Source organism: Bradyrhizobium sp. UNPF46 (assembly GCF_006658625.1).
Taxonomy (GTDB): Bacteria; Pseudomonadota; Alphaproteobacteria; order Rhizobiales; family Xanthobacteraceae; genus Bradyrhizobium; species Bradyrhizobium nitroreducens.
The window spans coordinates 1-51,874 of the sequence record NZ_LFJB01000082.1 but is presented as its reverse complement, the minus strand read 5'-3'; the positions used below and the strand labels follow the sequence as shown (position 1 = coordinate 51,874).

Below are 51,874 nucleotides of genomic sequence, written 5' to 3'. Positions count from 1 at the left end.
ATCAGAACCGAAGCTCTAGATTCTTGTTTTGACGCGTTTTCTTCACGCGAACCGGTGTCCACTTCGCTCGAAAACGCTCTAGCGGCGCAGGCTGGCCCAGACGCCGCCCAGGATCAGCAGACCGCCGAAAAGATGGATCAGCTTCGGCGGCTCACCGAGGATCGCGAAAGACAATAGCGCGCTCGCAATCGGCCCGAGATAGAGCACGAGCGAGGTCCGCACCGAGCCGAACCTGCCGCCGAGCCAGGCAAAGCCGGCATAGGCGAGCAGGCCGGGAACGATGCCGGCAAAGACATAGGCCGACAGCGCCTTGGTGCTGAAGACCTGGGCCGGCATCGCCCACATCTCCATGGCCGCTGGTGGCAGCGAGAACAGCGCGCCGGCACCCGAGAACAGGCTGATGCGCGCGAGCAGCGACGCCTTGGGCGCGGCGCGCGATTGCAGCAGCGTATAGCCGGACCAGCCGAGCATCGCGATCACGACGAGGCCGTCGCCCGCCACGGTCTGAAGCTCGATCAGCGTCTGCGGATGGCCGCCGGAGATGATGAGCAGCGCACCTCCGAGCGCGAGCGCCGTGCCGAGCCATTGCTGCGGGCCGACATGCTCGATGCCGCGCAGGGCCGAGATCAGCAGCACGGTGATCGGCGACAGCGCCATGATCAGCGCGATGTGGATCGCCGTCGTCGATACGCCGGCGGCATAGACCGGCCCGCCGCACAGGAACATGCCCATGAAGCCGGCGGCGAGGATCGGCCAGACGTTTCGGCCGAGCGGCACGCGGCCATCGCGGATCTCCCTCAGCGCGATCGGCGCGAGCCCGATTGCGACGATGCTCCAACGGAAAAAGGCGAGCGCGAAGGGAGGGACGGAGCCGGCAAGTCCGCGCGCCAGAACCTGGTTGGAGGCTTGCGCAGTCGCGACCAGGATGAAGCCGATCAGCGCGATCGCGCCGAGCCAGGCGTCCGTGGACGGAGATGCACCGGCAACCGTGCGATGACCGCCGTCAGGGGTTTCCTTGCCCGTTTCCTTGCCCGTTTCCTTGCCCGTTTCCTCGCCCATGGATCAATCGGATATCCGATGTCGGCCGCGGTGAGAACCCCGACGACGGCTCACCGAGGTGCATATGCGGCACGCGCGCCATTCCGGGAGGCGCGGAGACGCTCGCGAGCAACACCGGCACGATGGGCGTGCGGGTGAGCGAGACCGAGAACACCGCCAGCAGCGCGCAGAGCATGCAGAGCCTCATCCGCACCGTCCTGCGATCGGTGATCGGCAGGAACAGGAAAAACAACATCGCCAGGATCAGCAGCGCGTCGATCAGAAACATGGGGCTCTCCTTCAAGACTGGAGAGAGCATGACGAACAGCGCCCGGGCGGTATGTGGACGGCGTCACAGTGCCGGAGCCGGCCGTCCGCGCGCCTCTTGGGGCCGAATTGAGCGCCATCGGGGAACCCTGATCGCGAAGATGGCATCGCGGCCGGTTGTATTTGCGAGCCCGGAGTCTTATCCCTACGCGCCATGGACACCCAGATCATCACCGCCGCAAAGCCCTTGATGGCCCAGGCCCGCCCGCGCAAGCCGGCGCCGTTCCTCCCGATGAGCCGCGCCGAGATGGACGCGCTCGGCTGGGACGCCTGCGACATCGTGCTGGTGACCGGGGATGCCTATGTCGACCATCCGAGCTTCGGCATGGCGATCATCGGCCGGCTGCTGGAGGCGCAGGGCTTTCGGGTCGGCATCATCTCCCAGCCCGACTGGCATTCGGCCAAGCCGTTCAAGGCGCTCGGCAAGCCGAAGGTGTTCTTCGGCGTCACCGGCGGCAACATGGATTCCATGGTGAACCGCTACACTGCGGACCGGCGCATCCGCAGCGACGACGCCTATACGGCGGGTGGCGAAGGCGGCAAGCGGCCGGACCGCTGCACCGTCGTCTATGCGCAGCGCTGCCGCGAGGCGTTCAAGGACGTGCCGATCGTGCTCGGCGGCATCGAGGCCTCGCTGCGCCGGATCGCGCATTACGACTACTGGTCGGACAAGGTGCGCCGCTCGGTGCTGGCCGACGCCAAGGCCGACCTCTTGCTCTACGGCAATGCCGAGCGCGCCGTGGTCGAGGTGGCACAGCGCCTCGCCGCGGGCGAAGCGCCGCGCGCGCTCGACGACATCCGCGGCGTCGCGCTGTTCCGCCGCGTGCCTGAAGACTATTCCGAGCTGCACGCCGACGATCTCGATTCCGCCGACGAGGGCGCGACGCGCCAGAAGGGCTTAACCGTGATCCGCTTGCCCGCGCTGGAGCAGGTCGAGCAGGACAAGGAAGCCTATGCCCGCGCCTCACGCGTGCTGCATCGGGAGAGCAATCCCGGCAACGCGCGGCCGCTGGTGCAGCGTCACGGCGATCGCGACCTCTGGCTCAACCCGCCGCCGATCCCGCTGACCTCCGAGGAGATGGACGCGGTCTACGACCTGCCTTACGCGCGCGCGCCGCATCCGTCCTACGGCGAGGCGAAGATCCCGGCGTGGGACATGATCAAGTTCTCGGTGACGATCATGCGCGGCTGCTTCGGCGGCTGCACCTTCTGCTCGATCACCGAGCACGAAGGCCGCATCATCCAGAACCGCTCCGAGGGTTCTATTCTCCGCGAGATCGAGAAGATCCGCGACAAGACGCCGGGCTTCACCGGTGTGATCTCCGATATCGGCGGCCCCACCGCCAACATGTACCGGATGGCGTGCAAGGACCCGAAGGTCGAGGCCGCGTGCCGGCGGCCGTCCTGCGTCTTCCCCGAGATCTGCCCGAACCTCAACACCTCGCATGACGATCTCATTCGCCTCTATCGCAAGGTGCGCGAGACCAAGGGCATCAAGAAGGTGATGGTCGCCTCCGGCGTGCGCTACGACCTCGCGGTCGAGAGCCCGGAATACATCAAGGAGCTCGTCACCCATCACGTCGGCGGCTACCTGAAGATCGCCCCTGAGCATACCGAGCGCGGCCCGCTCGACAAGATGATGAAGCCGGGCATCGGCGCCTACAACAAGTTCAAGCGCATGTTCGACGAAGCGGCCGAACGCGCCGGCAAGAAGTATTACCTGATCCCCTATTTCATCGCGGCGCATCCGGGCACGACCGACGAGGACATGATGAACCTCGCACTGTGGCTGAAGAAGAACCGCTATCGCGCCGACCAGGTGCAGACCTTCCTGCCCTCGCCGATGGCAACGGCGACCGCGATGTACCACACCGGCGTCAATCCCTTGCGCGGCGTGCGCCACGGCGGCAGCGACAAGGTCGAGGCGATCAAGGGCCTGCGCCAGCGCCGCCTGCACAAGGCGTTTTTGCGTTATCACGACCCCGACAACTGGCCGGTGCTGCGCGAGGCCTTGATCGAGATGGGCCGCCGCGACCTGATCGGCTCGCAGCCGCACCAGCTCGTCCCTGCGCACCAGCCGCCCGGCACCGGCAAGGCCGCGGGCACGCGGCGCGCGGTGCGGCCTGGCGGCAAGACGCAGAAGTTCACGACCAAGGGCCTGCGGGTGATGAAGTAGCGGGCGCGGCGAGCCGGTTCAGCCTCGCACGTGGCCCGCCAAACAAAAATGTCGAAAACAACCCCATGCACAGTAGACGGGGTTAGCGAAGTCAATGACTTAAGGCGCGTGCGGAACGGATGATCTAGCGGGTGAGGACGCGTTGCTCCGTCGGGCAAAACACGCGCATGATGGCATCGTCGATCGGTGCGGCCCGCTCGAGCCCCGAGCCGTGTTCCGACTTCCCTGAGCTCCCCACCGCGGGCGGAGCGGATTGCTTCGCTCTTTCGAGCTGCTCCAGCTGCAACCACGCAAGCTGGACTGTCGCGCCGGAAGAATTGCGTCGTGCCGCGCGTCCTCAACCTTCCTTGCTGTGGCGCGCCGTCTCTCCGGCCGCGTAGCCGAGCACGACGGCAAGGGTCACGGGCCACGCCGCGCCCATGATGAGGGTCGAGCCGAAGTGACGCTCGCCGGGATTCTGGTAGCCATCTTGGGCACCAAGAACGAACACCGCGATCAGACAACTCAGGACGTATCGCTTTATCCAAGACATCTGGAAGAGCCTTCTTTTGCAAGGCATAGGTCGCGCCTGCAGTCCGCTCGGTTCAGCGTCGCAAAGTACTATTGACCTCGACGCAATCATGTAACATATAAAGTTACATGAAGCGAGACAGCCGATTATCCGGCGTGCTGCATGTGCTGCTGCACATGGCGCAGCAGCCCGGGCCGTTCACATCCGAGACTCTGGCGAAAGCCATGGACACCAACCCCGTGGTGATCCGGCGCATCATGGCCGGCCTGCGGGAGCTTGGTTACGTCCACTCCGAGAAGGGGCATGGCGGCGGCTGGACGCTTGCCTGCGATCTTTCGAAGGTGACGCTGCGCGACATCTACGCCGCCCTCGGCAGTCCCTCGCTGCTGGCAATGGGCAACCGGACCGAGGCGCCGGGCTGTCTCGTCGAGCAGGCCGTCAATGCCGCGCTCGGTCAGGCCTTTGGCGATGCCGAGGCATTGCTGCTGGCGCGCCTCGGCGAGGTGACACTGGCGATGCTGAGCGAGGATCTGCGCAAGCGGATCGGGTCGCGAAAAATTCACGACATCAGCGCGCATCGCGCGTGAACGGCTCCATTCACGGGGACACCCTCATGACCGACATTCAAGCCGCATTCTCTGATCCGCAATTCGTGGCGCGATACACCGAAGGGCCACGGCGCTTCGTGCCGGGCTATGACGCCATGCAATCCATGGCGGCGATTCTGCTGGCCGAAAGCGTGCCCGGCGATGGGCAGGTGCTCGTCCTCGGCGCCGGCGGCGGCCTGGAGCTCAAGGCCTTTGCACAGGCGCATCCCGGTTGGCGCTTCGACGGCGTCGATCCCTCAGCGGCGATGCTGGCGCTGGCCGGGCAGACTCTGGGAGAGCTCGCACCACGTGCACGCCTTCATCAAGGCTATGTCGATGATGCCCCGCAGGGGCCGTTCGACGGCGCCACCTGCCTCCTGACGCTCCATTTCGTCGATGTCGCCGAGCGGCGCCGGATCGCCTCGGAGGTCCGCCGCCGGCTCAAACCGCGCGCACCGTTCGTGATCGCGCATCTGAGCGCACCCGATGGAGAGAAGGAACGTCCGCTGTGGCTGGCGCGGTACTCCGCGTTCCTGGCCGCCTCCGGCGTCGAGCCGGATCAGGCCGCGGCCGCGCGGGATGCGGTCAGCAACCATCTGCAGATCCTGGCGCCAGCGCAGGACGAGGTGATCCTGCGCGAGGCCGGCTTCTCCGACCCGACGCTGTTCTACACCGGCTTCGCCTTCCGCGGCTGGGTGGCTTACGCGTGAGGCAGCACGGGCTCGTCGGCATGCACGGCATCGAGCAATGCCCGATAAACCCGGTGCATCAGACGATGCTGCACCTTCTGACCGAGGAGAGCTGAAGACGCGCGGCCGGCCGTTGACCGACAACGGAGAAGTTTCTTTTGGCTCTCGCGGAACCATCGTTCCGCCAGTCCATTGGCTCCCCGACACAAACCTCTTTTGGGAGTTAATTCATGAGAATTCTCACAGTTTTGGCAGCTGCGGCCGGTACGCTTTTCGTGACTGCTGCTTCGGCAGCCCCGCTTTCCCTGAACGCGCCGTCCGCACCGGAGAGCAGCGTTCAGAACGTTCGCATGGTCTGCAACGAAGACGGACGTTGCTGGCGCGAGCGTAGCGAACGACGCGTCATCATCCGCGAAGGACGCGATGCCTACGGATATGCACCGCGCGAGCGCTACATCGAGCGGCGCGGCTATGAGGAACGTGGTGGCGTCGGCTTCCGCGCTCCCGGCGTGAGCGTCGGAATCGGCACCTACTGAGCAGCGAAGCGAGCGAATTGAAGAGGCCGCGGTGCAAACCGCGGCCTTTTTTGTCGGACTCTTTTTATCGGACTCTCGGGCGATCGGCGGGTGAAGAGATCCCGCTCACGCCGCTGCGGCGATCGAGCCAAGCGGCACCTCCAGTGCGTAAACGAATCCGCCCCGTTCATATGCGAGGCTCACCTGTCCGGTCAGTTGCTGACCGAGAGACCCCATCATCCGGGTGCCGTAACTCCGGCGTGTCGGCGGTTCGACCGGGGGACCGCCCCTTTCGGTCCAGACAAGGCGAAGCCTCTGCTTCAACTCGTCGATCGCCCACGAAATCTCGACGCGGCCCTTCGGGACGGAGAGCGCGCCGAATTTGGTGGTGTTGGTGCACAATTCGTTGAAAGTCATCGCAAGCGCGATGACGGCGACGGAGGTAATCCGGATATCCGGTCCATTGAAGTGGAAGCGCCGGTCTCCCGGGCTGTCGTAGGGCTCCGTCGCACTGCTCAGCGTGTGGGTCAGGCTGGCATCTGCCCAGCTCACCTGCATCAGCAGATCATGGGCTCGCCCCAATGCGAGCAGCCTGCCCTCCATTGCCTTCTGTCCGTGCTCGATACTTGGTGCTCCGCGGAAGCTCTGGGATGCGATCGCACTCACCATGGCAAGCGTATTCTTGACGCGATGATGCAGCTCTCCGAGAATGAGCTTCTGCAATTTTTCGGCGGCACTGCGCTGCTCGTCATCGATACCGGCCTGAACGATCAGGGCGCGCGCGTCTATCTCGGCCTGTTCGAGCAGCAAGCGAAGGGTGTCGTTTTCGGCGGACAAGGAAGCCTCCTGCTCCGACTGGGAGCTGGAGGCAGCCGTCGGCGCGGCGCCAAACGGGCCACCTGACGTCCAGTCGCCTGCCGTCGGAATGATCCGCAAAGCACCTGCGCCCACCATGGTCTTCAGCTCGGTGATCATTTGCTCGACGCCGAGCGGCTTACCGAAAAATCTACTGTTCTCCGGCCGTTCCGCCTCGGACGGCTTCACCTGGCCGGACACCAGGATAATCTTGATCGAGGGCCATCGCTCGTGCACCGCATGGGCAAGCTTGAGTCCATCGATACTGCCGGGCATCTGAATGTCGGTCAGCAGCAGCGAGATGTCCGATCGGGATTCCAGAACGGAGATGGCCTCGTCTGCATTGATCGCCTCGATGGGACAGAACCCGGCATCCTCGACGATGTCGACCGCACGCATCCGCAGGATCATTTCGTCCTCCACGACAAGGACGTTCGGCACCTGAATTGGATCTGTCGACATGGGATCTCACTCTTTCTCGGCGGGCCGAGGGAGTCTCGGCACCCGCGAATGCTCGTAAGCCGATTGCACTTGACCGACGTCCCCAGCCATTGCTGCGCTTCTCGAGAGGAGAAGGCCAGCCAATTCGTCGCGTGTGGGCTGTCCCGCCTGAGCGCGACGGCCTGATCCCGACCGACCGGCTTGGAGAGGAGAAGCCTGGGGGTAGGTTGGCCGATCTCTCGGGCGAGCGGATTGAACGAGGACCGAACTAACGCCGGGCAGTCACGAGGCGAGCTACCTGGATCTCCGTTCCGGCGCCGGCTTGTCGGAGGCAGGACGTGGTAAAGGCTGGCCAGACCTGTGCCGAGCAATCTGGGAGAGCGGCTCGGATTTCGAGCCGGTCACCTTTGGCCAGCGCCACGAGCTCATCCGCTTGCACGTTTGGAGCAAAAGCCGGCAAAGCGACCACCGCCGCACCGAGGATCATGAATATCGCGAGGGATGAGAAGGATCTTACCATTTGGTCAGCTGACTGTTTCGTCGTCGATCCCGCCGCGTTCGAGGATCCGGCAAGACAACAACCATAACGAGATGTTGTTCCAACATTTCAACTTGGCTCTTTGGTTTGGGTCGCTTCGAGCGTCTGGCGCGCCTCGGGCGATCGGAAGCCGCCGGCAAAGTTGCCTTATTGGTGCGGAGAATTGTCAGTGGCGCTAGTTTGGGTCAGAGGCGCGTTATGCTGAGAATGGCGTTGTTGGGCCTCCTCATCCTGTTGAGTGTGGGAGTGCTGTCGGCCATGGAGCTGAACACGCCGGCGCGTCGCGCCGTCGCAATCGCGCCGCCGCTTGCCGACCAAAGCGCAGACGTTTCTGTTCCACATGACGCCTTGGCGAAAGCCGATAGCCTCGAAATCGCCGCTGTGGGCGTCGCGATGCCGACGCAGCCGGCTTCGGTCGAAAGCCCAGCTGCTCCGCAAGACGTCCGTGTCGTTTCGCCCGCGCCGGCGCCGGTCGTGCGTCAGCGAAGCAAGGCCAAGCCGATTGCGATCGCCAAACCTCACGAACCGAAGCCAAAGGCACTCGTCGTCAAGCGAACCGCCAATGTTCCGCGCGCAAAGGCCGCCAGCGAGACCGAGTCCTGCCGGCTCAAGGCGTTCGGCGGGCTGCTCAAGGCATGGAATCTGAACGGCTGTGAGATCTGAAGGCGCCGCGAACGCCTCACCGATCCACCGGCGCCCCCGCTCCGCGATGATACCGGCTGGAAAAGAACACCAGCGGCGTGGTGTCGCGATGGTCGCAGCCTGAGACTTCGGCGATGATCAGCGTGTGGTCGCTGACATCGACATGGCGTGTGACCTCGCAGACGAACCAGGCGATGCACTCCTGAAGGCGCGGCAGGCCGTCGACGATGTCGTAGTCCGGCGTCGCACCGCTGTTTGGCTGGCTCGCAAAATGCCGTGACAGGTCCCGCCCGTGCTCCGGCAGGACGTTGACGCAGTAACGTCCGGTCGCCGCGATCGCGCGGTGCATGCGCCCGGGCATCACCGCGACCAGCACGGTCGGCGGTGACAGGCTGACGGTGACGAAGCTGTTCGCGGTCATGCCGCAGACCCGGCCGTGCTCGTCCAGCGCGGTCAGCACCGCGACGCCGGTCGCAAAGCGCGAGGCGGCTTCGCGGAACGATGCCGGGTTGGCGCGCGGCATCTCACTCTCGGCGCGCATCGATCCTCACGCAATTGCCCTGACCGGCTCTGCCGGCACCGACATGCGTTCGATCCAGGCCTGGATGCGCTGCGGCGTCGAGATGCGATCCCATTGGCGATCAGGGTAATTGAAGTTCTCGGTGAACTCGTTCGCCAGCGCCTGGTTCTGGCTCATCGCGCCAATCAGCATGCCCAGCGCTTCGCTCGGCGGCTGCAGCATGACATTGGTCCAGCGCGAAGCCGCCAGCACGCGATCCTGCCGCTTCAGGTCGATCTTTTCGCACAGGCGCGCGTCGAGCGCGTCGGCGTTGACGATCTCCTCGCCGAGCACGAAGGCCGCATAGGAGGCGACATTGGCGCCCTGCCCCATCATGGGATCGACGATGGCATGGACGTCGCCGAGCGCGATGGCGCATTTGCCGTCGTCGAACGCGACCACCGTGTTGCGCACGGTCGGGACCACGCCACCTTGCAGCAGGTCCTGCGGCTGCGCGAGGTCGAAGCGCGCGGTGTCGATGCGGTCGTAGGTGGTCGGGTGATGCTTCTCCAGCTTGCCCAAGAGCACCTTGAGGAAATGCTTGGGATTGTCGTCGTAGCTGAGCGTCGCCAGCTCCTCCATGTCGCCGCCGGGAACGTTCTCCATCAGCAGCGCATTGGCGATGCCGCCGAAGGTGATGGTCGGGATCACGATCATCTCGCCATGGCCCGGCGATACCGACAACGTGACGTTCATGGGATCGGGCTGCCGCACGCCAGTGTAGAGCCCGACGCAGAGCCGCCGTTGCGGCTGCTGATAGGGCGTGTGCTCGGGACGGTAGGTGAAGAGCTGACCCAGCGGCCCCTTGCCCGTCGAGACCACCAGCAGGTCGAACCGCGCGACCAGCGGACGGATGTCGCGCTCCTCGATGCGGCGATACTCGATCCTGCCGCCGCGGCTGGTGAAGTCCTGCATCAAGGCCGGCAGATAGATCCGGTAGTCGACGGCGCGGCTCGGCTTCGAGAAGTCGCCGCGAAAGCTCAGCGGCTGCGGAAAATTGAAGACATGGTCGTGGTAGTAATAATGGTCCTTCGGGTCGGTCCAGTGGTTGACGCCGAGATAGTCTTCGCGCGCGATCGTTACATGGTGATGCGCGACGGTGTTGAGCAGCCGGATGTTGCGATAGTCTTCGCCCGGACGGTCGGTGATGACAGTGGCGTCCACGCCATGCTTCTGCAGGTAAAGCGCGAGATGCAGCCCGGCGATTCCGGCGCCGACGATTCCGACGTTGCGTGCCACGTGGTCTCCTCCCTGTTTCCTTGCCCTGTGACGGCTTGTTTCGAGGAAGCCTAGCGGCCCGCTCCGTTGCGCACTACGGAATAAATGGGATATAATCTATTCCGATCAGGAATGAATCATGGATCGGATCGATTGCCTGCGCGCGTTCGTTCGCACCCTCGAAGGCGGCAGCTTCTCAGCGGCGGCCAAGGAGCTCGGCATCGGCCAGCCCGCGATCAGCAAGCGCATCGCGATGCTCGAGAGCGAGTTCGGCACCCAGCTGTTCTCGCGCACCACGCGCACGCTGAAGCCGACCGCGGAAGCGCATCGCATCTACGATCTCGCGCGGCAGATCCTCGACAGCTTCGACATGGCGCGATCGAGCGTCGAGCAGGCCGCGCCCCGTCCGAGCGGTACGCTCCGGATCGGCGTGCCGTCGTCGTTCGGGCGGCGCTACATGATGCCCGTGATCGCCGACTATGTGCGGCACCATCCGGAAGTGCGGGTCGACATCCGCTTCAGCGAGCGCTTCGTCAATCTGGTGGAAGAAGGCATCGAGCTGGCGCTGCGGATCGGTCACCTGGAAGCGAGCACGCTGGTCGCCCGCCGGCTCGGCACCGTGCAGCGCTATCTGGTGGCGACGCCGACTTATCTGCACGGCCGCCCGCTGCCGCGCACGCCGGACGATCTCGGCGCGCACCAGTGCATCGTCTATTCCAGGATGTCGCCGGCGCAGCAATGGGCCTTCGAGTCCGAGCATGGCCGTCACGTCGCGTCGATCAACGGACCCATCCACGTGGACGATGCCGACGCGATGCAGGAGGCCACGATGCATCATCTCGGTATCGCCATCCTGCCGGAATGGAACGCCGCGGACGGCCTTCGCAGCGGCGAGCTCGAGCATGTGCTGCCGGATTACAGCATCGCCGCATTGCCGCTGCATGCGGTCTATCCGGAGACGCAATGGATGTCGCTGCGTGCGCGCAGCTTCCTGGATCTGCTGGTCGCACGTGCCGATCGGTTTTCTCCGGCCTCCCTGCATGGCTCGCCCCCGGGCTCAGGCGGTTGACGCCGCTTCCGCCATCACTAAATGACGCCCATGAAAAAGATCGGATTTCTGTCCTTCGGACACTGGACGCCCTCGCCGCAATCGCAGACCCGCTCGGCTTCGGACACGCTGCTGCAATCGATCGATCTGGCGGTCGCTGCGGAGGAGCTTGGCGCGGACGGCGCCTATTTCCGCGTGCACCATTTCGCGCGGCAGCTGGCCTCGCCGTTTCCGCTGCTCGCCGCCGTCGGTGCCAGGACCAAGACAATCGAGATCGGCACGGCCGTGATCGACATGCGCTACGAGAACCCGCTCTACATGGTGGAGGACGCAGGATCCGCCGACCTCATCGCCGGCGGCCGGCTGCAGCTCGGCATCAGCCGCGGCTCGCCCGAGCAGGTGATCGACGGTTGGCGCTACTTCGGTTATCAGCCGGCCGAGGGCGCGAGCGATGCCGACATGGGCCGGCGCCACGCCGAGGTCTTCCTCGACCTGCTCCGCGGCGAAGGCTTTGCCGAGCCCAATCCGCGGCCGATGTTTCCGAACCCGCCGGGGCTGCTCCGCATCGAGCCGCATTCGCAGGGCCTGCGCGAGCGGATCTGGTGGGGCGCCGGCTCCAACGCCACCGCGGTGTGGGCCGCAAAGCTCGGCATGAACCTGCAGAGCTCGACGTTGAAGAACGACGAGACCGGCGAGGCCTTTCACGTGCAGCAGGCCGCGCAGATCCGCACCTATCGCGCGGCGTGGAAGGAAGCCGGTCACGCCCGCGAGCCCCGCGTGTCGGTCAGCCGCAGCATCTTCGCGTTGATGGACGATCGCGACCGCGCCTATTTCGGCGGCGAACGCGGTGGCTCGGACCAGATCGGCTTCATCGATCCGCAGACCCGGGCCATCTTCGGCCGCTCCTATGCGGCCGAACCCGACGTGCTGATCGAGCAGCTCAAGCAGGACGAGGCGATCGCCGAAGCGGATACGCTGCTGTTGACCATTCCGAACCAGCTCGGCGTCGACTACTGCGTGCATGCGATCGAGGCGATCCTGACGCATGTCGCGCCTGCGCTGGGATGGCGGTGAGGCATCCGTTCAACCCTGGACGGATGAACGCCGCGGCAGGGCATCCTTAGACCATGGCCGCGACTTTCGGAAAGATTCGCCCGAGCGTATCCATGTCGACGCCGTCCGCGCCGCGCCACCAGATGACCGGGTAGGCCCAATCGTTGGCGCGATCAGGAGGCCGGTCACGAAGCTCCTCTGCTGTAAACGCCTGCAGGAAGCCGTTGCGGCCTGCCGGTTTGAGAACGCCGCAATAGCCGAGAATCTGGATGAGGGTGCGCCGCTCCGCGCTATTCGATTTGACCGCCTTGCCGATGCGCGCGTCCAGCTCGCCCGGCCTTGCTTCGGGAGCGAGGCTGGAGGCAATGTCGATGATCCGGGCGAGGATCGAATGGTCCGCCTGCGTCGGTGCGATGGGAGCGGTCTTCTCGAACTGCGCCAGGTCGAACCAGCAATAGAGCGGATCGACGTGGCGAACGCCACCCCATTTCCATCTCTCGAAGCTCAGAATGTTGAGGTCCTCGTGCTCGGGGCTGGAGTCGCCGTAGCGTCCGCAGATCCGACAATGCAGCCGACCGCTGGGCACTCGACGAGCGGTCTGTTCGCGAAGTCCATGAAGAGGAAACTGGACGGCACAGGAGAAGCTGCCCAGCGCCGAGCGCAACTCGAGCCGGCGGGTGCTGAGGCTGGCCAGGAAAGCGTCCGCGACCTGCTCCAGATTGATGCGGGCACGAACGGAGACGAGCCGCGTGACGATGTCGTCGTGCGTCACTGCAACGGAATCGAACATGTAGCCGGCTTGACGGGCATATTCGAAATCCGCCCGATCAACCGGCCCGTCCCGCTTCCAGCCCCTTGGCGACCAATAGGCATCGAGAAGGATCTGAAGGGCCTTCTTGTCGTGAGGCACGAGCCGTCTCCTACACATGCCGTCGCGGCCCAGGCGCAAGTCGGCGGCCGTTGAATAGACTGGTCTTGTAACCCAACAACAGCGCCGGTCCGAACAGAATTGGCGCGCGATCCCTGACGGTCGCGCGACCGGGTCGATGTCATGCTATCCTCGCCTTCCTGACGGCAAGCTTGCCGTCATTTGCAGGGCCGCGCGATGAATCAGCATCTGTCCCTCGTCGGTCTGGTGGTCGCGGACTATGATGACGCGATCGCCTTCTTCACGCGCGCTCTGGATTTCGAGCTTTGCGAGGACACGCCGCTCGATGGCGGCAAGCGCTGGGTGGTGGTGCGGCCGCGGGGCCATCCGGGCTCCGGCCTGCTGCTGGCACGGGCGGACGGTCCGGCGCAGACGACGCGCATCGGCGACCAGACCGGCGGGCGCGTCTTCCTGTTTCTGGAGACGGATGATTTCGATCGCGATCATGCGCGCATGGTCGCCGCCGGCGTGCGTTTCGTCGAAGCGCCACGGCATGAGGCCTATGGCGTCGTGGCGGTTTTCGAAGATCTCTATGGCAACCGCTGGGACCTGATCCAGTCCGTCAAGCGCAGTTGACGCCGGACACCACCACTCCTGCTTCGCGCAGCTTCACCCCGTCTTCGTCCCCGTGATCACCGCCAGCGCCTCGACGAGGCGGTCGAGATCGGCCTCGTCGGTAAAGAGCGCGGGCGTCACGCGGATGCATTGGCCCCTGGCGACGCCGGCCCGGCGCACCGTCATGACCTTGTGGCTGTCGCGGAGCTTCACCACGATGGCCTCGTTGTCGGCCTTGCTCGTCTTGCCGGCGAGGCGGAAGGACGTGATCGCACCGTATGAGCCGGCTTCATCCGGCGTCAGGATTTCGATGTCCTTGAATCCGCGGGCGCGGCTCACCCAATAGTCGCGCAAATGGCGCAGCCGGGCCTGCTTGGCCGCGGCGCCGATCTGCTGATGCAGCGCCACCGCCGTCGGCACCGTCAGCACGGTGGCGAAATTGACCGTGCCGGTATGAACCCGCGAGCGGATATCGGCCTCCGCGAAATCCTCGTCGCCCATGTCGCGATCGATGGCGGCGAGGCGGTCCTTCCTGATGTAGAGGAAACCCACGCCGAGCGGCGCGCCGATCCATTTGTGCAGATTGAAGCCGACGAAATCGGCCTCGAGCTCACCCACCTTGAAGTCGATCTGCCCCCAGGAATGCGCAGCGTCGACGATGGTGTCGATGCCCCTGGCCTTCGCCATGCGGGCGATCTCGGCGACCGGCATGACGAAGCCGGTGCGGTGGCTGACATGGGTCAGGAGCAGAAGCCGCGTCTTCGGGTTGGCCTCGATGGCGCGGGCATAGGCGTCGAGCACGGCCTGGCGCGTGGCGGGCTCCGGCACGTCGAACTTGACCACGTCGACGCCGCGGCGCGCCTTCAGTGCGTTCATCGCGTACTGCATCGAATCATAGTCGAGGTCGGCATAGAGCACGGCATCGCCGGGCTTCAGCCTGTTGTAGCCGCCGATGAGGAGCTGCAGCGCCTCGGTCGCGCCGCGGGTGAGCGCGATCTCCTCGGGCAGCGCGCCGACCGCCTCCGCCACCCTGGCGCGCACCGCCTCGAAATCCGCGCCCGCGCGCTGACGCGCGTAATAGGTGTTCTGATAGTTGATCATGTCGGACTGACGGATGAACTCGCGCCGCACGGGCTCGGCCATGATGCCCCAATAGCCGTTCTCGAGATTGACGACATCCGGCGTCACGGCATAGAGCCGCTTGACGTCCGCCCAATAGGCCTTGTCGGTCGCAATGGCGGCGGCCGCTCCGGTCGGCGGCGCCGGAAGACCCTCGGCCGCCATCGCCGGCGCCGCCAGCGGCGCCATAGCTGCGGCCGCGAGGCCCTTCAGGATCCAGCGGCGGTCGGACGAAATCGTCTCAGTCGGATGCATATCAGTCTCCACGATGCGCGGAGAAAGGAGCAGCGATTAATAGAGCGGGAATGACGGAGCGGTGACAATTCGATGATGGCGGGCCCGCGCGGCATGAAGTAGTTCACGGCTTCGTCGGCCGTCCGAACTCCGGCGGCTAGCGGCGGGCGCCGGGCTACGCGGCTGGCTGGTAGTGCGTGAGGGACTCGAACGCCGTCTCCTCGCTCGCGACGGCCTGCATGCGAACGTGGCTGCCGATGACGAGCCCGGTGAGCGAGAGCATCAGTCCCAGCGCGAGCGGCGCGAACAAAGCCTCTTCCTGAAACAGCCCGTTGAGCAGCACGACCATGACGCCGAAACCGGCGAGCCCCTGCGTCAGATAGCCCGACGAGGCGTAGAGGCGCCAGGCCTTGAGCGCCATCGCGAAATAGAAGGCCAGCAGCACGAAGGCGCCGACGCCCATCTGGTACAGGAGAACGCCGATCGCGCTCTCGGCCGCGCCATCGATCGTGCCGGCCGCCTGCGCGGCGTTCCAGTCGATCGAAAAATAGCTCTCCGACAGATTGCCTCCGATGCCGAGGCCCCGGCCGAAAGGTCTCTGCACGAATCCGTCCAGACCGCCCATCAGACCGATGACGTGATAGTCGCCGATCTGCAGTCCGAGGCGGATCGCCAGAACCGCGAAGGCGGCCATGCCGAGGAAGCCGAGCAGCAGCGTCACCACGGCACCGAGCAGACGGGTCGCGATCCAGGCCGCGGCCACGAAGATCACCACGATGAGCGCGCCCTTCACGCTGCAGAACACCAGGAGCGGCAGCGCCGCGAGCGCCAGCAGCGGCCGCCCCACCGAGAACAGGAACAGCGCGAGAAAGCCGATCCCGTAAGCGAAGCTGATCGGGTGCATGTTCGGACCGTTGATGCGCAGCATCTTCGACAGCCCGAACCCTTCGAGCAAGGGCGTGTTCAGGAAGTCGAAGCTGAAGCGGTCCTTGAGGTCGACGGGCACGTTGCCGGTCTGGCGCATCTGGGCTTCCCAGACGCCCGAATGGGTCGCCTTGAGCTCGTCGAAACCCCAGAACGTGTAGCTGTTGGTGATGGCGAGCCAGAGATCGCGGAAGACGAGCTCGACATAGCCGCAACAGAGCAGGATGACCGCGAGCGTCACCAGGAACGGCGTGATGCGCACCTCATAGGTCGCGGCGGTCAGAAGCGACAGCTGGAACAGGAACAGCGGCAGCACGATATTGCGCAGATAGACCGCCGCCGGCTGTCCGTCCTGGATGAAACCGATCGCGAAATACAGCGACACCACGGCGAGGGTGACGATACCCCAGCGCATGATCCGGTTCACCTCGGTCGACTGACGCCTTTGGCCCAGCACGTAGAGGCCGAACGTCGCCAGCCACATCACGGAGCAGACCAGGAAATTGTAGCCCTTGATGAAGTCGAGATCGGACGGCAGCGGCACCAGCGGCGACAGGATCGAGACGAACAGATTCTGGAAGAACAGGACGAAGATCGCGATGGCGGGCGCGTAGGTCGGGACCGCCAGGACAATGGCGATGCCGACCAGAACCTCGACGACGATGGCCAGAGCCGGATTCGCCAGATGCAGGACCGGCGCAAAGGCGATCGTCGCGACTGCGATGCAGAACGTCGCAGCCAGCTCGCGCCAGGCCGGCGGCGATGTCGTGGCCTGCCCGCTGTGAACCTGCAGTAAGTCCCCGGCGCTCATCGATCGTCCTTTGGCATCGCGCGGCGATCACGATAGCGGGGCGATGGGTAAGGAGTCGTTAACGATAGCGGGCGCGCCGGGCGGTCAGCGCCGGCTGGGACGGGTGGTGTCACCGAGCAGCGCCCGCATCACGTCGGGATCGGCCCTGCCGGTGCTGCGGTCGACAAGGCCAAAACCCTGCGCCAGCTCCCAATGCGTCCAGCCCCAGCAATGCTCCCTGGCATAAGCGGTGACTTCGGCCAGCCAGCGCAACCGGCTTTGTCTGGGCGCGCCGGCCTTCAGCACGCCGAACTCGTTGACGATGACCGGCCGCTCGAACTGCTGCTGCCATGCGAGCGCGGGCGCAAGCCAGCGATCGGCCCCCGGCTTGTCCCTGGCGGCGGCGATTGCGACGTCGAGCATGCCGAGCGCCTTGGTCGCGCCCCTCGCCTGCAGATCCCTGCGGATTGCCTGAACCCTGGGATCGCCGGCATCGATCGGATAAGGCAGATCGATGATGTCGTGCAGCGGATCCTGCGCATCCCAATGGGCCTGATGGGTGAACGCCATGGGATCGTAGAAGTGGATGGCATAGACGACATCAGGATCCGCCAGCGGACGGAACCGCGGCAACGAGTCCGCGCGCTGCCAATTGACCGGACCGACGATGAGCGTGGTCGTGGGAAGCAGTTTGCGGACGAAGGCGGCGAGCGTCTCGACTTCGCTTTGCCATCTGTCGGCGTCGATGTCGGGCTCGTTGAGCAGCTCGGCGAAGACGCGATCCGGCGAATAGGGTCGAATCACCCCTGCAAGACCGCTCCAGGCCTGCTGCATCTCACGCAGCGCCGCGTCCGGGTCCTCCTTGTGCAGGCGGTTGAAGCGATCGCCGGGATGAAGATCGACCGACGTGGCATAGCCGAGCGCGGTGAGCTGCTTCAGCGCCTTGTCGAGCACGCCCAGCGTCTCGTCGCGCTCGGCCTTCGCGGCGAATCGGGGCATCACGCGCTCTGCCGGCACCGGCAGCCGGACATGGCTCATTCCCGCCTTGCGCAATTGCTGCAGCAATTCGCGGCTCGGCACCTCGCCGTTGATCCAGCCGTCGGCATTGAAGCCGCGCGACAATGCGGCGAGCCTCGCCGGCGCGACCGTCTGCGGCAGGGGCACGCAAGCCTCGGCATGGACCGGCGGACCGAACGAGATCGACAGCAGCATCGCCGCAGCCAGCAGACCACGGCGCGACGCTGCCATCGTCAAACCGCAAGGCCCAATGCGCCACCGTCGGGGAGCGGCGCCTGCGAGCCCGCAGGCGCATGATTGACCACGAGTCCCGTCGGCACGGTCTCGTAGCGCGACAGCGCGGCGGTGACCCGGCGCATCGCTGCCGATCCGAGCTCGCCGGCACGCGCCACCAGCACGATCAGATCCGCATGAGCCGCCAGCGCGATGGCGTCGGGCTGAAGTGCGAGATTGCCGGCATGGACGATGATCAGATCGAACTCCGAACGAATATCGTCCTCAGCTCTCGCATCGGCCTTGCGGCCGGCGCTCAAGAGCTCGTCGATCGACTGAAGTCCGGCTGTGGTCGAACCGTCATTCCATTCGGTCACCGGAGGCTGGTGACCTGCGAATTCCGCCTGCAGGCGGATCAACACGCTCATCATGCCGCGCTTCACGGCGGCACGATTCAGCGAGCGCGCGACGGTGTTGCCGCCGGCGCTCTTGCCGACCGACAACACCAGCGCAACCTTGCAGCCGCGCACCGGCACGCGATCGATCCGCTCGAGCAGCGGCCGCAGATAGACACCGAGATCGAGCTCGGCCGAAGCGGCAATCGGCCTTTGCCAGACGGTGGTTGGGCCGGTCCCGGACAACAGATCGGGAATGCGGGCCCAGACGGGAAGCCGCGGCATCGCGTCCGGCCGGCCGGCGGCAGCGGCCGGTTGCGTTGGCGGCGGGGCTTGCGACTGAACTTGAGACTGGATCTGCCGAGTTTGCGTGTCCGCCATTGCTGCATGCACGGAGGCCTCGGCAGGCGCAGGCTGGGCTGACATGCTCGTCATCACCGCAGTTGCGGCGATCGACGTCAGCAGCGAGCCGATCGCCAGTGCCGCCAGCAACAGCGCGAGCGGTGGACGCGTCGAGCGCACCGGCGGAATGGCCGGCGAAGCAATCTTGGTCTGGGAGCTCTGCAGCTGACGCTGCTCGTTGGTGGTCTTGAACCGCGACAGGAACTGCTCGTAGATGTTGCGGTTGGCGTCGGCGTCGCGCTGCAGCTCCTGCAGCTTCACCAGCGCCTGCCCGTCGACCAGCATCTGCGTCTCGACCGCCTTGAGCTGCTTTTCCAGCGCGTTCTGCTGCTCCAGCTGGGCTTCATATTCGGACTTGGCGGTGTCGATGTTCTTCTTCCGCTCGACCTCGATCTGGCGGTTGATGTCCGTCAGCTGGCTGTAGGAGATCGCGAGATCGGGATGGCGGTCACCAAACACCGCCTTCTTCTGCGCGATCTGGTCATTCAGGGTCGAGCGCTGCGCGCGCAGCATGCTCAACAGGTCCTGCTTCACCGGCCCCTCGACATTGGCCTTGAGATCGCGCTGCACCTGGTCGTAGCGCGCCTTGGCTTCCTCGGTGCGAAGACGTGCGGCGGAGACCTGCTGATTGAGATCGGTCACCCGCAGCTGCTGGGTGGTCGAATCCTTGCCGGCATTGAGGATCTTGTGCTCGAGCCGGAAGGCGGCAACGGCGTCTTCCGATGCGCGCAGCCGCTCGTTCAACGTCTTCAACCGGTCCTTGAGCCAGTCGGCGGCCTCGTCCGTGGCCGCGGTACGGACGCGGCCCTGGCTGGCGACGAACGCCGCGGCGATGGCGTTGGCGTAGTAGGCGGCCCGATCCGGACGGTTCGAGGTGAAGGAGATCGCAATGACGTAAGTGAGGCCGCGGCGCGTGATCTCGAGGCGGTTGCGGAATTTCTCGAGCAGACGCGTCATGTCGGTATGACCGCCCGCGATGTCGTCGTCCTCGGCGATCTTGAGCTGCTCGATCAGGGGACGGAGGAAACCGTCCGATTTGGCGATCTCGATCTGGCTCTGAAGCGCCGCGGCGTCCTGGCCGATGCCCGGCAAGACGTCCTGCTCCGTGGTGACACGCAGCTCGCGTGGATCGAGCACGACCAGCGCCGTCGCGGCATAGCGGACCGGCAGAACCATCAGAGCGACGATGCCGAGGGCAAACAGCGCCAAGGCCAGCGTGAGAATGCGCCGGCCGTTCTCGCGAAAAAATGCGAGCGCTCCGGCGACGGTCAGCGCTCCCTTGCTCAGCGCCGGCGCGGCGGCGTCAGGTCTCGTCCGCGCAGCCCGCGGCGCTTCCCACGAAGCCGCTGGCTCCGTCGGGGCGATGCTTCGCGGAGATGCGCTTCGACCGAACGCCATGGGGTTGGACTCGAAATCAACTGACTGCCCCGGCTCAGAGGCTTGCTACACCGTAAATATCCATGGTTAACCGGCGGTTACGGGAGGGGCGCGAAACCGGAAGGACTGTGAACAGGCCCGCTCAGGCGGAAAAGAACGGCTTGGATGGCCTGCGCGCCGGACTCGGCCTCCCGACGACCAGCGCGGCCCGGGGCGGCGCCGACCGCGCGGGCCCGGCGTCGCCGAGCAGGCAGGACCGTAAGGCTTCGATCTCCGGGCAATCGGCGGTGCCGAGCGGGGCGATCAGGAAGCCGTTTTCCAGCGGCTCGCATTTGTAGCCTGGATAGCGCTGCACCCGGTCCGTGATCACGACATCGACCTTGCCTTCGAGCAGCTCGTGCAGCCCAGCCGGCTGGCTGATGCGAATGCCGAGCTGCGGCTCGGCGCGGCGAAATTGGGCGAGGCGCGCTCGCAGCCCGTCGAGGGCAAAGCTCGCGTGCAGCCCGATATGCAGCAGGCTCGTGACGCCCTCGGGCTTGAGCTCGGCGGTGGCCTCGGCAAGGCGGCGAAACGCCTTTCGGACCTGCGCCAGATAGGTTTCGCCGGCCGAGGTCAGAACCACCTGCCGCGTGCGGCGCTCGAACAGCTGCACGCCGAGCCGCTCCTCCAGCAGGCGGACTTGCTGGCTGATCGCACCGGCCGTGACGTGCAGCTCGTGGGCGGCCTGCTTGAAGCTGAGATGACGGGCGGCGGCCTCGAAGGCGCGCAGGGCATTGAGTGGCGGCAGCAGATACGTCATGGCCGGCTCCGGGCGATGCGGGGAGAGGAGCAGGATGCATGAGTTTTGCTCGCGCGACAAAAGAGAAATCCTGCTTTGTCGCCGCTGACGGCGGGCGATACCCCAGGGTCGATCTCCAGCAGCCCGAGAAAACCAGTGCCGCCTGAAAAGCCGTCGATCGAAACTTCGTACTCCTGGATTCGCCTCGCCGTCTCCATGGCGCTCAGCACGCTCGGCTGCGTCGGCATGTGGTCGCTGGTCGTGGCGTTGCCGGCGGTGCAGGCCGATTTCAATGCGCCCCGCGCCGAGGCGGCCCTGCCCTACACGTTCGCCATCGTCGGCTTCATGATCGGCGGCATCGTCGTCGGGCGCCTCGCGGATCGCTTCGGCATCCTGCCGCCGCTGGCCGGCGGCACCATCCTGATGAGCCTCGGCTATGTCCTCACCGCCTTTGCTCCGAGCCTGTCCGTGTTCGCGATGATCTCGGGCGTCACGATCGGCCTCGGCGGCGCGGCCAGCTTCGCGCCTCTGGTGGCCGACGTGTCGCTGTGGTTCGACAGGCACCGCGGCCTTGCCATTGCGCTGGCGACGGCCGGCAGCTCGCTTGCCGGCGTGGTGTGGCCTCCGATCGTGCAGCATGCCATCGCCGCGCATGGCTGGCGGCAGACCCATATCGGCATCGGCCTGTTCTGCCTGGCGACGATGCTGCCGCTCTCGCTGGTTCTGCTGCGGCGACAAGTGGCCCACACGACCACGCGCGAAGCGGCAAGCAGCGGCGATACGATGCAGTCCATCGGACTGTCCCCCTCCGTCACGCAGGGTCTGCTGGCCGTGGCCGGCATCTGCTGCTGCGTCGCCATGGCGATGCCGCAGGTCCATCTCGTCGCCTATTGCGGCGATCTCGGCTACGGCTCCGCGCGCGGCGCCGAGATGCTGGCGGTCATGCTCGGCTTCAGTGTGGCGAGCCGGCTGATCTTCGGCTGGCTGTTGAACCGCATCGGCGGCCTGCCGACGCTGCTGCTGGGCTCGGCGATGCAGGCGACGGCGCTGGCGCTCTATCTGCCGTTCAACGGGCTGGTCTCGCTCTACGTCGTGTCCGCCATGTTCGGCCTGGCGCAGGGCGGCATCGTGCCGAGCTATGCCGTGATCATCCGCGAGCTGTTTCCGGCGCGGGAAGCCGGCTTCCGCGTCAGCCTCGCCATCTCGGTCACGCTCGCCGGCATGGCGCTGGGCGGCTGGATGGCCGGCGCGATCTACGACTGGACCGGCTCCTACGCGTCGGCGCTGGTCAATGGCATCGCCTGGAATGTCGTGAACATGGCGATCGCGGCCTGGCTGCTGCAGCGCCAGCGCCGGCATGTCGTCGGCGCCTGCGTGGCGCTCAGCTGATGTTGAGGAGGATTCGTCCCGAGGTGCCGCTGCGCATCAGGTCCAGCGCGTCGTTGACGTCGTCGAGCGCGAACTCGTGGGTCACGATCCCGCGGTAATTCACCTTGCCGGCGTCGCTCAGCCGAACCAGACGCGGGATGTCGCGCGCCGGCTGGCATTGTCCGCCTTCCGAGCCCTTCAGCACCTTCTCGAAGTGGAGCGGCAGCGTGTAGATCTCGGCCTTCTCGCGGGGCACGCCGACGAGGATGCAGCGCCCCTTCTTGGCGGTGATCTCGTAGGCGAGCTCGATCAGATTCTTGACCCCGGTGGTCTCGACCACCTTGTCGGGTCCATCCGCGCCGGTGATGGACCGGATCTCGGCGGCCACGTCCTTGACCGCTTCGGAATTGATGGCGTGAGTGGCGCCAAAGTCCTTCGCCATTGCCAGCTTGTTGTCGAGGCGGTCGATCGCGATGACCGGATAGGCGCCGACCATCGCGGCAAATTGCACGATGTTCAGCCCGACGCCGCCGACGCCGAACACGACGACGGCCTCGCCGATGGCGATCTGCGCGTCGTTGTTGACGACACCGAGCGCGGTCGTCACAGCGCAGCCGAGCAGCGGCGCGCTGGTGCGGTCGATCGAGGCCGGAACCGGCGTGACGCGATTCTCCGACACCACGGCATATTCATTGAAGGTGGTGACCCAGCCGGCATTGAGACGCTGGCCGCGCCAGGAATAGACCGGCGTGTTGGACTGGACGCCCTTGCCCGGCCGCCAATGCATGACCACGGTGTCGCCCTGCTTGCAGGAGACGACGCCGGGTCCGGTTTCGACGACCGTGGCCAGCGCTTCGTGCCCCAGGAGGTGCGGCAGGAACTTGTCGACGCCCTTGACGGCGTCGATCTCGTTGATCTGCGCGCCGCAGATGCTCGACGTGTGCACGTGCACGAGCACCTGTCCGTGCTCGAGCCTATCCGGCAAATCGAACTCGTCGACGATCAGCGGCTTGCCGGATTCGACGAGGATGGCCGCCTTGGCAGTCTTGATGTCCATGGATCGCGCGCCCGATCACTCGAAATAGATGAATTCGTAATCGCCGGTGTAACCGAGCTTGCCGTACAGCCAGATCCATTCCGAGGTGTGCAGGATGGACTCCGCCGTCAGCGCCCAGCATTCGAGGTTGTGCAGCTCGGCAACGTTCCGATAGCCCTCGACCATGACGTATTTGTTCTTGCCGACCCGCTCGATCTCCTTGAGCGCCGCCTCGAGCTCGTAGAGCCGGAGATTGTGCAAGGTGCCGAGCGAGATCACGAGGTCGAAGCTCTTGTCGCCATAGGGGTAGATGTCCTGGGCGCGGTAGTTGAACAGATACGGCCGCACCTGCTCATGCGAATTGGCGAGACCGTGCTTGGAGATATCGAAGCCGGTGACCTTCAGGCCCGGCAGGATCTTCTGCATCTCGTACAGCAGGAAGCCCTTGCCGCAGCCGACGTCGAGCACGCTGGAGCCGTCTTTCAGGCCATAGGTCTCGATCAGCGCCTTGGCGACCGGCGCCCAGCGCCCCTCGATGAAGCGGTAGCCGCCATAGCCGAAGCGGCGGTCGCCATCCCAATAATCGGCCTCGTATTCCCGCGCCTTCAGCGAGCAGCCGATCTTGTCGTCATTCATGCGCCCCATGTAGTCGCGCTTGGTCGCCGTATGCAGCGGCGTCACGATATTCAGGAGTCGTCCCATTCAGCCCTCGGATTCCAGCGCGCGTTGCGATTGACGCGACCGGCCGGGAGCCGTGAGTCGCGACTTGCGAATCCTTCTAGCATTGGTGGTCGGGATCATCATTGTTTCAGATCAATGATGCGGACATCCGCAACGGCGCAGTCCGTTGCGGGCGTGGGTTCCGCTGCTGGCAGCTGAGCCTTGGAATCTGAATTTCGTTTCGCCGCCGAATCTGCGGTTTGTTGCAGACATCCCATCGCTCGCAGCTGTGCGGTTTCGCCGCAATGTTTCCAGCCGAACGGGGCACTATATTCAGCGTGTCATGGCATATGTCGTCGACATAGACGCGCGCACTGCGCGTTTCAGTCTTCACGCCGGCCGCCTCCAAGCAGGCGGTTAGCCGGACGGCGCTTGCGCCGTCCGGGCTCTTTTCCAGCTTTTCGTCACCTCGCCTTGCGAGGCCGTCTCGAAGCAGAAGGAGTGTGCCGTGCTGCCTCTTCCGAAAATCGCGCTCAACGCATCCGACTATCCACGACTTGAACAACTTGCCCGCCGCGCCGCGCACAGAGGCGATTTGGACGGGATCTTCCTCCTGGGTGAAATCAACCGCGCCGAGATCGTGCCGGACACGTGGGACGATCTGCCTTCCCGGGTGACGGTGGGATCATGGGTCACGTTCTGCACGAATTGGGGCGTTCCGCGCCGCATCGTGCAACTGGTCTGGCCCGAGGAATGCTGGTCCGATCCCGCCCGCATTTCGATCCTGACGCCTTTGGGAGCGGCTTTGATCGGCCTGCGGGTCGGCGATCAGATGCCGTATCTGGTCGCCGGTTGCCTGAACGTCGTCAGGGTTGAGAACGTCACCCGATCGAGCCCGAACGTCGTTCCTCTTGTCCGGCCAAGTCGGCGCAGCAGACCGCTCGACGACGATCCCGGACCAAGTGCAGCATAGGAGAATCAAATGCACAATTTCAAAACCGAGATGCGGCGGGAACAGTCCGCGTTGCCACCGATCAGGATCGCGGAAGACGATTCCAGGCGTCTCAGCTCGCTGGCGAATTCGACCATGGATCTGTTTCCCCGTGTCGCTCAGTTTCTGGCGCGCGAACTGGAACGCGCGACGGTCACCGCAGGGAACGATTTGCACGATGTGGTCCGGATGGGCTCCAAGGTGACGTATCGCGATGACGGGACGGGCGCGAGTCGGCAGATCGTCTTGGTCTATCCGCACGAGGCAAACATCGAGCTCAACAGGATCTCGATCCTAACGCCTGTCGGGGCGGCTCTGATCGGCCTTTCGGTGGGGCAGCGGATCGAATTCGAGACGCCGGACAAGCGCGTCAGGAGCCTGACCGTTCTCGCCGTTTCCGAATGAGGGAGCAGACGTGTTCCGACACACGGGCTCAGAAGAGTGGCCTCGAGGTGGCGACCGACATCAGGAACGCCGCCTCGTTCTTCGCAGTTGACTCGCGACGGGAACAGCCATGAAGAACATCAGTGCCGGTCAGATCGCCCTTCTGGTTGCTCTCGGAGCTCTGTTGATCCTCACGGGTGTCTGGGGATTTTCGGTCTGGCAGACCAGCAGCGGCGTCGAGATGGGCAAGCACGGCTGGATCGCGCTCGGCCTCGGAGCATTCTTCTCCCTGCTGATCGGCTGCGGGCTGATGGCCCTGATGTTCTTCAGCAGCCGCAGCGGCCATGATGACGTTGCTGATCCCTTTCGCCGGCGGGACGGCGAGGACAGATAGGTGCGAGGCCGATTGGAGCGGCGGCTCCCGAGCCGCAGGCAGTCCTGACCGCGCATCCTTACGAACAATTCATTTTCTGCGACGCTCTGACGCTTCCCCCGCGTGGCAGGAACGGAGCGGGCAACCGGCCGTTGCTCTCCCATCCTCAACAACATGGAGTCCGACATGACAATGCGTAGAACTTTCGCCGCACTGGCTGCCGCTGGAGCAATGTTCTCGACGGCTGCATCACCGGCGCTGGCGGCGCCTCTGCCGATCGCAAATCCCTCGTCCGACCAGAGCGTGCAGCAGGTGCAGTATCGGCATTGGCACGGACATGGACCTCGATATGGACACGGCTATTACGGGCATCGGCATGGCCATTACGGTACCGGCGCAGTCGTGCTTGGCGGTCTCGCGGCTGGTGCGATCATCGGCGGCGCAATCGCCAACAGCCAAGCTCAAGCCAATGCCGCCTCCTACTGCGCGCAGCGTTACCGCTCCTATGATCCCGGCTCGGGGACCTATCTGGGCCACGATGGTCTCCGTCACTCCTGTCCGTGACGCACGTGTGAAGCTGCGGCAGCCTTCTCGCTTCGCGAGAGGCTGCCGACGCGCGACATACCCGCGAATCGGCCAGCGTGCCTTGATTCCGCGCTCCGCCGCGCTATACGTTCCCGCCATGATGTTCATCTCCACATTCTTCCCGCTGATCTGAACGACAGAACGTCGTTCCGCGCTCCTGCGCCACTCAGATCAAACGGCTTCGCGCGATGCGGTAGCCGAACGGAGAGATGTGCAATGCCCAAGACCGAACAGGCTGGCCTGACGCCCAGTCATGTCCAGACCTTCATCGACGACGGTTTCGTCAAGCTGCCGAACGCCTTCAGCGCCGACCTTGCCAAGCAATGCAGGGACGAGCTGTGGGCGGATATCGGCCTGTCGCCGGACAAAGCCGAAGATTGGAGCCGCCCCGTTGTCCGGGTCGGATCCAAAGCCACGCCCCCGTTCATTGAAGCCGCGAATACGCCGCTTCTGCACAGGGCCTACGACCAGCTCGCCGGCGAAGGGCGCTGGCTTGCGCCAACGGGCCTTGGCACCTTTCCCATCCGCTTTCCGTCATCGCAATCGCCGGGCGACGACGGCTGGCATGTGGACATGAGCTTTGGCACCGCTCATGCCGACTTCATGGAATGGCGCGTCAATGTGAAGAGCAGCGGGCGTGCGCTCCTGATGCTCTTCCTGTTCTCGGATGTCTGCGCCGATGATGCTCCCACGCGGATCCGGACAGGATCGCATGCAATTATCGCGCGGGAGCTGCTGCCGTATGGCGAGGCAGGCGCAACGCTCCGGCAACTCGGTGCCGAGGACTGGGCGTCGACGAAGGATTGCGAAGTCGAACTGGCGACCGGCGCGGCAGGCAGCGTGTATCTGTGCCACCCGTTCCTGGTTCACGCCGCGCAACCCCACCGCGGGAAACGGCCGCGCTTCATGGCACAGCCTCCGCTGCTGCCGAAGGGCGAGTTCGATCCGGCACTGCCGCCCTCGCCGGTTCAGATCGCGATCCGGCGGGCCTGCGGCTTGGTCGTGTAAGTCGGCGGTCTCCGGGACCGCTTGGCAGTCCCGGAGATCGGACCGCCAAGCTACTGCACCTCGATGTTCGCGTCCTTGATCAGCTTGCGCCAGCGCTCCTCCTCCTGGGCGACATAGCGATCGAGCTGTTCCGGCGCGCTGCCGACCATGATGAGGCCTTCGTTCGCCTCCAGCTTCTTGAAGGCACCGGACTGAACCGCCTTCGCGATCGCCTGGTTGAGGCGCGCGATCACCGGAGCCGGCGTCTTGGCCGGCGCATACAAGCCGTACCAGGACTCGGCTGCATAGCCGGGCACGCCGGCCTCGGCGACAGTCGGCAATTGCGGGAACGCGGCCGAGCGCTCGGCCGATGTCACGGCCAGCGCGCGGAGCTGACCTGCCGCCACCAGCGAGGCCGCGCTCGCGACGGTCGTGAACATCACGTCGATCTGCCCGCCCAGGAGATCGCTGATCGCAGGCGCCGCGCCCTTGTAGGGCACCGCCGTCATCCTGACCTGCGCCATCGCATTGAACAGCTCGCCGGCGAGATGCGCCGAGGTGCCGGTGCCGAACGTGCCGAAATTGAGCTTGCCGGGATTGGCCTTGGCCTCCGCGATCAGATCCGCGATCGAGTTGATCTTGGACGCGGGGTTGACGACGACGATGTTGAAGGACCGCGCGATCAGCGAGACCGCCGCGAAATCCTTGTGCGGATCGAACGGCAGCTTGTTGTACAGGCTCGGATTGACCGCATGCGCGAAGGTCGCCATCAGCAGCGAATAGCCGTCGGGCTCGCTGGTCGCCACCGTCTGGGTCCCGATGATGGTCCCGGCGCCCGGCTTGTTCTCGATGATGACGGACTTGCCGAGCTCCGTCTGGATTTCCTGCGCCGTGGTTCGCGCGATGATGTCGGTACCGCCGCCGGCGGCGAAGGGCACCACGATCTTGATGATCTTGTCGGGATATTCCGCGCGCGCCGGCGTCAGTCCAAGCCCCGCGACGACCGCGCAGGCGAGGATGGCGAGGCCTCGCCAGCTCCGCACGGCGACATCCTTTTTGCACCCGCGATCATGATTGACGATCTCGCCACTGGCCATGAGAAGCTCCATCCGATCCTGTTCAGACATTGAGAACCACCAATCCGTCCGCCGCCTTCACGCCCTGGCCCGCCGGCAGCACGAACACCGGATTGATCTCGGCCTCCGAGAGGCGATCACCGAGGCGTGCGACCATGTGCGAGAAAGCGACGACTGCACTTGCCAGCGCGTCGACGTCGTATTTCGGCCGGCCTCGAAAGCCGTCGAGCAACGGCCAGGTGACGAGATCGCGCGCCATCGCTTTCGCCTCGGAGAGATCGAGGCCGCCGCTCGGTGGAAGCAGACGCATCGTGGTGTCCTTGAACAGCTCGGCCGCGACACCGCCCATGCCGAGCAGGATCGCTGTGCCCAGGGAATCGCGATGCATTCCGAGAATGATTTCGACGCCGCCCGAGATCATCTCCTGAACCAGGAATTGGCGGGGTCGCGTCCCGGTTCTGGTCTCGACCTCATCGGCCATCGCCGTCAGGCGTTCGCCGATCGTGTCAGTCGTCAGGTTGACCGCGACGCCGCCGACATCGCTCTTGTGCGCGATCTCGCGCGAGAGAATCTTGAGCACGACCCGGCCGCCGAGGTCGCGCGCCGCCTGTTCTGCATCGTCAGACGTTGCGACCACTCTCTCTGCCGCGACGGGAATGCCAAAGCGGGCGAACAGCGCCTTGGCCTGTGCCTCATCGAGCGAACCTGTCGGGATGTCGCTGATGTCGGCGCTCGTCCGGGACAGGCCGGATGTCTGGACCTGCTCCGGCATTCCCGCCCGCAACAGCCCGTCGAGCGCGGCAGTGCAGCTCTCGGCCGAGGTGTAGGCGGGGACGCCGCGCCGGGTGAGGACGGACACCACCTCGGGCGCGTGCGGACTGACATAGGCAATGACCGGCTTGTCGCTGAGCGGCAGGCAGTCGTGGATGGCATCGGCCATCAGGCCCGGCGATCCCACGGCCGACGAGCCGGCAATGACGACCAGCGCGTCGTAGGACGGACTTGCGAGCAGAATGCGGATCGCGCCGCGAAGCAGGTCCGGCTGCAGGCCGGCCAGGGTCACGTCGATCGGATTGCGATCGAGATTGGCATGCGATCCCGACTGCAGGCTGCGTAATTGCGCGGCCGTCTCCGCATCGGGTGCGGGCGTCACGAAGCCGGCGACGCCGAGACTGTCTGATACTATCGTGCCGGCGCCGCCGGTGGAGGTGAGGATCGCAACACGCCGGCCGGCAAGCTTCCGTCCCGCGGCAAGGGCCGCGGGAATGTCGAGCAGATCCTCGAACGTCCTGGCGCGGATCACCCCGAGCTGCCTGAACAAGGCATCATACATGCGGTCCGAGCCGGCCAGCGCGCCGGTGTGCGAGACGGCCGCCTGTGCGCCCGCCTCCGAGCGACCGATCTTGAAGGCGACAACGGGCTTGCCGGCGCGGCGCGCCTTCAGGACCGCCTCGTGAAACCGAGCCGGATTGCGGATCGCCTCGATATAAAGCGCAATCACCTTGGTCGCGCTGTCGCCGGCGAGACAGTCGATGAAATCGGCGAGCTCGAGATCGGCTTCGTTGCTGGTCGACACCAGCTTGGACAGCCCCACCCCGCGCGCCGCAGCGCGCGACAGCAAGGCGCCCAGAATGCCTCCGCTTTGCGAGATCAACCCGATGGACCCAGCTGCGAAGTGATCCATCGCCAGCGCACCCGACGCCGACAGCACTATATTGTCGGTGAGATTGACGAGGCCGATCGTGTTCGGCCCGAGAATCCGCATCGAGCCGGCGGCTTGCATGAGCTGGGCCTGGCGCGCGGCGCCTTCCGCGCCCGTTTCGGTGAAGCCGCTGGCCAGCACGATCGCTGCGGCGGCACCACGCTCGGACAATTCGCGCACCGCGATATGCGCGCGCTCGGCGCCGAGCAGGACGATGCCGACGTCGGGCACATCAGGCAGCGAGGCGACATCGGGGTAACAGGTGAGACCATCGATCTCCGCGACCTTCGGATTGACGGGATAGATCGCACCCGCAAAGCCATGCTTCCTCAGATAGGACACCGGCCGGCCCGACGTCTTGCTCGGGTCTGCGGACGCGCCGATGATTGCGACGCTGCGCGGCCGGATCAGGCGTTCGATCGCGTCCATTGCTCAGCCCTTCGATGCGGATTGCGCGAGGAACGCCGTCACGGCGTCGCGATGCTCGGTGCTGGTGTAGCAGATGGCCTGCGCCTGGCTGCCGAGGCTGAAGATGTCGTGCGCGGAATGCTCGAAGGTCTCGTTCAGGATCTTCTTGCTCAGCGCGAGCGCGGTGGGAGACCCCTCCGCCAATTCGGTCGCCCAGGCCTGCGCGGCCGGCAGCAGCTCGGCCGCCGCCACCTTGCGGTCGACGATGCCGAGCGCGAGCGCCTCGTCCGCCTCGACGACGCGTCCGGTGAAGATCAGCTCCTTGGCTCTCGCAAGCCCGACCCGGCGCGGCAGGAAATACAGCCCGCCGCCGTCGGGGACCAGACCGCGCTTGATGTAGGACCAGGTGAATTTCGACCGCTCCGTTGCCATCACGAAGTCGCAGGCGAGCGCAGTATCCGCACCGAGTCCGGCTGCGGCGCCGTTGACGGCGGCAATGGTCGGCTTCGGCAGGCCCAGCAGAAGCGATTGCACGTGATGCACCCCCTGCTGACGGCTCCATCCGTTGAAGGCGACCTCGCCCTGCGGCGCCTCGAGCCGGCGCTTCATGCCGCTGATGTCGCCGCCGGCGCAGAAGGCGTTGCCGCGCCCGGTCAGCACCAGCGCCCTGATCGCCTTGTCGCGCGCCACGGTTTCGAGCGCGCCGACGAACTCGGCACGCATCTCGTCACTCATGGCGTTGCGCCGCTCCGGGCGGTTGAAGGCGATCGTCGCGACACCGGCCTCAAGCGAGAATTCGATGAGCTGATAGGACATGGCGGGCTCCTCAGGTGGGGTCGGATCGATCACCGCGGCGCATTGCGGATGTCGATTCGGGCCGTGCCGTTTCCTCGTCGAGCCAGCGCGGCCGGGCATTCTTCTTCCTCATGCCTGTAGCGGCTTGCACGGGCCGCGACATCCCCCTAATTCCACTAAGTGGAAACGGCGGCGGAGCTGGGACATGGCGCAGGCGCGCAGATATGCGGGCGGAGTTGACGGCAACCGGTCGCTCGAACGCGGCATCGAGATCCTCCGAGCGTTCCGGCCCGGCGTCGACACGCTCGGCAATGGCGAGATCGCGGAACGAACAGGCTTGCCGCGCTCGACGGTCAGCCGGCTGACGCGAACGCTGGTCAATTCCGGGATGCTCGACGAAGTCCGGAACCAGCGGACCTACCGCCTTGCCGCCTCCGTCATCAGCATCGGTCACGCGATGCGAACGGGATCACCCGTGCTCAACGCGATCGGACCGATGATGCGGGCGGAATCGGCGAAGCGCCGGCTCAACGTCGGGTTGGCCACCGCGGATCGAACCATGATGGTGTATCTGGAATCGATCCGCTACAGCCCGCGCGCGGCGCTGCGCAACGTCGTCGCCGGCCAGCAGGTGCCGATGGAGTTGACGTCGCTGGGCCGCGCCTACCTCGCCGGCATCGCAGAAGCCGAGCGCGAGCGATTGCTGAAGCAGTTCAAGCGGCGCACCGCGGCGGCGACCAAGGCGCTGCTCACGGACGTCAGGCGATCGATCAGCGCCCTCGAGCGCGACGGCTATTGCGCGGTGTCATGGCAGCCCGCCGTTCTCGCCGTCGCGACGCCCATCGTGCTCGAGGGCCTCCCGGTCTATGCGCTCAACATGAGCCTGCAGAATGTCGAGCGCTCCGATGCGCTGGCGAACGAGCTCGGCGCGTACCTCACCGCCTTCGCGGCGAAGTGCAAGGAAGTGCTGGCGGGACGGTGACGTCGATCAGCCCCGTCACAGCTTTCCATAGACCCGCGCAGCGACGGCCTTCAGGCGCTCGACCGAGCCTGACTCCGGATGCGGCTTGACCGGCGCGAACAGGATCGAGGCCTGCCTGCCGTTCTTCCAGACATAGATGGTGACGGCGTTGCCGTTGCCCTTGGTGCAGGAATGCTCGCCGAAGGCTTCGCTGCCGAGCTCGGGGATCGCCACGTGCTTGCAGGGGCCTGCACGCTTCATCATGCCGGCGGCGGTGTCGCGCGAGGTGGCGATCACCGCGACGGTCATGGTGTTGGCCTCGCGATCGAACATCATGCAGCTGCCCGCGCCGGTCCGCTGCACCGTCAGCGTTCCCGCGTCGAGAAAGCCATCGGCATCCGCGGCCGTAAGCCACTCGCAAGTGCCGAACCGCTCGCTGCTCCGGCTCACATTGGCGATGGCAGTACGCGCAGCTTCGGTGATCGGCCCGAGCAGCGCGTCATCGGCGCGGCGGCCGATCGGATAGACGCTGATCTGCAGAATGTAGTCGCCTGACAAGGCGACGACCGAAGCCTCCTGGCGCTCCGCGCCGGCAGCGGTCGTCCCGCCTTGGCCCTCCTCACCGATGCCGGACACCGCACTCAGCGGCATGCGCTCGCTGAGCGTCTTGACGAAGGTCGCGTACAATTCCCTGGCGCGGTCCTTGTCGGGATTGCGGAACACGGAGAGCATCATCGTGTCGCCGCGCCCGGCCTGGTAGATGCAGCCGCGGCCGTCCTGATTTGAAATCAGCGACCATTTGAGCGCCGGCATCGCGCCGGCGAGCTCCTTGGCGCTGATGAACGGGCAGGTTTCAGCCGCGCGCACGGGAAGCACGGAGACGGCGGCGATGGCGAGGAAAAGGAGGAGGCCGGAGAACAGGCGATCGATGGTGCGCATGGGGCGAACTTACTATCGAAATCGCGCGCCCGGAACGATGCGAACGTGCGCCCCGCAGATTCGTCGTCCGAGGCCCTTCCCAGGCAGCCCTGCCCGGGTCATCGCGAGGCCGTCGTCACTGCCCGCTATATTCGGCCCAGCAATCCGCCGTCTCATAAACGCGGACCGCCGACAGTTGGGGAAGGCTCGGCTTCAACCGGTCCCAGATCCAGATCGCGATGTTCTCGGCGGTCGGGTTCTCGAGGCCTTCGACCTCGTTCAGGCAGTGGTGGTCCAGCGCGCCCATGATGTCGGCGAAGCTGTTTTCGATGTCGAAGAAATCGGCGACGAAGCCGGTGTGCGGATCGACCGGCCCGTCCAATTGGACCTCGACCCGATAGGAATGACCATGCAGCCGGCGGCATCGGTGGGTCTCGGGCACGTTCGGCAGCCGATGCGCCGCCTCGAACTTGAACGCCTGCGATATCCTCATCCAGCTCCTCACACGGCGTAGCCATCCGGTCTCGGGCCCGTCTGGCGACCAGATGCTGCTTGGTCCTGACCTTTCGGCGAAGAATGGCGCGCCCGGAACGATTCGAACGTCCGACCCTCAGATTCGTAGTCTGATGCTCTATCCAGCTGAGCTACGGGCGCGTTTTTCGCGAACAGTGCGGGCCTAAGCCCGCAGGCAGCCTCCGGACAGCGCCGGAGGGGTGCGAAAGAGCGCTCTGACTAGCCGCTCTTTTCCCGATTGGCAAGGTCCGGGATGGGGAGATTTTCGCGTATTTCCACCTTACTGGCCGTCATTCCGGCGCGCGCCGAAGTCACGAGGCCGGAATCCGTAACCACCAGCCGGGGTTATGGATTCCGGGCCCGGCCCCTTGGCCCGTCCCGGAATGACGAGAGACTGTCGGCCGCTGGCCGACTACGCCCGCTGCCGCTCGTTGCGGATGGAGAGCAGCTCCACCGGGCGGTCGGGAATGACGATGCGGAAGGTGGCGCCGATGGTGCCTTCGACCAGATGGATGTCGCCGCCATGGGCGCGGACCAGCTCGGCGGCGATGGCAAGGCCGAGACCGCTGCCGCCGGGGCGGCCGGAGGTCTGGAACGCCTCGAACAGATGGTCCCTGGTCTTCTGGGGCACGCCGGGACCGGTGTCGGAGACCTCGATGATCGCCACGGCGCCTTCGCGCTTTCCGGTGATCCGGATCTGCTGCGGGCCACCGTCGCCCGAGGCATGGCTCTCCAGCGCCTGGGCGGCGTTGCGCACGAGATTGAGCAGCACGCGGAACAGCTGATCGGGATCGGCATCGATGGCGAGCCCGCGTTCGATCGCGGCGACCCAGGCGATCGAAGCGTCGGAGGCAAGACCTGCGGTCTCACGCACCTCCAGCACGACAGGCTCGATCAGGATCATGCGGCGGTCGGGCGCGGCCTCCTGGGCGCGGCCGTAGGACAGCGTCGATTGGCAGAAGGCAATGGCACGCTCGAGCGAACGCACGAGCTTGGGCGCAAAGCGCTGCACCCGCGGATCCGGCACGCTGGCGAGCTGATCCGACAGCAGCTGGGCCGAAGCCAGCAGATTGCGCAGATCGTGGTTGATCTTGGACACCGCGAGGCCGAGGGCGGCGAGCCGGCTCTTCTGATGCAGCATCGACATCAGATCGCGCTGCATGTCCGACAATTCGCGCTCGGCGACCCCGATCTCGTCGCTGCGCTGGCTCGGCACGATGATTCCCGCCGAGCTCTCGGGGTTCTCGTGGAAGCCGACCAGGCTCGCGGTCAGCCGCCGCATCGGGCGCACGAAGAGATAATGGAGCGCGAGATAGACCAGGCCCGCGGTCAGGACACCGATGATGAGCGCGACCACCACGACATTGCGGGAGAAGCGATACATCTGCTGCCGCAGCGGCAGCTCGTCGGTGACGATCTCGATGAACTGGGCATTGCCGACCCCGGGCCCGACGATCCGGATGGCCTGGTTGCCGGTCTCCAGCATCATCCGGAACGAGCCGGTGATCGCCTCCCAGGCCGTCATGTCGCGGAGGTCGATGTCGTGCCCGATGGCAGCCGGAATGTTGTCGCTGGCGAGCAGGCGGCGCTGCTGGCCCATCTTGATGGCGACGGCGCGGGCATTGATGCTTTTCAGGATCTGCCGCGACAGCGAATCGGGAACCATGCCGAGCGGCGCCGCATCCAGCACCAGCGCGGCCGTGTTGGCCGCCGCGACGCGGTCGTTCAGGCGGTTGACCCAGAAGTTGGCGATGGCGGGCACATAGAGCAGGCTGGCCGCGATCATCACCAGGGGAACGGTCAGCAGCAGCAGCTTGCCCGACAGCCCGAGCCCGCGCGTCCCGCGGGGGCGCACCGCCGGCTGGTCCGGCTGATCCTGATCCTGGATCGGCTGGAGGTCTGTCGCTGCCACGAAATTCGCCCTCGCTGCGGCGTGTGAAGGATTGGCGGTAGGAAGATGCGGCCCGACCCCGGTCCGGTCAAATTACGGATCGCTAATCTGCTGAGGTGGGATGTAAGCGCTGATATCGCGAGTCGCCACCTCAAGGGTTAAAAACCCCGCGCAAACAGCGATATTCACCGGAAACGTACGCTTGTGCGGCGTTGACGAAAACAAGGCGCTACCTTATAAGCCGCGCAAATTGTCCGCGATGACCCGGTGTGAACGCCGGGAGCGGCTCTCTTGGGGCCGAAAAAGGCCCGTTTGGGGCCGCATCTTCCGGGCTTTACCATCAATTCTACAGGCAAATTGCCCGGTCAGCGGAGAAAAACCCGTGAAGCGGACTTATCAACCCAGCAAACTGGTGCGCAAGCGCCGTCACGGTTTCCGTGCCCGTCTCGCCACTGCCGGCGGCCGCAAGGTTCTCGCCGCCCGCCGCGCCCGCGGCCGCAAGCGTCTGAGCGCCTGAGCCGGACCCTCTTTTCCGGGATATCATCATGGATCGGCTGAGGCAGCGGGCGGATTTCCTCGCCGTTGCCAATGGCGCGCGGGTGAATAGTCCCGCGTTCGTCCTGCAAAGCCGCCACCGCGATGACCAGGGCCCGGTCCGGATCGGCTTCACCGTCACCAAGAAGAACGGCAACGCCCCCGAGCGCAACCGCATCCGGCGCCGGCTTCGCGAACTGGTGAAGCGGCTCGATCCGGTATCGATGCAGCCTCATCATGATTATGTCCTGGTCGGACGAAGGGACGCGCTTTCGCGCGACTTCGCCACCATGCTCGACGATCTGCGCATAGCCTTCTCGAAGCCCGCGCGGCATACGGCCAGAGGCCCCTCGAAGGGGCGTGGCCGGAAGCCAGGCGTCCCTGCCGCTGCCAGCCGCAAACCAGATTGATGACGAGACATTAGAGATGACCGACAATCGCAATACCATTCTCGCCGTCATTCTGTCGGGCCTCGTCCTGATCGCCTGGCAGTATTTCTACAACGTGCCGGCGATGGAGAAGCAGCGCGCCCAGCAGCAGGCACAGGCCGAGTTGCAGAAGACCACGCCGCAACCGACCGCCTCCGCAACCCCGGGCGCCGCGCCGCAGCCGGGTGGCGCGACACAGCCGGCAACGCCGGGCGCAAACCAGGCGGCCCAGCCGGTCGTTGCGCGCGATGCCGCGATTGCCGCCAGCCCGCGCGTGAAGATCGACACGCCGCGCATCGTCGGCAGCATCTCGCTGAAGGGCGGCCGCATCGACGACATCGCGCTGGTGCAATTCCGCGAAACCGTCGATCCGAAGTCGCCGCCGATCATCCTCTATTCGCCCTCGGGCACCGCAGAGCCTTATTACGCCGAGTTCGGCTGGGTGGCGGCGACCGGCGTGACGGCGAAGATGCCTGATGCCCAGACCGTCTGGCAGCAGGACGGCAGCGGCAGCCTGACGCCGACGAATCCGGTGGTTCTGAAATGGGACAATGGCGACGGCCTCACCTTCCGCCGTACCGTCGCGGTCGACGACCATTATCTCTTCACCGTCAAGGACGAGGTGAGCAATGTCGGCAATGCGCCGGTGACGCTCTATCCGTTCGCGCTGATCTCGCGCCACGGTGCCCCGCAGGTCTCCGGCTATTACATCCTGCATGAAGGCCTGATCGGCTATCTCGGCGACCAGGGCCTGCAGGAATATGCCTACAAGAAGATCGACGAAGCCAAGAAGGTCGATTTCAAGGCCACCAATGGCTGGCTCGGCATCACCGACAAATACTGGGCTTCGGCCCTGCTGCCCGACACCAATGCCCCGCTGCAGGCGCGCTTCTCGTCGAACCCGGTCGGCAACGTCCACACCTACCAGACCGACTATCTGCTCGACCCCGTCACCGTCGCGATCGGCGGCACGGCGACCGCGAATGCGCGGCTGTTCGCCGGCGCCAAGGAGGCCGGCGTCGTCGGCGTGTTCCCGTTCGCCGGCCTCGGCGGCTACAACAAGGAGCTGGGACTGAACCATTTCGATCTCTTGATCGACTGGGGCTGGTTCTACTTCATCACCAAGCCGATGTTCCTCGGCCTCGACTTCTTCTACCGCTTCTTCGGCAATTTCGGCATCTCGATCCTGCTCGTGACCGTGATCGTGAAGCTCTTGTTCTTCCCGCTGGCGAACAAGTCCTACGCCTCGATGGCGAAGATGAAGTCGATCCAGCCGCAGCTGCAGGCGCTGAAAGAGCGCTATCCCGACGACAAGGTGAAGCAGCAGCAGGAGATGATGGAGATCTATCGCAAGGAGAAGATCAATCCGGTCGCCGGCTGTCTTCCCGTAGTGATCCAGATCCCGGTGTTCTTCTCGCTCTACAAGGTGCTGTTCGTCACCATCGAGATGCGGCACGCGCCGTTCTACGGCTGGATCAAGGACCTCTCGGCGCCGGACCCCACCAACCTGTTCAACCTGTTCGGCCTGATCCCGGTCGACCCGACCACGATTCCCGTGTTCGGCCATTACCTCGCGCTCGGCATCTGGCCGATCATCATGGGCATCACGATGTGGTTCCAGATGAAGCTGAACCCGACGCCGCCCGATCCGACGCAGCAGATCATCTTCAACTGGATGCCGCTGATCTTCACCTTCATGCTGGCGGGCTTCCCGGCGGGTCTCGTGATCTACTGGGCCTGGAACAACCTGCTCTCGGTGATCCAGCAGAGCTACATCATGCGTCGCAACGGCGTGAAGGTGGAGCTGTTCGACAATCTCAAGGCGACGTTCGCGAGGAAGGCGACGTAAGTCCCCGTCATTCCGGGGCGATGCGCAGCATCGAACCCGGAATCTCGAGATTCCGGGTCTGGTCCTTCGGACCATCCCGGAATGACAGCAAGCAAAGAGCCTCGCATGACCGACGACAAAGATGCGAAGCTGATCGAGGCCGGGCGAAAGCTGTTCGCCCGCGACTGGCAGTTCATCTGGGCCTCGCCCTCGATCCAGACGCTGCCGCCGATGGCGGGGCTGGAGGTCGCCTTTGCCGGGCGCTCCAATGTCGGCAAGTCCAGCCTGATCAACGCCCTCACCGGCCGCAACGCGCTGGCGCGCACCTCGCATACGCCGGGCCGCACCCAGGAGCTGATCTTCTTCGAGGTCCCCGGCAAGAACGACCTGCGCCTCGTCGACATGCCCGGCTACGGCTATGCCAAGGCGCCCAAGAGCCAGGTCGCGTCCTGGACCGAGCTGATCCACAAATTCCTGCTCGGACGCGCCAGCCTCGCGCGCGTCTACGTGCTGATCGACGCACGGCACGGCATCAAGGACGTCGACCTCGAGGTGCTCCAGACGCTCGACCGCTCCGCGGTCAGCTACCAGATCGTGCTGACCAAGGCCGACCAGGTGAAGGCCTCCGAGCTGCAAGCGCGCATCGCCGAGACCGAGGCGGCGCTGGCAAAACATCCGGCCGCGTTCCCGAACGTGCTCGCGACCTCGTCACGCAGCTCGGCCGGCATGGAGAGCCTGCGCGCCGCGATGGCGAAGCTCTTGGAAGAGCGGAGCAAGTAATGGTGGCGCACCGCCTCCTGATCGGGCTCGCCGGATTGATGGGCGCCGCCGGCGTCGCGCTGGCCGCAGCCTCCGCCCACGGCGCGGATGCCAGCCGGCTCGCCACGGCGAGCGCCATGCTGCTGTTTCATGCAACCGCCATATTGGCGACCACAGCCCTGCTCGCGCGTGGCCTTCTGCACGGCGGAATTGGCTTGGTCGCCGCATGCGGCTTCGTGATCGGCGCCGCGCTGTTCGCGGGTGACCTCACCTTGCGGCACTATGCCGGCCACGCGCTGTTTCCAATGGCGGCGCCGACCGGTGGAACGGTGATGATTTTGGGCTGGCTGGCGGTGACGCTCGCGGCGGTGGTGGCGCGGAAGTGACGCCTTCTCTTACCCTCCCCTGGAGGGGGAGGGTCGGCTCACATTGAGCGCAGCGAAATGTGAGCCGGGGTGGGGTGATCTCTCCACTCGGGCACTACTCATCGCGGAGAGACCGTCACCCCACCCCGCTCGCGCTGCGCGCGATCGACCCTCCCCCTCCAGGGGAGGGTAAGTACGAAGACCACACTTTGCGCCACGCCCGCCAATCGGATAGAACGCAGGCCGCGTTAGTCCCGCCAGCGAGACCCCGACATGACCGACATCTCTCCGCTCGACCAGGCCCGCATCCTGTCCGAAGCGTTGCCGCACATGCAGCAGTATGACGAGGAAACCATCGTCATCAAATATGGCGGCCATGCCATGGGCGACGAGGAGACCGCCAAGAACTTCGCGCGCGACATCGTGCTGCTGGAGCAGACCGCGATCAACCCGGTGGTGGTGCATGGCGGCGGGCCGCAGATCGCGACCATGCTCAAGCGCCTCGGCATCCAGTCGGAATTCGCCGCGGGCCTGCGCATCACCGATGCCGCCACCATCGAGATCGTCGAGATGGTGCTGGCCGGCTCCGTCAACAAGCAGATCGTCGGCTACATCAACGAGGCCGGCGGCAAGGCCGTCGGCCTGTCGGGCAAAGACGCCAACATGGTGAAGGCGACGAAGACGACGCGGACCATCGTCGATCCGGGCTCGCACATCGAGAAGGCCGTCGATCTCGGCTTCGTCGGCGACCCCGAAAAGGTCGACCTCACTTTGCTCAACCAGCTGATCGGCTACGAGCTGATCCCGGTGCTGGCGCCGCTCGCGACCTCCAAGGAAGGCCAGACGCTGAACGTCAACGCCGACACCTTTGCCGGAGCGGTGGCCGGCGCGCTGAAGGCCAAGCGCCTGTTGCTGCTCACCGACGTGCCGGGCGTGCTCGACAAGTCGAAGAAACTGATCCCGCAGCTTTCGGTGAAGGACGCGCGAAAGCTGATCGCCGACGGCACCATTTCCGGCGGCATGATCCCGAAGGTCGAGACCTGCATCTACGCGCTCGAGCAGGGCGTCGAGGGCGTCGTCATCATCGACGGCAAGATGCAGCATGCGGTGCTGCTCGAGCTGTTCACCAACCAGGGCACGGGCACGCTGATCCACAAGTGATGAGCTGGACGCATCGACGAAAGAACGTCATGGCCGGGCCTGTCCCGGCCATCCACGACCTTTCTCGCAGCGCAGACGTGGATGCCCGGGTCAAGCCCGGGCATGACGAGCGGAGAGTTCAGCGGCCGCGCCGCTCGGTCCTCACCCGCTTCCTAATGACGCTGCCGGCTGCGGCCGTCTCGCTCTTCTTCTCCTCCGCGCCTGCTTTCGCCGACCTCAAGATCTGCAACCGCATGTCCTATGTGGTCGAAGCCGCGATCGGCATCGACGACAAGGCGGCGACCGCAACGCGCGGCTGGTTCAGGATCGATCCCGCCACCTGCCGCGTGGTGGTGCAGGGCACGCTGACCGCCGACCGTATCCTGCTCAACGCCCGCGCGCTCGGCGTCTATGGCGCCTCCCCGATCCCGCAGAGCGGCAGCGACATGCTCTGTGTCGCGCAGGACAATTTTGTCATCGCGGCGGCGCGGCAATGCCGCAGCGGCCAAACCCAGGTCGCATTCACGCAAGTGACGCCGACGCAAGGGACGGACGGCAACCTCATTGCCTATCTCGCCGAAGATTCCGAATATGACGACGAGCAGGCGCGCCTTGCCGGCATCCAGCGCCTCTTGGTGATCGCAGGCTACGACGCAGCACCAATCGACGGCGTCGACGGGCCGAAGACGCAGGCCGCGCTCGCCGCGTTCCTGAAGAGCCGCGGCCTGTCGTCGGACATCGTGGGCTCGCCAAACTTCTTCAAGACCATGGTCGACGCGGTGCAGACGCCGTCCGCCACCGGCCTCACCTGGTGCAACGACACCCCGCACAAGGTGATGGCGGCGATCGCGACCGACGACGGCAAGTCCGTGACCAGCCGCGGCTGGTATCGCATCGATCCCAAGACCTGCCTGCACCCTGACGTGACCGGCCAGCCGAAGCAGATCTTCAGCTTCGCGGAAGCCGTCGACGCCGACAACCGCGTCGTCAAGCTGAAGGACAGACCGCTGAACTGGGGCGGCGACAGGCAGCTCTGCACGCGCGAGACCAAGTTCGAGACCAATGAACAGACCGATTGCGGCGCGCGGGGATTTGCGGCGACGGGATTTGGTGTGGTGGACATGTCGAGCGGCGGCAAGACGCTGCGGTTTGCCGTGCCGTGATGGTGTTGATGTGATGACGGTGGGACCAAACTCTCCGCTGTCGTCCCTGCGAACGCAGGGACTCATAACCACAGGATTTGGTTGTGGCGCGAGACATCACCACGATCCCGTAAACAATTTCTCCCTGTGGCTGGGTCCCGGATCGGCGCTCCGCTTCGCTGCGCTTGTCCGGGACGACGAGCTGAGGATGTTGATATGACCTCGCCCCGCAGCTTCACTCACGTCGACACCTGGGTGTTCGATCTCGACAACACGCTCTATCCGCATCACGTCAATCTGTGGCAGCAGGTCGATGTGCGGATCACCGAGTTCGTGTCCAGCTGGCTGCAGGTGACGCCGGCGGAAGCGCGAAAGCTCCAGAAGGATTACTATTTGCGCTTCGGCACCACCATGCGCGGCATGATGACCCTGCATGGCGTTTCCGCCGACGACTACCTCGCCTATGTCCACAGGATCGACCATTCGCCACTGGAGCCGAACCCGGCGCTCGGCGCGGCCATCACCAAGCTGCCGGGGCGAAAACTGATCCTCACCAACGGCTCGGTCGATCATGTCGACGCCGTGCTGGCGCGGCTCGGCCTCAACGCACATTTCGACGGCGTGTTCGACATCATCGCCGCGGAGTTCGAACCCAAGCCGGCGGAACGGACCTACCGGAAATTTCTGAGCGACCATGCCGTCGACCCGACTCGCGCCGCGATGTTCGAGGATCTCGCCCGCAACCTCACCGTCCCCCACGCGCTCGGCATGACCACCGTGCTGGTGGTGCCGGACGGGACGAAAGAGGTGGTGCGTGAGGATTGGGAACTCGAGGGCCGGGACGCGGCCCATGTGGATCACGTCACTGATGATCTGACTGGGTTTTTGGGCGGGCTCTCTCGGTAGGTCCGTAGCCCGGATGAAGCGCAGCGTCATCCGGGGCATCTCGCCGCGGGGAGACCGTCCCGGATTGCGCTTCGCTCCATCCAGGCTACGGGACTCATCACCCGCTTGCCCGGGATGACGGCCGAGTATGCCTTGACTCCGCCCCTCCAAATCCCGAAAAAGCGCCCTAATCCTTCAAAATTCCCGCTTCCCAGAGGAAATTCCGATGTCGCTTGCAGCCCTCGAATCCACCATCAACAGCGCGTTCGACGCGCGCGACGGCATCTCGACCTCGACCAAGGGCGAGGTGCGCGAGGCCGTGGAGCAGGCGCTGGAGACTTTGGACAAGGGCGAGGCGCGCGTTGCCGAGCGCGGCACTGATGGCAAGTGGAAGGTCAATCAATGGCTGAAGAAGGCCGTGCTGCTGTCCTTCCGCCTCAACGACATGGACGTCATTGCCGGCGGTCCCGGCAAGGCGAGCTGGTGGGACAAGGTGCCCTCGAAGTTCGAAGGCTGGGGCCCAAACCGTTTTCGTGACGCCGGTTTTCGCGCAGTGCCGGGCGCCGTCGTCCGCCGCTCGGCCTTCATCGCCAAGAACGTCGTCCTGATGCCTTCCTTCGTCAATCTCGGCGCCTATGTCGATGAGAGCACCATGGTCGACACCTGGGCCACCGTCGGCTCCTGCGCCCAGATCGGCAAGCGCGTGCACATCTCCGGCGGCGCCGGCATCGGCGGCGTGCTCGAGCCGCTGCAGGCCGAGCCCGTGATCATCGAGGACGATTGCTTCATCGGCGCGCGCAGCGAGGTCGCCGAAGGCGTGATCGTGCGCAAGGGCGCGGTGCTTGCGATGGGCGTGTTCCTGGGCGCTTCGACCAAGATCGTCGACCGCGAGACCGGCGAGGTCTTCATGGGCGAGGTCCCCGAATACTCGGTGGTGGTGCCCGGCGCGCTGCCCGGCAGGCCGATGAAGAACGGCCAGATCGGCCCGAGCACCGCCTGCGCCGTCATCGTCAAGCGCGTCGACGAGCGCACGCGCTCCAAGACCAGCATCAACGAGTTGCTGCGGGATTGATCGGGACTACGGGCTCCGCTCTCTCACCGTCCCCCCCGGGCAACGGCGAAGCCGTTGTCGCTGGAGGCGCCGCTCCTTCAGCGGCCCTCGAAGGGCGACGGCCCGGCTGCCGGCTACATCGCGGCCGTTCCTCCTTCGAGGCTCCCGGCGCGATGCTCTGCATCGCGCCACTCGTGCCTCAGGATGACGGGTCGGGAACGGCATCGAACCCTCCCTGCCTGCATCGCGACCAATCTCCGGGCGGTCCTGACCGCCCGGAGCCCTTCGTATGGACTGGACCTGGTATCTCTTCCGCTTCGACGGCCGCATCAACCGCGCATTGCTGTGGCAGGCGCTGCTGATCGTCGCGCTGCTGGCGGGCTTGCTGGAGATCGCCGGTCAGGTCATCGGGATCGTCGCAGGGTCCAGATCCACCCTGAAGCTCGGCATCGAGCTCGATTTCGACTTCGGCCTCGACGACCTCTTCAAGCTGGTCGATCCCCGTGCCTCCCACGCGCTGGCATCCGCCGATCTCGCGACCGCGATCCTCAAGACATCCGGCATGGCGCTGTTCTTCTGGATCTATCTTTCGACGGCGATCAAGCGGCTGCACGATCGCGACAGGAGCGGCTGGTGGATCGTTCCGTTCTTCTTCTTGCCCGGCCTGTTCAGCCAGTTCGCGGACCTGCTGCCCGGGTCAAGCTGGATCCTTTCGCTCAGCCTGCCTTTCTCCATCCTGTGGCTGTGGGGCTTCGTCGAAATGTTCTGTCGGCCCGGTACCCCCGGGCACAACCGCTTCGGCCCCGATCCACTTCTCGAGATCGAGGACAGTTCGGCCACGCCCCCTGCGCAAAACTGGGACCAGGGCCGCGAGATCGAAATTGTCCCGCCCAGCGCTAGCCCACCCGGCGGCATGCATGTTAAGCGGGGCGTATGACCGATGCTCTCTCCATTGCCCGCGATCTCATCCGCTGCCCCTCGGTAACCCCTGAAGACGCCGGTGCGCTCGGGGTGCTTGAAAAAGTCCTCGGCGCCGCAGGCCTCACTTGCCACCGCGTGACGTTCAGCGAAGAAGGCATCGCCGACGTCGACAATCTCTATGCGCGGATCGGCACCGAGGGACCGCATATCACCTTTGCCGGCCACACCGACGTGGTGCCGCCCGGCGACGAGAGCGCCTGGAGCGTCGGCGCGTTCTCCGGCGAGGTGAAGGACGGTGTCCTGCACGGCCGCGGCGCGGTCGACATGAAGGGCGGCATCGCCTGCTCGGTTGCCGCAGTGCTGGAGCATCTCGCCGCCAATGGTGGCAAGCCGCGGGCGGATGGGACAGGGTCGATCTCGTTCCTGATCACCGGTGACGAGGAAGACGTCTCCATCAACGGCACCATCAAGCTGCTCAAATGGGCCGCCGAGCGCGGCGAAAAATTCGACCATTGCGTGCTGGGCGAGCCCTCCAATGTCGAGACGCTCGGCGACACCATCAAGGTCGGCCGCCGCGGCTCGCAATCGGGCACGCTTTATGTCGACGGCGTGCAGGGCCATGTCGCCTATCCGCACCGCGCCTCCAATCCAGTACCGGATATCTCACGACTGATCGTTGCGATCTCCGACGAGCCGCTCGACCACGGCAGCGCGCAGTTCCAGGCCTCCAATCTCGAATTCGTCTCGGTCGACGTCGGCAACAAGGCCTTCAACGTCATCCCCGGCGAAGCCCGCGCAAAATTCAACATCCGCTACAACGACAACCACACCCAGGCGAGCTTGCGCGAGCTGGTCGAGACGCGGCTCGCAAAGGCGTGCGGCAACCGCATCAAGGCCCGCATCGTCTGGGAGCCCTCGAACTCCAACGTGTTCGTGACCAAACCCGGCCCGTTCACCGACCTCGCGGTCGCCGCGATCGAGGAGGTGACGGGCCGCAAGCCCGAGCTGTCGACATCAGGCGGCACCTCGGATGCGCGCTTCATCTCCAGCTATTGCCCAGTGATCGAGTTCGGCCTGGTCGGCCAGACCATGCATCAGGTCGACGAGCGGGTGCCGGTGGCCGATCTGGAGAAGCTGACGAAAGTGTATCGCGGGATCCTGACGCGGTATTTTGGGTGAGGGCTTATATTGCCAAACACTCCGCCGTCATGCCCGGGCTTGTCCCGGGCATCCACGTTTTCGGCGCTCCCGTTAAGCAAGGGCGTGGATGGCCGGGACAGGCCCGGCCATGACGATGTGGCAAGAGTTTGGCATGCCTCACTGGATAAAGGTGTCGTAGAGATCCTTCCATTCGGGATTGTCCCTCAGATCAGCCTGACCTTCCACGTGCGTGACCAGTGCTTGATGTTATGCTCTCGCTGGATTGCGGTTTGGATGTCCTCATAGCGTTCGAAATAGACGAGCAGCTTGACGCCGTACTTCTTGGTGAAGCCGGGCACGAGTCCGTTGCGATGCTCGTAGATGCGACGAACGATGTCGCTGGTCACACCGACATACAGAATGCCGTTGGGGGCGATCGCCAGGATGTAGACCCATCCACCATGCATAGTCGCATGTTGACGCACGTCGATGGCCGGGACAAGCCCGGCCATGACGGCTGTGGTGGCATCACGATCTAATAATCCACCTGCATCAGATACAGCCCCTCCGGCGGCGCCACGATGCCGCAGGCGGCGCGGTTGCGCGCATGCAGCGCCGCGGAGAGGTCGTCGGCGGTCCAGCGGCCCTCGCCGACCCAGACCAGCGAGCCCACCATCGAGCGCACCTGGCTGTGCAGGAATGAGCGCGCCGAGGTGACGATCGTGATCTCGCGGCCGTCACGGATCACGTCGAGCTGGTCGAGCGTCTTCTCCGGCGATTTGGCCTGGCACTCGGTGTCGCGAAACGTCGTAAAGTCGTGCTTGCCGAGCAGCCGCTGCGCGGCCGCATGCATCGCCTCGGCGTCGAGCTTGCGCGGCACGCGCCAGGCGTGGCCGATATCGAGCGCGAGATTGGCGCGGGTGTTGACGACGCGATAGCGGTAGTGGCGCTTCACGGCCGAGAAGCGCGCCTCGAAACTGTCGGGCACCACCTCAGCCTCCAGCACCGCGATCGGATGCGGGCGCAGATGTGCGTTGAGCCCGTCGCGAAACCGGCCAGGCGGAAACTGCTTGTCGACATCGACATGCGCGACCTGGCCGCGCGCGTGCACGCCGGCATCGGTGCGGCCGGCGCCATGCACCCGCAAATCCGCGCCGGTCATCGCCTTCACGGCGGCCTCCAGCGCGCCCTGCACCGAGGGCAGCGTATCCTGCACCTGCCAGCCGAAAAACGGCGCGCCGTCATATTCGATGGTGAGCTTGTAGCGGGGCATCGTGTCCAGCTTTGTCCGGCGTCATTGCCGGGCTTGACCCGGCAATCCATCGCCCAGAAAAGAGTTTTGTTAGAAGATGGATACGCGGGTCAAGCCCGCGTATGACGAGCCGGCTAGTTGAATCGCGCACCTGCCTTCACCGGTACGCCGCGCAAGAAGTCCGCGGCCTGCATCCGGCCCTTGCCCTCGCGCTGCAGCTCGATGATGCGGATGGCGCCCTCGCCGCAGGCGATCGTGAGCTGGTCGTCGAGCACCGCGCCCGGCTCCCCCGATCCCTTGGCCAGCTCGCAGCGCAGGATTTTCACACGCGCATTTTCCAGCTCGGCCCAGGCACCGGGGAACGGCGACAGGCCGTGGACGTGGCGCAGCACGGCGTGCGCCGACTTTGTCCAGTCGATCCGCGCCTCGGCCTTGTCGATCTTGGCGGCATAGGTGACGCCGTCCTCGCTCTGCTTCCTAAGCTGGAGCCCGCCGCGATCGAGCGCGGCCATCGCGCGCACCATCAGGTCGGCGCCGAGGCGGGAGAGGCGATCGTGCAGGTCGAGCGCCGTCATGTTGTCGGTGATTGCGAGGCGCTCGGCCATGGCGACGTCGCCGGTGTCGAGGCCGACATCCATCTTCATCACCATCACGCCGCTCTCGGCATCGCCTGCCATGATCGCGCGATTGATGGGGGCGGCGCCGCGCCAGCGCGGCAAGAGCGAAGCATGCAGATTGTAGCAGCCGAGTCTTGGCGCATCGAGGATCGCCTGCGGCAGGATCATGCCATAGGCGACGACGACGGCCGCATCGGCATCGAGCGCGCTGAACTCGTCGAGCGCTTCCTGGGTCTTCAGCGTCTTCGGCGTCAGCACGGGAATGCCGAGCTTTCGCGCGGCCTCCTCGACCGGGGTCGGCTGCAACTGCAGGCCGCGCCGCCCGCCCGGCTTCGGCGCGCGGGTGTAGACCGCGACGATCTCGTGGCCATGCGCAACGAGCTCGAGCAGCGTCGGCACGGAGAAATCGGGCGTGCCCATGAAGATGAGGCGAAGGGGCATGACAAGAACTCGGTACGTTCCCTCCCCCCTTGTGGGGGAGGGTTAGGGAGGGGGGGGGTGCCACACGACGCGCTCTGTCGGCGCAAGCGTTCGCGGCACTCACTCGATACGGATGACGGATAGACTTCCGCCTGGGCTACCCCTCTCCCCCGCCCTCCCCCACAAGGGGGGAGGGAGCGCAGCGGAGTACTGGGCAGCGTTCACACTAGCTCACTCCGCGCGCTTGGCGGCTTTCTCGAACTTCTTCATGACGCGGTCGCGCTTGAGCTTCGACAGATAGTCGACGAACAGCACGCCATTGAGATGGTCGATCTCGTGCTGGATGCAGGTGGCATAGAGGCCTTCGGCGTCCTCCTCGTGCACCTTGCCGTCGAGATCGGTGAAGCGCACGCGCACCTTCGCGGGGCGTTCGACCTCCTCGTAATATTCGGGGATCGACAGGCAACCTTCCTCGTAAGTGGAGAGCTCCTCGGACGAGGCTAGGATCTCGGGGTTGATGAAGACGCGCGGCAGCGGCTTGGTCTCGCCGTTCTCGTCGCGTTTGGCGAGGTCCATGGTGATCAGCCGCAGCGGCTGCGCGATCTGGATCGCAGCGAGGCCAATGCCGGGCGCGTCGTACATGGTCTCGAACATGTCGTCGGCAAGCTTGCGGATCTCGGCCGTGACCTTCTCGATCGGCTTGGAGACCAGACGCAGCTGCTTGTCGGGCAGGATGATGATTTCTCTGAGGGCCATGGCCGCGATTTAAGCCCCATGCCGGATGCGGTCAATGCGGGGCGGAACCCCGTTAACCCCTCGCTAACCATAAAACTTCGCATTTCGTTAACCATAAAAATTAACCGGGCATTCACCGGAAATGTTCGCTATTCGTTCGTGCGAACGGCCGAATCGGCTAGAAGGGCTGGCATGAACGAGATCATTTTCATGCTGGGCGACTGGCCGGTGCGCACGATCGATGCGCTGATCGGCTTCGGGGCGCTCGTCCTCATCCTCCTGGTGGCAATTGCGGTGGTGATCGCGCGCTCCGGGCGGCGCGGGGCGGAACTTGCGATGGCGCACGCAATCCGGGCCGACGAGCTCGAGGAGCGCCTCAGCGAGGTGCTGCGCGCCCAGAGCGAATCCTCAGGGAGGGTCGATGCCATGACCCAGGCGCTGGCGGGACGTCAGGCCGAGATGGCGCGGGCGGTCAACGAGCGGCTGGATTCGGTGACGCATCGCGTCGGCCAATCCATGGAGCACTCGACCCGCAACACCATGGAGAGCCTGCGCGCCCTGCACGAGCGGCTCGGCATCATCGACAGCGCGCACAAGAACCTCACCGACCTCACCACCCAGGTGACGACGTTGCGCGACGTGCTCGCCAACAAGCAGTCGCGCGGCGCCTTCGGCCAGGCGCGAATGGAGGCGATCGTCCAGGACGGTCTTCCAAAGGGCGCCTACGAATTCCAGTTCACGCTCTCGACCGGCAAGCGGCCGGATTGCGTCGTGTTCCTGCCGGACCAGCGTCCGCTCTGCATCGACGCGAAATTCCCGCTGGAAGCAATGACGGCGCTGCACGACGCCCGCAGCGACGAGGAGAAGCGCATCGCCACACAGCGGCTGCGCGGCGACGTGATGAAGCATGTCAGCGACATCGCCGAAAAATACCTCATCACCGGCGAGACCCAGGAGATGGCGCTGATGTTCGTGCCGTCGGAATCGGTCTACGCCGAAATCCATGACGGTTTCGACGACGTGATCCAGAAGGCCTACCGCGCCCGCGTCGTGCTGGTGTCGCCCTCGCTCTTGATGCTAGCGATCCAGGTGATGCAGCAGATCATGAAGGACGCGCGCATGCGCGATGCCGCCGACCAGATCCAGACCGAAGTGATCAAGCTCGGCGACGATCTGGGACGCCTCAGGGACCGCGTGGTCAAGCTGCAGAAACATTTCTCCGACGCGAACGAGGACGTCCGCCAGATCCTGATCTCCGCCGACAAGATCGAGAAGCGCGCGGGACGGATCGAGGAGCTCGATTTCAGCAAGAGCGATGCAGCCGAAGGGCCGAAGCTGGTGGCGGGCGCGGGCGAGCTGTTTCCGCGGAAGCTCCAGGCGGGGGAGTGACGCTGTGCCGTCATGGCCGGGCTTGTCCCGGCCATCCACGGACTTTTCAACGGCACCACGAACGTGGATGCCCGGGACAAGCCCGGGCATGACGGGATTTGTGGCAGAGGCATCACGGCCAGAATCTGCTAACACCGCCTCATGACAGCACCCGACGCCACCTCCGGAACTGCCGCCACCGAAACCCCTGCGACCTCATGGCGCGACAGCCTGGCCGTGTACCTGCAGCCGCGGGTGCTGATCGTGTTGTTCCTCGGCTTCTCGTCCGGCCTGCCGCTGGCGCTGTCGGGCTCGACGCTGCTGGTGTGGATGCGCGAGGCCGGTGTCGACCTCAAGACCATCGGGCTGTTCGCGCTGGTCGGCACGCCCTACACGCTGAAATTCCTGTGGGCACCGCTGGTGGACGCGCTGCATGTGCCGCTGTTCACCCGCGCGTTCGGGCGGCGGCGCGGCTGGCTTTTGTTCTCGCAATTGCTGCTGATCGTCGCGATCCTGCTGCTCGCGATGACCGACCCCGGCCGCTCGCCGTTCTACGTCGCGCTCGGTGCGCTGCTGGTGGCGACGATGTCGTCGACGCAGGACATCGTGGTCGACGCCTTCCGCGTCGAGAGCCTGCCCGAGAGCGAGCAGGCCGCCGGCATGGCCGCCTACGTCGCCGCCTACCGGATCGGCATGCTGGTCTCGACCGCGGGCGCGCTGTTCATCGTCTCCGGCTTCGAGAGCACAGGCATCACCCGCACCTCGGCGTGGATGTGGGGCTATGTGGTGATGGCGGCGATGGTGCTGATCGGCACGATCACGGCACTGGCCGCGACCGAGCCCGAGCAATCGGAGCGGGCCGATGCCGCGACACAGGCCGACAGCGCATTCACGCGCGTGCTGCACGCGGCGGTCGGCGCCTTCTCGGAATTCTTGACGCGCAAGGATGCCCTCGTCGCACTCGCCTTCGTCGTGCTGTTCAAGTTCACCGACGCGTTCTCCGGCACGATGACCGCGCCGTTCGTGATCGACCTCGGTTTTACCCGCAACGATTATGCGGCGATCGTGAAGGGCGTCGGCCTCGCCGCCACGCTGATCGGCGGCTTTGCCGGCGGCTTCGTGGCGCGGCGCTATCCGCTGGCGACATCGCTGTGGATCGGCGGCGTGGTGCAGGCACTGGCCAATCTGTCGTTTTCCTGGCTCGCAGTGGTCGGCACCAATCAATGGGCGCTGGCGTTCGCGATCTGCGCCGAGAATTTCACCAGCGCCATCGGCACCGTGATCTTCGTCGCCTATCTCTCGGCGCTGTGCCAGAACCCGCTGCACACGGCGACGCAATATGCCCTGCTCACCGCGCTCGCGGCGGTGGGGCGGACCTATCTGTCGTCAGGGGCCGGCTTCGTGGCCGCGGCGACCGGCTGGCCGCTGTTCTTCGTGATCTGCGTGCTGGTGGCAATCCCGAGCCTGGTGCTGCTGGCCTGGCTGCAGAGGCGCGGGCATTTCGACGCGCTGGGGCCGGTGCGGGTGTGACGGTCCCGTCATGCCCCGCGAAGAGCGGGGCATCCAGTACGCCGCGGCCCGTCGAGGAATCACTGTCGTCTGTGGAATACTGGATCGCCCGCCTGCTGTTTAGACCGGAGACATAGCTGACGCCTGTTCGGACACATCACTGACAGATTGGCCATTGGTCAAGTCGATAGATGCGACCTGCC

The 51,874-nt window shown here is 65.3% G+C and carries 51 protein-coding genes, 1 tRNA gene and 1 pseudogene; 28 read left to right on the top strand and 25 right to left on the bottom strand.

Going from position 1 to position 51,874, the window contains the following annotated elements:
• Nucleotides 1-78 precede the first annotated feature (78 nt).
• Both UNPF46_RS29235 and UNPF46_RS29230 read right to left on the bottom strand, forming a co-directional pair.
• Nucleotides 79-1,059 carry a DMT family transporter gene (locus tag UNPF46_RS29235; RefSeq protein ID WP_181770170.1) on the bottom strand — a complete coding sequence of 327 codons (981 nt, stop codon included), beginning with the start codon at nucleotides 1,057-1,059 and terminating at the stop codon, nucleotides 79-81.
• Nucleotides 1,004-1,327 carry a hypothetical protein gene (locus tag UNPF46_RS29230; RefSeq protein WP_142252303.1) on the bottom strand — a complete coding sequence of 108 codons (324 nt, stop codon included), beginning with the start codon at nucleotides 1,325-1,327 and terminating at the stop codon, nucleotides 1,004-1,006. The genes UNPF46_RS29235 and UNPF46_RS29230 overlap by 56 nt, the downstream gene beginning before the upstream one ends.
• Nucleotides 1,328-1,519: 192 nt before the next feature.
• Between UNPF46_RS29230 and UNPF46_RS29225 the strand changes: the two genes are divergently transcribed.
• Entirely contained in the window at nucleotides 1,520-3,541 is a 2,022-nt protein-coding gene (locus UNPF46_RS29225; protein ID WP_142252302.1) for a YgiQ family radical SAM protein, read from the top strand.
• Between the two features lie 337 nt (nucleotides 3,542-3,878).
• On the opposite strand, the gene UNPF46_RS29220 is transcribed toward UNPF46_RS29225, so the two are convergent.
• Nucleotides 3,879-4,073 (bottom strand): hypothetical protein, encoded by a 195-nt coding sequence (locus UNPF46_RS29220; RefSeq protein WP_142252301.1) that lies wholly within the window; start codon nucleotides 4,071-4,073, stop codon nucleotides 3,879-3,881.
• Between the two features lie 107 nt (nucleotides 4,074-4,180).
• On the opposite strand from UNPF46_RS29220, the gene UNPF46_RS29215 reads away from it, so the two are divergent.
• From UNPF46_RS29215 to UNPF46_RS29205, 3 genes are all read left to right on the top strand, one after another.
• Entirely contained in the window at nucleotides 4,181-4,639 is a 459-nt protein-coding gene (locus UNPF46_RS29215; protein WP_142252300.1) for an Rrf2 family transcriptional regulator, read from the top strand.
• Between the two features lie 26 nt (nucleotides 4,640-4,665).
• The gene (locus tag UNPF46_RS29210) at nucleotides 4,666-5,349 is read left to right on the top strand and encodes a class I SAM-dependent methyltransferase (RefSeq protein ID WP_142252299.1); all 684 of its coding nucleotides are present in this window, start codon (nucleotides 4,666-4,668) and stop codon (nucleotides 5,347-5,349) included.
• A 209-nt stretch (nucleotides 5,350-5,558) separates the two neighbouring features.
• A complete protein-coding gene (locus tag UNPF46_RS29205; RefSeq protein ID WP_100174981.1) occupies nucleotides 5,559-5,864 on the top strand; it encodes a hypothetical protein in 306 nt (101 codons plus the stop codon).
• 105 nt (nucleotides 5,865-5,969) lie between these two features.
• Here UNPF46_RS29205 and UNPF46_RS29200 read toward each other — a convergent pair whose 3' ends face one another.
• Nucleotides 5,970-7,160: an HWE histidine kinase domain-containing protein gene (locus UNPF46_RS29200; RefSeq protein ID WP_100174980.1), complete on the bottom strand. Its 1,191-nt coding sequence runs from the start codon at nucleotides 7,158-7,160 to the stop codon at nucleotides 5,970-5,972.
• Between the two features lie 715 nt (nucleotides 7,161-7,875).
• Between UNPF46_RS29200 and UNPF46_RS29190 the strand changes: the two genes are divergently transcribed.
• Complete coding sequence (locus tag UNPF46_RS29190) at nucleotides 7,876-8,340, top strand: hypothetical protein (protein ID WP_142252297.1); 465 nt, start codon at nucleotides 7,876-7,878, stop codon at nucleotides 8,338-8,340.
• Nucleotides 8,341-8,356: 16 nt separating this feature from the next.
• Here UNPF46_RS29190 and styB read toward each other — a convergent pair whose 3' ends face one another.
• Together styB and styA are read right to left on the bottom strand one after the other, a co-directional pair.
• Nucleotides 8,357-8,860 (bottom strand): styrene monooxygenase NADH-dependent flavin reductase subunit StyB, encoded by a 504-nt coding sequence (gene styB / locus UNPF46_RS29185; protein ID WP_246668754.1) that lies wholly within the window; start codon nucleotides 8,858-8,860, stop codon nucleotides 8,357-8,359.
• A gap of 6 nt (nucleotides 8,861-8,866) precedes the next feature.
• Nucleotides 8,867-10,117: a styrene monooxygenase subunit StyA gene (gene styA, locus UNPF46_RS29180; RefSeq protein ID WP_142252296.1), complete on the bottom strand. Its 1,251-nt coding sequence runs from the start codon at nucleotides 10,115-10,117 to the stop codon at nucleotides 8,867-8,869.
• Nucleotides 10,118-10,235: 118 nt separating this feature from the next.
• Between styA and UNPF46_RS29175 the strand changes: the two genes are divergently transcribed.
• Together UNPF46_RS29175 and UNPF46_RS29170 are read left to right on the top strand one after the other, a co-directional pair.
• Nucleotides 10,236-11,165 (top strand): LysR family transcriptional regulator, encoded by a 930-nt coding sequence (locus tag UNPF46_RS29175; RefSeq protein ID WP_142252295.1) that lies wholly within the window; start codon nucleotides 10,236-10,238, stop codon nucleotides 11,163-11,165.
• 30 nt (nucleotides 11,166-11,195) lie between these two features.
• The gene (locus UNPF46_RS29170; RefSeq protein WP_142252294.1) at nucleotides 11,196-12,218 is read left to right on the top strand and encodes an LLM class flavin-dependent oxidoreductase; all 1,023 of its coding nucleotides are present in this window, start codon (nucleotides 11,196-11,198) and stop codon (nucleotides 12,216-12,218) included.
• 46 nt (nucleotides 12,219-12,264) lie between these two features.
• Here the strand turns inward: UNPF46_RS29170 and UNPF46_RS29165 are convergent, their stop codons facing one another.
• The gene (locus UNPF46_RS29165) at nucleotides 12,265-13,107 is read right to left on the bottom strand and encodes a hypothetical protein (protein ID WP_142252293.1); all 843 of its coding nucleotides are present in this window, start codon (nucleotides 13,105-13,107) and stop codon (nucleotides 12,265-12,267) included.
• 195 nt (nucleotides 13,108-13,302) lie between these two features.
• On the opposite strand from UNPF46_RS29165, the gene UNPF46_RS29160 reads away from it, so the two are divergent.
• Entirely contained in the window at nucleotides 13,303-13,701 is a 399-nt protein-coding gene (locus tag UNPF46_RS29160) for a VOC family protein (RefSeq protein ID WP_142252292.1), read from the top strand.
• Between the two features lie 33 nt (nucleotides 13,702-13,734).
• Here the strand turns inward: UNPF46_RS29160 and UNPF46_RS29155 are convergent, their stop codons facing one another.
• The 5 genes from UNPF46_RS29155 to UNPF46_RS29135 all read right to left on the bottom strand — a co-directional run bounded on the left by UNPF46_RS29155 (nucleotide 13,735) and on the right by UNPF46_RS29135 (nucleotide 20,950).
• Nucleotides 13,735-15,054, bottom strand: a complete 1,320-nt coding sequence (locus UNPF46_RS29155; RefSeq protein ID WP_142252291.1) for an aminotransferase class V-fold PLP-dependent enzyme — start codon at nucleotides 15,052-15,054, stop codon at nucleotides 13,735-13,737.
• A gap of 154 nt (nucleotides 15,055-15,208) precedes the next feature.
• Nucleotides 15,209-16,768 (bottom strand): hypothetical protein, encoded by a 1,560-nt coding sequence (locus UNPF46_RS29150; RefSeq protein ID WP_181770169.1) that lies wholly within the window; start codon nucleotides 16,766-16,768, stop codon nucleotides 15,209-15,211.
• 84 nt (nucleotides 16,769-16,852) lie between these two features.
• A complete protein-coding gene (locus UNPF46_RS29145) occupies nucleotides 16,853-17,995 on the bottom strand; it encodes a glycoside hydrolase family 5 protein (protein ID WP_142252290.1) in 1,143 nt (380 codons plus the stop codon).
• A 2-nt stretch (nucleotides 17,996-17,997) separates the two neighbouring features.
• The gene (locus UNPF46_RS29140) at nucleotides 17,998-20,172 is read right to left on the bottom strand and encodes a GumC family protein (protein ID WP_142252289.1); all 2,175 of its coding nucleotides are present in this window, start codon (nucleotides 20,170-20,172) and stop codon (nucleotides 17,998-18,000) included.
• A 121-nt stretch (nucleotides 20,173-20,293) separates the two neighbouring features.
• Nucleotides 20,294-20,950, bottom strand: a complete 657-nt coding sequence (locus UNPF46_RS29135) for a LysR family transcriptional regulator (RefSeq protein WP_142252288.1) — start codon at nucleotides 20,948-20,950, stop codon at nucleotides 20,294-20,296.
• Nucleotides 20,951-21,145: 195 nt separating this feature from the next.
• Here UNPF46_RS29135 and UNPF46_RS29130 point away from each other — a divergent pair, with 195 nt between their 5' ends.
• Nucleotides 21,146-22,318 carry an MFS transporter gene (locus UNPF46_RS29130; protein ID WP_142252305.1) on the top strand — a complete coding sequence of 391 codons (1,173 nt, stop codon included), beginning with the start codon at nucleotides 21,146-21,148 and terminating at the stop codon, nucleotides 22,316-22,318.
• Here UNPF46_RS29130 and UNPF46_RS29125 read toward each other — a convergent pair.
• Both UNPF46_RS29125 and UNPF46_RS29120 read right to left on the bottom strand, forming a co-directional pair.
• Complete coding sequence (locus UNPF46_RS29125) at nucleotides 22,311-23,354, bottom strand: zinc-binding dehydrogenase (protein WP_142252287.1); 1,044 nt, start codon at nucleotides 23,352-23,354, stop codon at nucleotides 22,311-22,313. The genes UNPF46_RS29130 and UNPF46_RS29125 overlap by 8 nt on opposite strands.
• A gap of 15 nt (nucleotides 23,355-23,369) precedes the next feature.
• Nucleotides 23,370-24,035 (bottom strand): class I SAM-dependent methyltransferase, encoded by a 666-nt coding sequence (locus UNPF46_RS29120; protein WP_100174968.1) that lies wholly within the window; start codon nucleotides 24,033-24,035, stop codon nucleotides 23,370-23,372.
• 466 nt (nucleotides 24,036-24,501) lie between these two features.
• Here UNPF46_RS29120 and UNPF46_RS29115 point away from each other — a divergent pair, with 466 nt between their 5' ends.
• The 5 genes from UNPF46_RS29115 to UNPF46_RS29095 all read left to right on the top strand — a co-directional run bounded on the left by UNPF46_RS29115 (nucleotide 24,502) and on the right by UNPF46_RS29095 (nucleotide 27,334).
• Nucleotides 24,502-24,966, top strand: a complete 465-nt coding sequence (locus tag UNPF46_RS29115) for a GreA/GreB family elongation factor (RefSeq protein WP_142252286.1) — start codon at nucleotides 24,502-24,504, stop codon at nucleotides 24,964-24,966.
• Between the two features lie 9 nt (nucleotides 24,967-24,975).
• The gene (gene rnk, locus UNPF46_RS29110; protein WP_100174966.1) at nucleotides 24,976-25,389 is read left to right on the top strand and encodes a nucleoside diphosphate kinase regulator; all 414 of its coding nucleotides are present in this window, start codon (nucleotides 24,976-24,978) and stop codon (nucleotides 25,387-25,389) included.
• A gap of 109 nt (nucleotides 25,390-25,498) precedes the next feature.
• Complete coding sequence (locus UNPF46_RS29105; protein ID WP_100174965.1) at nucleotides 25,499-25,762, top strand: hypothetical protein; 264 nt, start codon at nucleotides 25,499-25,501, stop codon at nucleotides 25,760-25,762.
• A 165-nt stretch (nucleotides 25,763-25,927) separates the two neighbouring features.
• A complete protein-coding gene (locus UNPF46_RS29100; protein ID WP_142252285.1) occupies nucleotides 25,928-26,305 on the top strand; it encodes a BA14K family protein in 378 nt (125 codons plus the stop codon).
• Between the two features lie 237 nt (nucleotides 26,306-26,542).
• Complete coding sequence (locus UNPF46_RS29095) at nucleotides 26,543-27,334, top strand: phytanoyl-CoA dioxygenase family protein (RefSeq protein ID WP_100174964.1); 792 nt, start codon at nucleotides 26,543-26,545, stop codon at nucleotides 27,332-27,334.
• Nucleotides 27,335-27,384: 50 nt separating this feature from the next.
• Here UNPF46_RS29095 and UNPF46_RS29090 read toward each other — a convergent pair whose 3' ends face one another.
• Genes UNPF46_RS29090 through UNPF46_RS29080 form a run of 3 tightly spaced genes read right to left on the bottom strand, consistent with a single transcriptional unit; the run spans nucleotide 27,385 to nucleotide 31,315 of the window.
• Entirely contained in the window at nucleotides 27,385-28,410 is a 1,026-nt protein-coding gene (locus tag UNPF46_RS29090) for a tripartite tricarboxylate transporter substrate binding protein (RefSeq protein WP_142252284.1), read from the bottom strand.
• A gap of 22 nt (nucleotides 28,411-28,432) precedes the next feature.
• The gene (locus UNPF46_RS29085) at nucleotides 28,433-30,520 is read right to left on the bottom strand and encodes an acetate--CoA ligase family protein (RefSeq protein ID WP_142252283.1); all 2,088 of its coding nucleotides are present in this window, start codon (nucleotides 30,518-30,520) and stop codon (nucleotides 28,433-28,435) included.
• A gap of 3 nt (nucleotides 30,521-30,523) precedes the next feature.
• A complete protein-coding gene (locus UNPF46_RS29080; protein WP_142252282.1) occupies nucleotides 30,524-31,315 on the bottom strand; it encodes an enoyl-CoA hydratase/isomerase family protein in 792 nt (263 codons plus the stop codon).
• Nucleotides 31,316-31,499: 184 nt separating this feature from the next.
• Between UNPF46_RS29080 and UNPF46_RS29075 the strand changes: the two genes are divergently transcribed.
• Nucleotides 31,500-32,276: an IclR family transcriptional regulator gene (locus UNPF46_RS29075; RefSeq protein ID WP_142252281.1), complete on the top strand. Its 777-nt coding sequence runs from the start codon at nucleotides 31,500-31,502 to the stop codon at nucleotides 32,274-32,276.
• A gap of 15 nt (nucleotides 32,277-32,291) precedes the next feature.
• Here the strand turns inward: UNPF46_RS29075 and UNPF46_RS29070 are convergent, their stop codons facing one another.
• The 4 genes from UNPF46_RS29070 to UNPF46_RS29055 form a co-directional block, all read right to left on the bottom strand.
• Complete coding sequence (locus UNPF46_RS29070) at nucleotides 32,292-33,194, bottom strand: hypothetical protein (RefSeq protein ID WP_142252280.1); 903 nt, start codon at nucleotides 33,192-33,194, stop codon at nucleotides 32,292-32,294.
• 115 nt (nucleotides 33,195-33,309) lie between these two features.
• Complete coding sequence (gene queD, locus UNPF46_RS29065; protein WP_142252279.1) at nucleotides 33,310-33,666, bottom strand: 6-carboxytetrahydropterin synthase QueD; 357 nt, start codon at nucleotides 33,664-33,666, stop codon at nucleotides 33,310-33,312.
• An 84-nt stretch (nucleotides 33,667-33,750) separates the two neighbouring features.
• A tRNA-Arg gene (locus tag UNPF46_RS29060) sits at nucleotides 33,751-33,827 on the bottom strand.
• A 271-nt stretch (nucleotides 33,828-34,098) separates the two neighbouring features.
• Nucleotides 34,099-35,598, bottom strand: coding sequence for a sensor histidine kinase (locus UNPF46_RS29055; protein ID WP_100174957.1), 1,500 nt, complete (start codon nucleotides 35,596-35,598; stop codon nucleotides 34,099-34,101).
• A 361-nt stretch (nucleotides 35,599-35,959) separates the two neighbouring features.
• Between UNPF46_RS29055 and rpmH the strand changes: the two genes are divergently transcribed.
• The 11 genes from rpmH (at nucleotide 35,960) to dapE (ending at nucleotide 45,809) form a co-directional block, all read left to right on the top strand.
• On the top strand, nucleotides 35,960-36,094 hold the full coding sequence (rpmH, locus tag UNPF46_RS29050; RefSeq protein ID WP_008542748.1) for a 50S ribosomal protein L34: 135 nt from the start codon (nucleotides 35,960-35,962) through the stop codon (nucleotides 36,092-36,094).
• 28 nt (nucleotides 36,095-36,122) lie between these two features.
• Nucleotides 36,123-36,521 (top strand): ribonuclease P protein component, encoded by a 399-nt coding sequence (gene rnpA, locus UNPF46_RS29045; RefSeq protein ID WP_142252278.1) that lies wholly within the window; start codon nucleotides 36,123-36,125, stop codon nucleotides 36,519-36,521.
• Between the two features lie 16 nt (nucleotides 36,522-36,537).
• Complete coding sequence (gene yidC, locus UNPF46_RS29040; RefSeq protein ID WP_100174955.1) at nucleotides 36,538-38,388, top strand: membrane protein insertase YidC; 1,851 nt, start codon at nucleotides 36,538-36,540, stop codon at nucleotides 38,386-38,388.
• A 105-nt stretch (nucleotides 38,389-38,493) separates the two neighbouring features.
• Nucleotides 38,494-39,147 (top strand): ribosome biogenesis GTP-binding protein YihA/YsxC, encoded by a 654-nt coding sequence (yihA, locus tag UNPF46_RS29030; RefSeq protein ID WP_142252277.1) that lies wholly within the window; start codon nucleotides 38,494-38,496, stop codon nucleotides 39,145-39,147.
• The gene (locus UNPF46_RS29025; protein WP_142252304.1) at nucleotides 39,147-39,512 is read left to right on the top strand and encodes a DUF423 domain-containing protein; all 366 of its coding nucleotides are present in this window, start codon (nucleotides 39,147-39,149) and stop codon (nucleotides 39,510-39,512) included. The genes yihA and UNPF46_RS29025 overlap by 1 nt, the downstream gene beginning before the upstream one ends.
• Before the next feature lie 252 nt (nucleotides 39,513-39,764).
• Nucleotides 39,765-40,652, top strand: a complete 888-nt coding sequence (gene argB, locus UNPF46_RS29015; RefSeq protein ID WP_100174951.1) for an acetylglutamate kinase — start codon at nucleotides 39,765-39,767, stop codon at nucleotides 40,650-40,652.
• A 155-nt stretch (nucleotides 40,653-40,807) separates the two neighbouring features.
• Nucleotides 40,808-41,794, top strand: a complete 987-nt coding sequence (locus UNPF46_RS29005) for a DUF1036 domain-containing protein (RefSeq protein WP_142252275.1) — start codon at nucleotides 40,808-40,810, stop codon at nucleotides 41,792-41,794.
• A gap of 195 nt (nucleotides 41,795-41,989) precedes the next feature.
• Entirely contained in the window at nucleotides 41,990-42,679 is a 690-nt protein-coding gene (locus tag UNPF46_RS29000; RefSeq protein WP_142252274.1) for a pyrimidine 5'-nucleotidase, read from the top strand.
• Between the two features lie 205 nt (nucleotides 42,680-42,884).
• On the top strand, nucleotides 42,885-43,730 hold the full coding sequence (gene dapD, locus UNPF46_RS28995; protein WP_100174948.1) for a 2,3,4,5-tetrahydropyridine-2,6-dicarboxylate N-succinyltransferase: 846 nt from the start codon (nucleotides 42,885-42,887) through the stop codon (nucleotides 43,728-43,730).
• Nucleotides 43,731-43,998: 268 nt separating this feature from the next.
• The gene (locus UNPF46_RS28990; protein WP_142252273.1) at nucleotides 43,999-44,646 is read left to right on the top strand and encodes a DUF805 domain-containing protein; all 648 of its coding nucleotides are present in this window, start codon (nucleotides 43,999-44,001) and stop codon (nucleotides 44,644-44,646) included.
• On the top strand, nucleotides 44,643-45,809 hold the full coding sequence (gene dapE / locus UNPF46_RS28985) for a succinyl-diaminopimelate desuccinylase (RefSeq protein ID WP_142252272.1): 1,167 nt from the start codon (nucleotides 44,643-44,645) through the stop codon (nucleotides 45,807-45,809). The genes UNPF46_RS28990 and dapE overlap by 4 nt, the downstream gene beginning before the upstream one ends.
• 138 nt (nucleotides 45,810-45,947) lie before the next feature.
• Here the strand turns inward: dapE and UNPF46_RS28980 are convergent.
• The 4 genes and pseudogenes from UNPF46_RS28980 to def all read right to left on the bottom strand — a co-directional run bounded on the left by UNPF46_RS28980 (nucleotide 45,948) and on the right by def (nucleotide 48,815).
• Nucleotides 45,948-46,282, bottom strand: a pseudogene (locus UNPF46_RS28980) (GIY-YIG nuclease family protein).
• Between the two features lie 23 nt (nucleotides 46,283-46,305).
• Nucleotides 46,306-47,043, bottom strand: coding sequence for a tRNA pseudouridine(38-40) synthase TruA (gene truA, locus UNPF46_RS28975; protein ID WP_142252271.1), 738 nt, complete (start codon nucleotides 47,041-47,043; stop codon nucleotides 46,306-46,308).
• Nucleotides 47,044-47,156: 113 nt separating this feature from the next.
• A complete protein-coding gene (fmt, locus tag UNPF46_RS28970; RefSeq protein ID WP_142252270.1) occupies nucleotides 47,157-48,080 on the bottom strand; it encodes a methionyl-tRNA formyltransferase in 924 nt (307 codons plus the stop codon).
• 210 nt (nucleotides 48,081-48,290) lie between these two features.
• Nucleotides 48,291-48,815, bottom strand: a complete 525-nt coding sequence (def, locus tag UNPF46_RS28965) for a peptide deformylase (RefSeq protein ID WP_142252269.1) — start codon at nucleotides 48,813-48,815, stop codon at nucleotides 48,291-48,293.
• 171 nt (nucleotides 48,816-48,986) lie between these two features.
• Between def and UNPF46_RS28960 the strand changes: the two genes are divergently transcribed.
• Complete coding sequence (locus tag UNPF46_RS28960; protein WP_181770168.1) at nucleotides 48,987-50,183, top strand: DNA recombination protein RmuC; 1,197 nt, start codon at nucleotides 48,987-48,989, stop codon at nucleotides 50,181-50,183.
• A gap of 141 nt (nucleotides 50,184-50,324) precedes the next feature.
• The gene (locus tag UNPF46_RS28955; RefSeq protein WP_100174941.1) at nucleotides 50,325-51,692 is read left to right on the top strand and encodes an AmpG family muropeptide MFS transporter; all 1,368 of its coding nucleotides are present in this window, start codon (nucleotides 50,325-50,327) and stop codon (nucleotides 51,690-51,692) included.
• The last annotated feature ends 182 nt before the right edge of the window (nucleotides 51,693-51,874 follow it).

What these genes read in the sequence shown, in the direction of transcription:
- UNPF46_RS29235 (WP_181770170.1), bottom strand. Translation starts at nt 1,059, where the DNA reads ATGGGCGAGGAAACGGGCAAGGAAACGGGCAAGGAAACGGGCAAGGAA.
- UNPF46_RS29230 (WP_142252303.1), bottom strand. Translation starts at nt 1,327, where the DNA reads ATGTTTCTGATCGACGCGCTGCTGATCCTGGCGATGTTGTTTTTCCTG.
- UNPF46_RS29225 (WP_142252302.1), top strand. Translation starts at nt 1,520, where the DNA reads ATGGACACCCAGATCATCACCGCCGCAAAGCCCTTGATGGCCCAGGCC.
- UNPF46_RS29220 (WP_142252301.1), bottom strand. Translation starts at nt 4,073, where the DNA reads ATGTCTTGGATAAAGCGATACGTCCTGAGTTGTCTGATCGCGGTGTTC.
- UNPF46_RS29215 (WP_142252300.1), top strand. Translation starts at nt 4,181, where the DNA reads ATGAAGCGAGACAGCCGATTATCCGGCGTGCTGCATGTGCTGCTGCAC.
- UNPF46_RS29210 (WP_142252299.1), top strand. Translation starts at nt 4,666, where the DNA reads ATGACCGACATTCAAGCCGCATTCTCTGATCCGCAATTCGTGGCGCGA.
- UNPF46_RS29205 (WP_100174981.1), top strand. Translation starts at nt 5,559, where the DNA reads ATGAGAATTCTCACAGTTTTGGCAGCTGCGGCCGGTACGCTTTTCGTG.
- UNPF46_RS29200 (WP_100174980.1), bottom strand. Translation starts at nt 7,160, where the DNA reads ATGTCGACAGATCCAATTCAGGTGCCGAACGTCCTTGTCGTGGAGGAC.
- UNPF46_RS29190 (WP_142252297.1), top strand. Translation starts at nt 7,876, where the DNA reads ATGCTGAGAATGGCGTTGTTGGGCCTCCTCATCCTGTTGAGTGTGGGA.
- styB (WP_246668754.1), bottom strand. Translation starts at nt 8,860, where the DNA reads ATGCGCGCCGAGAGTGAGATGCCGCGCGCCAACCCGGCATCGTTCCGC.
- UNPF46_RS29175 (WP_142252295.1), top strand. Translation starts at nt 10,236, where the DNA reads ATGGATCGGATCGATTGCCTGCGCGCGTTCGTTCGCACCCTCGAAGGC.
- UNPF46_RS29170 (WP_142252294.1), top strand. Translation starts at nt 11,196, where the DNA reads ATGAAAAAGATCGGATTTCTGTCCTTCGGACACTGGACGCCCTCGCCG.
- UNPF46_RS29160 (WP_142252292.1), top strand. Translation starts at nt 13,303, where the DNA reads ATGAATCAGCATCTGTCCCTCGTCGGTCTGGTGGTCGCGGACTATGAT.
- UNPF46_RS29155 (WP_142252291.1), bottom strand. Translation starts at nt 15,054, where the DNA reads ATGCATCCGACTGAGACGATTTCGTCCGACCGCCGCTGGATCCTGAAG.
- UNPF46_RS29150 (WP_181770169.1), bottom strand. Translation starts at nt 16,768, where the DNA reads ATGAGCGCCGGGGACTTACTGCAGGTTCACAGCGGGCAGGCCACGACA.
- UNPF46_RS29145 (WP_142252290.1), bottom strand. Translation starts at nt 17,995, where the DNA reads ATGGCAGCGTCGCGCCGTGGTCTGCTGGCTGCGGCGATGCTGCTGTCG.
- UNPF46_RS29140 (WP_142252289.1), bottom strand. Translation starts at nt 20,172, where the DNA reads ATGGCGTTCGGTCGAAGCGCATCTCCGCGAAGCATCGCCCCGACGGAG.
- UNPF46_RS29135 (WP_142252288.1), bottom strand. Translation starts at nt 20,950, where the DNA reads ATGACGTATCTGCTGCCGCCACTCAATGCCCTGCGCGCCTTCGAGGCC.
- UNPF46_RS29130 (WP_142252305.1), top strand. Translation starts at nt 21,146, where the DNA reads ATGGCGCTCAGCACGCTCGGCTGCGTCGGCATGTGGTCGCTGGTCGTG.
- UNPF46_RS29125 (WP_142252287.1), bottom strand. Translation starts at nt 23,354, where the DNA reads ATGGACATCAAGACTGCCAAGGCGGCCATCCTCGTCGAATCCGGCAAG.
- UNPF46_RS29120 (WP_100174968.1), bottom strand. Translation starts at nt 24,035, where the DNA reads ATGGGACGACTCCTGAATATCGTGACGCCGCTGCATACGGCGACCAAG.
- rnk (WP_100174966.1), top strand. Translation starts at nt 24,976, where the DNA reads ATGCACAATTTCAAAACCGAGATGCGGCGGGAACAGTCCGCGTTGCCA.
- UNPF46_RS29105 (WP_100174965.1), top strand. Translation starts at nt 25,499, where the DNA reads ATGAAGAACATCAGTGCCGGTCAGATCGCCCTTCTGGTTGCTCTCGGA.
- UNPF46_RS29100 (WP_142252285.1), top strand. Translation starts at nt 25,928, where the DNA reads ATGACAATGCGTAGAACTTTCGCCGCACTGGCTGCCGCTGGAGCAATG.
- UNPF46_RS29095 (WP_100174964.1), top strand. Translation starts at nt 26,543, where the DNA reads ATGCCCAAGACCGAACAGGCTGGCCTGACGCCCAGTCATGTCCAGACC.
- UNPF46_RS29090 (WP_142252284.1), bottom strand. Translation starts at nt 28,410, where the DNA reads ATGGCCAGTGGCGAGATCGTCAATCATGATCGCGGGTGCAAAAAGGAT.
- UNPF46_RS29085 (WP_142252283.1), bottom strand. Translation starts at nt 30,520, where the DNA reads ATGGACGCGATCGAACGCCTGATCCGGCCGCGCAGCGTCGCAATCATC.
- UNPF46_RS29080 (WP_142252282.1), bottom strand. Translation starts at nt 31,315, where the DNA reads ATGTCCTATCAGCTCATCGAATTCTCGCTTGAGGCCGGTGTCGCGACG.
- UNPF46_RS29075 (WP_142252281.1), top strand. Translation starts at nt 31,500, where the DNA reads ATGGCGCAGGCGCGCAGATATGCGGGCGGAGTTGACGGCAACCGGTCG.
- UNPF46_RS29070 (WP_142252280.1), bottom strand. Translation starts at nt 33,194, where the DNA reads ATGCGCACCATCGATCGCCTGTTCTCCGGCCTCCTCCTTTTCCTCGCC.
- queD (WP_142252279.1), bottom strand. Translation starts at nt 33,666, where the DNA reads ATGAGGATATCGCAGGCGTTCAAGTTCGAGGCGGCGCATCGGCTGCCG.
- rnpA (WP_142252278.1), top strand. Translation starts at nt 36,123, where the DNA reads ATGGATCGGCTGAGGCAGCGGGCGGATTTCCTCGCCGTTGCCAATGGC.
- yidC (WP_100174955.1), top strand. Translation starts at nt 36,538, where the DNA reads ATGACCGACAATCGCAATACCATTCTCGCCGTCATTCTGTCGGGCCTC.
- yihA (WP_142252277.1), top strand. Translation starts at nt 38,494, where the DNA reads ATGACCGACGACAAAGATGCGAAGCTGATCGAGGCCGGGCGAAAGCTG.
- UNPF46_RS29025 (WP_142252304.1), top strand. Translation starts at nt 39,147, where the DNA reads ATGGTGGCGCACCGCCTCCTGATCGGGCTCGCCGGATTGATGGGCGCC.
- argB (WP_100174951.1), top strand. Translation starts at nt 39,765, where the DNA reads ATGACCGACATCTCTCCGCTCGACCAGGCCCGCATCCTGTCCGAAGCG.
- UNPF46_RS29005 (WP_142252275.1), top strand. Translation starts at nt 40,808, where the DNA reads ATGACGCTGCCGGCTGCGGCCGTCTCGCTCTTCTTCTCCTCCGCGCCT.
- UNPF46_RS29000 (WP_142252274.1), top strand. Translation starts at nt 41,990, where the DNA reads ATGACCTCGCCCCGCAGCTTCACTCACGTCGACACCTGGGTGTTCGAT.
- dapD (WP_100174948.1), top strand. Translation starts at nt 42,885, where the DNA reads ATGTCGCTTGCAGCCCTCGAATCCACCATCAACAGCGCGTTCGACGCG.
- UNPF46_RS28990 (WP_142252273.1), top strand. Translation starts at nt 43,999, where the DNA reads ATGGACTGGACCTGGTATCTCTTCCGCTTCGACGGCCGCATCAACCGC.
- dapE (WP_142252272.1), top strand. Translation starts at nt 44,643, where the DNA reads ATGACCGATGCTCTCTCCATTGCCCGCGATCTCATCCGCTGCCCCTCG.
- truA (WP_142252271.1), bottom strand. Translation starts at nt 47,043, where the DNA reads ATGCCCCGCTACAAGCTCACCATCGAATATGACGGCGCGCCGTTTTTC.
- fmt (WP_142252270.1), bottom strand. Translation starts at nt 48,080, where the DNA reads ATGCCCCTTCGCCTCATCTTCATGGGCACGCCCGATTTCTCCGTGCCG.
- def (WP_142252269.1), bottom strand. Translation starts at nt 48,815, where the DNA reads ATGGCCCTCAGAGAAATCATCATCCTGCCCGACAAGCAGCTGCGTCTG.
- UNPF46_RS28960 (WP_181770168.1), top strand. Translation starts at nt 48,987, where the DNA reads ATGAACGAGATCATTTTCATGCTGGGCGACTGGCCGGTGCGCACGATC.
- UNPF46_RS28955 (WP_100174941.1), top strand. Translation starts at nt 50,325, where the DNA reads ATGACAGCACCCGACGCCACCTCCGGAACTGCCGCCACCGAAACCCCT.